This window comes from Antrihabitans cavernicola (assembly GCF_008297975.1).
Lineage (GTDB): Bacteria > Actinomycetota > Actinomycetes > Mycobacteriales > Mycobacteriaceae > Antrihabitans > Antrihabitans cavernicola.
Map to the genome: position 1 here is coordinate 1 of NZ_VLNY01000005.1, position 54712 is coordinate 54712.

The 54712-nt window shown below is 64.2% G+C and carries 62 protein-coding genes, 1 pseudogene and 1 riboswitch (1 of these 64 cut by a window edge); of the genes and pseudogenes, 33 read left to right on the forward strand and 30 right to left on the reverse strand.

All coding sequences use genetic code 11. From position 1 onward, the window contains the following. Nucleotides 1-122: 122 nt before the first annotated feature. The 3 genes and pseudogenes from FOY51_RS11905 to FOY51_RS11915 all read left to right on the forward strand — a co-directional run. Nucleotides 123-533 (forward strand): annotated as a pseudogene (locus tag FOY51_RS11905) (HNH endonuclease); the annotation flags it as partial. A gap of 35 nt (nucleotides 534-568) precedes the next feature. Beyond that, on the forward strand, nucleotides 569-1108 hold the full coding sequence (locus FOY51_RS11910) for a MarR family winged helix-turn-helix transcriptional regulator (protein WP_149430467.1): 540 nt from the start codon (nucleotides 569-571) through the stop codon (nucleotides 1106-1108). 52 nt (nucleotides 1109-1160) lie between these two features. Beyond that, nucleotides 1161-2219 (forward strand): Hsp70 family protein, encoded by a 1059-nt coding sequence (locus FOY51_RS11915; protein ID WP_149430468.1) that lies wholly within the window; start codon nucleotides 1161-1163, stop codon nucleotides 2217-2219. Nucleotide 2220: 1 nt separating this feature from the next. On the opposite strand, the gene FOY51_RS11920 is transcribed toward FOY51_RS11915, so the two are convergent. The 8 genes from FOY51_RS11920 to FOY51_RS11955 form a co-directional block, all read right to left on the reverse strand. Next, nucleotides 2221-2997: an enoyl-CoA hydratase gene (locus FOY51_RS11920; RefSeq protein ID WP_149430469.1), complete on the reverse strand. Its 777-nt coding sequence runs from the start codon at nucleotides 2995-2997 to the stop codon at nucleotides 2221-2223. Further along, nucleotides 2994-3977 carry a 3-hydroxyisobutyrate dehydrogenase gene (mmsB, locus tag FOY51_RS11925; protein WP_235916308.1) on the reverse strand — a complete coding sequence of 328 codons (984 nt, stop codon included), beginning with the start codon at nucleotides 3975-3977 and terminating at the stop codon, nucleotides 2994-2996. The genes FOY51_RS11920 and mmsB overlap by 4 nt, the downstream gene beginning before the upstream one ends. Beyond that, nucleotides 3902-5002, reverse strand: a complete 1101-nt coding sequence (locus FOY51_RS11930) for an enoyl-CoA hydratase/isomerase family protein (protein ID WP_149430471.1) — start codon at nucleotides 5000-5002, stop codon at nucleotides 3902-3904. The genes mmsB and FOY51_RS11930 overlap by 76 nt, the downstream gene beginning before the upstream one ends. A 30-nt stretch (nucleotides 5003-5032) precedes the next feature. After that, nucleotides 5033-6172, reverse strand: coding sequence for an isobutyryl-CoA dehydrogenase (locus FOY51_RS11935; RefSeq protein ID WP_149430472.1), 1140 nt, complete (start codon nucleotides 6170-6172; stop codon nucleotides 5033-5035). 1 nt (nucleotide 6173) lies between these two features. Further along, a complete protein-coding gene (locus FOY51_RS11940) occupies nucleotides 6174-7679 on the reverse strand; it encodes a CoA-acylating methylmalonate-semialdehyde dehydrogenase (RefSeq protein ID WP_149430473.1) in 1506 nt (501 codons plus the stop codon). Between the two features lie 142 nt (nucleotides 7680-7821). Further along, nucleotides 7822-8592, reverse strand: a complete 771-nt coding sequence (locus tag FOY51_RS11945; protein ID WP_149430474.1) for an SWIM zinc finger family protein — start codon at nucleotides 8590-8592, stop codon at nucleotides 7822-7824. Then, the gene (locus tag FOY51_RS11950; protein WP_149430475.1) at nucleotides 8589-11372 is read right to left on the reverse strand and encodes a DEAD/DEAH box helicase; all 2784 of its coding nucleotides are present in this window, start codon (nucleotides 11370-11372) and stop codon (nucleotides 8589-8591) included. Before FOY51_RS11950 ends, FOY51_RS11945 begins: the two co-directional genes overlap by 4 nt. A gap of 27 nt (nucleotides 11373-11399) precedes the next feature. Next, entirely contained in the window at nucleotides 11400-12182 is a 783-nt protein-coding gene (locus tag FOY51_RS11955) for a DUF427 domain-containing protein (RefSeq protein ID WP_149430476.1), read from the reverse strand. A 69-nt stretch (nucleotides 12183-12251) separates the two neighbouring features. Between FOY51_RS11955 and FOY51_RS11960 the strand changes: the two genes are divergently transcribed. Further along, nucleotides 12252-12977 (forward strand): HNH endonuclease family protein, encoded by a 726-nt coding sequence (locus tag FOY51_RS11960; protein WP_371830444.1) that lies wholly within the window; start codon nucleotides 12252-12254, stop codon nucleotides 12975-12977. Between the two features lie 4 nt (nucleotides 12978-12981). Continuing rightward, nucleotides 12982-13803, forward strand: a complete 822-nt coding sequence (locus FOY51_RS11965) for a shikimate 5-dehydrogenase (RefSeq protein WP_149430477.1) — start codon at nucleotides 12982-12984, stop codon at nucleotides 13801-13803. Here FOY51_RS11965 and FOY51_RS11970 read toward each other — a convergent pair. Next, nucleotides 13800-14627, reverse strand: coding sequence for a sulfurtransferase (locus FOY51_RS11970; RefSeq protein ID WP_149430478.1), 828 nt, complete (start codon nucleotides 14625-14627; stop codon nucleotides 13800-13802). The two genes, FOY51_RS11965 and FOY51_RS11970, sit on opposite strands and share 4 nt — an antisense overlap. After that, on the reverse strand, nucleotides 14624-15139 hold the full coding sequence (locus FOY51_RS11975) for an O-acetyl-ADP-ribose deacetylase (RefSeq protein ID WP_149430479.1): 516 nt from the start codon (nucleotides 15137-15139) through the stop codon (nucleotides 14624-14626). The genes FOY51_RS11970 and FOY51_RS11975 overlap by 4 nt, the downstream gene beginning before the upstream one ends. Before the next feature lie 46 nt (nucleotides 15140-15185). On the opposite strand from FOY51_RS11975, the gene FOY51_RS11980 reads away from it, so the two are divergent. Both FOY51_RS11980 and FOY51_RS11985 read left to right on the forward strand, forming a co-directional pair. After that, the gene (locus FOY51_RS11980; RefSeq protein WP_149430480.1) at nucleotides 15186-16373 is read left to right on the forward strand and encodes a benzoate/H(+) symporter BenE family transporter; all 1188 of its coding nucleotides are present in this window, start codon (nucleotides 15186-15188) and stop codon (nucleotides 16371-16373) included. Between the two features lie 16 nt (nucleotides 16374-16389). Then, entirely contained in the window at nucleotides 16390-16839 is a 450-nt protein-coding gene (locus FOY51_RS11985; protein WP_149430481.1) for an acyl-CoA thioesterase, read from the forward strand. On the opposite strand, the gene FOY51_RS11990 is transcribed toward FOY51_RS11985, so the two are convergent. Continuing rightward, nucleotides 16836-17858, reverse strand: coding sequence for a phosphotransferase family protein (locus FOY51_RS11990; protein ID WP_149430482.1), 1023 nt, complete (start codon nucleotides 17856-17858; stop codon nucleotides 16836-16838). The genes FOY51_RS11985 and FOY51_RS11990 overlap by 4 nt on opposite strands. Next, the gene (locus FOY51_RS11995; RefSeq protein WP_149430483.1) at nucleotides 17858-18682 is read right to left on the reverse strand and encodes an SDR family oxidoreductase; all 825 of its coding nucleotides are present in this window, start codon (nucleotides 18680-18682) and stop codon (nucleotides 17858-17860) included. The genes FOY51_RS11990 and FOY51_RS11995 overlap by 1 nt, the downstream gene beginning before the upstream one ends. A gap of 72 nt (nucleotides 18683-18754) precedes the next feature. Here FOY51_RS11995 and FOY51_RS12000 point away from each other — a divergent pair, with 72 nt between their 5' ends. Continuing rightward, complete coding sequence (locus FOY51_RS12000) at nucleotides 18755-19123, forward strand: DoxX family protein (RefSeq protein WP_149430484.1); 369 nt, start codon at nucleotides 18755-18757, stop codon at nucleotides 19121-19123. Here the strand turns inward: FOY51_RS12000 and FOY51_RS12005 are convergent. After that, nucleotides 19120-19596: an Lrp/AsnC family transcriptional regulator gene (locus FOY51_RS12005; RefSeq protein ID WP_149430485.1), complete on the reverse strand. Its 477-nt coding sequence runs from the start codon at nucleotides 19594-19596 to the stop codon at nucleotides 19120-19122. The genes FOY51_RS12000 and FOY51_RS12005 overlap by 4 nt on opposite strands. A 62-nt stretch (nucleotides 19597-19658) precedes the next feature. Between FOY51_RS12005 and FOY51_RS12010 the strand changes: the two genes are divergently transcribed. After that, nucleotides 19659-20825: an MFS transporter gene (locus tag FOY51_RS12010; protein ID WP_149430486.1), complete on the forward strand. Its 1167-nt coding sequence runs from the start codon at nucleotides 19659-19661 to the stop codon at nucleotides 20823-20825. Here the strand turns inward: FOY51_RS12010 and FOY51_RS12015 are convergent. The 4 genes from FOY51_RS12015 to FOY51_RS12030 form a co-directional block, all read right to left on the reverse strand. Further along, entirely contained in the window at nucleotides 20767-21465 is a 699-nt protein-coding gene (locus tag FOY51_RS12015; RefSeq protein ID WP_149430487.1) for a type IV toxin-antitoxin system AbiEi family antitoxin, read from the reverse strand. The two genes, FOY51_RS12010 and FOY51_RS12015, sit on opposite strands and share 59 nt — an antisense overlap. A 355-nt stretch (nucleotides 21466-21820) precedes the next feature. After that, nucleotides 21821-23239 carry an NAD(P)(+) transhydrogenase (Re/Si-specific) subunit beta gene (locus FOY51_RS12020; RefSeq protein ID WP_149430488.1) on the reverse strand — a complete coding sequence of 473 codons (1419 nt, stop codon included), beginning with the start codon at nucleotides 23237-23239 and terminating at the stop codon, nucleotides 21821-21823. Next, entirely contained in the window at nucleotides 23239-23568 is a 330-nt protein-coding gene (locus FOY51_RS12025) for an NAD(P) transhydrogenase subunit alpha part 2 (protein WP_149430489.1), read from the reverse strand. The genes FOY51_RS12020 and FOY51_RS12025 overlap by 1 nt, the downstream gene beginning before the upstream one ends. Then, complete coding sequence (locus tag FOY51_RS12030) at nucleotides 23568-24704, reverse strand: NAD(P) transhydrogenase subunit alpha (RefSeq protein WP_149430490.1); 1137 nt, start codon at nucleotides 24702-24704, stop codon at nucleotides 23568-23570. The genes FOY51_RS12025 and FOY51_RS12030 overlap by 1 nt, the downstream gene beginning before the upstream one ends. A 180-nt stretch (nucleotides 24705-24884) precedes the next feature. Here FOY51_RS12030 and FOY51_RS12035 point away from each other — a divergent pair, with 180 nt between their 5' ends. From FOY51_RS12035 to FOY51_RS12045, 3 genes are read left to right on the forward strand one after another with little or no spacing between them, the layout of a single operon-like run. Next, nucleotides 24885-25322, forward strand: coding sequence for an HIT family protein (locus tag FOY51_RS12035; RefSeq protein ID WP_149430491.1), 438 nt, complete (start codon nucleotides 24885-24887; stop codon nucleotides 25320-25322). Continuing rightward, nucleotides 25315-26127, forward strand: a complete 813-nt coding sequence (locus FOY51_RS12040; protein ID WP_149430492.1) for a maleylpyruvate isomerase family mycothiol-dependent enzyme — start codon at nucleotides 25315-25317, stop codon at nucleotides 26125-26127. Before FOY51_RS12035 ends, FOY51_RS12040 begins: the two co-directional genes overlap by 8 nt. Before the next feature lie 3 nt (nucleotides 26128-26130). Then, nucleotides 26131-26769, forward strand: coding sequence for a Type 1 glutamine amidotransferase-like domain-containing protein (locus tag FOY51_RS12045; protein WP_149430493.1), 639 nt, complete (start codon nucleotides 26131-26133; stop codon nucleotides 26767-26769). 12 nt (nucleotides 26770-26781) lie between these two features. Here FOY51_RS12045 and FOY51_RS12050 read toward each other — a convergent pair whose 3' ends face one another. The 3 genes from FOY51_RS12050 to FOY51_RS27165 form a co-directional block, all read right to left on the reverse strand. Next, entirely contained in the window at nucleotides 26782-27096 is a 315-nt protein-coding gene (locus tag FOY51_RS12050) for a hypothetical protein (RefSeq protein WP_235916283.1), read from the reverse strand. A gap of 111 nt (nucleotides 27097-27207) precedes the next feature. Continuing rightward, nucleotides 27208-27822 (reverse strand): 5,6-dimethylbenzimidazole synthase, encoded by a 615-nt coding sequence (gene bluB, locus FOY51_RS12055; protein ID WP_149430821.1) that lies wholly within the window; start codon nucleotides 27820-27822, stop codon nucleotides 27208-27210. 43 nt (nucleotides 27823-27865) lie between these two features. Next, nucleotides 27866-28066: a hypothetical protein gene (locus FOY51_RS27165; protein WP_187776281.1), complete on the reverse strand. Its 201-nt coding sequence runs from the start codon at nucleotides 28064-28066 to the stop codon at nucleotides 27866-27868. A 10-nt stretch (nucleotides 28067-28076) separates the two neighbouring features. Here FOY51_RS27165 and FOY51_RS12060 point away from each other — a divergent pair, with 10 nt between their 5' ends. The 4 genes from FOY51_RS12060 to FOY51_RS12075 all read left to right on the forward strand — a co-directional run bounded on the left by FOY51_RS12060 (nucleotide 28077) and on the right by FOY51_RS12075 (nucleotide 31815). Continuing rightward, the gene (locus FOY51_RS12060) at nucleotides 28077-28487 is read left to right on the forward strand and encodes a DUF4232 domain-containing protein (protein WP_187776282.1); all 411 of its coding nucleotides are present in this window, start codon (nucleotides 28077-28079) and stop codon (nucleotides 28485-28487) included. Between the two features lie 5 nt (nucleotides 28488-28492). Beyond that, nucleotides 28493-29869: an FAD-binding oxidoreductase gene (locus FOY51_RS12065; protein WP_235916284.1), complete on the forward strand. Its 1377-nt coding sequence runs from the start codon at nucleotides 28493-28495 to the stop codon at nucleotides 29867-29869. A 14-nt stretch (nucleotides 29870-29883) separates the two neighbouring features. Continuing rightward, nucleotides 29884-30162 (forward strand): GNAT family N-acetyltransferase, encoded by a 279-nt coding sequence (locus FOY51_RS12070; protein WP_149430495.1) that lies wholly within the window; start codon nucleotides 29884-29886, stop codon nucleotides 30160-30162. Nucleotides 30163-30234: 72 nt separating this feature from the next. Then, nucleotides 30235-31815, forward strand: coding sequence for an alkaline phosphatase D family protein (locus FOY51_RS12075; protein WP_149430496.1), 1581 nt, complete (start codon nucleotides 30235-30237; stop codon nucleotides 31813-31815). A gap of 12 nt (nucleotides 31816-31827) precedes the next feature. Here the strand turns inward: FOY51_RS12075 and FOY51_RS12080 are convergent, their stop codons facing one another. Next, nucleotides 31828-33414 (reverse strand): carboxylesterase/lipase family protein, encoded by a 1587-nt coding sequence (locus FOY51_RS12080; RefSeq protein WP_149430497.1) that lies wholly within the window; start codon nucleotides 33412-33414, stop codon nucleotides 31828-31830. A gap of 125 nt (nucleotides 33415-33539) precedes the next feature. Continuing rightward, a riboswitch (TPP riboswitch) is annotated at nucleotides 33540-33636 on the forward strand. Between FOY51_RS12080 and FOY51_RS12085 the strand changes: the two genes are divergently transcribed. From FOY51_RS12085 to FOY51_RS12100, 4 genes are all read left to right on the forward strand, one after another. Further along, nucleotides 33624-34337: a TenA family protein gene (locus FOY51_RS12085; protein ID WP_149430498.1), complete on the forward strand. Its 714-nt coding sequence runs from the start codon at nucleotides 33624-33626 to the stop codon at nucleotides 34335-34337. It overlaps the preceding riboswitch by 13 nt. Before the next feature lie 29 nt (nucleotides 34338-34366). After that, a complete protein-coding gene (locus tag FOY51_RS12090) occupies nucleotides 34367-35380 on the forward strand; it encodes an ABC transporter substrate-binding protein (RefSeq protein WP_149430499.1) in 1014 nt (337 codons plus the stop codon). Beyond that, nucleotides 35361-36155, forward strand: a complete 795-nt coding sequence (locus tag FOY51_RS12095) for an ABC transporter permease (protein WP_149430500.1) — start codon at nucleotides 35361-35363, stop codon at nucleotides 36153-36155. Before FOY51_RS12090 ends, FOY51_RS12095 begins: the two co-directional genes overlap by 20 nt. Then, nucleotides 36152-36952, forward strand: coding sequence for an ABC transporter ATP-binding protein (locus FOY51_RS12100; protein ID WP_149430501.1), 801 nt, complete (start codon nucleotides 36152-36154; stop codon nucleotides 36950-36952). Before FOY51_RS12095 ends, FOY51_RS12100 begins: the two co-directional genes overlap by 4 nt. Here FOY51_RS12100 and FOY51_RS12105 read toward each other — a convergent pair. Genes FOY51_RS12105 through FOY51_RS12125 form a run of 5 tightly spaced genes read right to left on the reverse strand, consistent with a single transcriptional unit; the run spans nucleotide 36935 to nucleotide 41030 of the window. Beyond that, the gene (locus FOY51_RS12105) at nucleotides 36935-38536 is read right to left on the reverse strand and encodes an esterase-like activity of phytase family protein (protein ID WP_235916285.1); all 1602 of its coding nucleotides are present in this window, start codon (nucleotides 38534-38536) and stop codon (nucleotides 36935-36937) included. The genes FOY51_RS12100 and FOY51_RS12105 overlap by 18 nt on opposite strands. A 52-nt stretch (nucleotides 38537-38588) precedes the next feature. Further along, nucleotides 38589-38945, reverse strand: coding sequence for a VOC family protein (locus FOY51_RS12110; RefSeq protein WP_149430502.1), 357 nt, complete (start codon nucleotides 38943-38945; stop codon nucleotides 38589-38591). A gap of 49 nt (nucleotides 38946-38994) precedes the next feature. Next, complete coding sequence (locus FOY51_RS12115; RefSeq protein ID WP_149430503.1) at nucleotides 38995-40230, reverse strand: RNA polymerase sigma factor; 1236 nt, start codon at nucleotides 40228-40230, stop codon at nucleotides 38995-38997. Between the two features lie 34 nt (nucleotides 40231-40264). Continuing rightward, a complete protein-coding gene (locus FOY51_RS12120) occupies nucleotides 40265-40648 on the reverse strand; it encodes a VOC family protein (RefSeq protein WP_149430504.1) in 384 nt (127 codons plus the stop codon). Further along, nucleotides 40638-41030 carry a VOC family protein gene (locus tag FOY51_RS12125; RefSeq protein WP_149430505.1) on the reverse strand — a complete coding sequence of 131 codons (393 nt, stop codon included), beginning with the start codon at nucleotides 41028-41030 and terminating at the stop codon, nucleotides 40638-40640. The genes FOY51_RS12120 and FOY51_RS12125 overlap by 11 nt, the downstream gene beginning before the upstream one ends. A 113-nt stretch (nucleotides 41031-41143) precedes the next feature. On the opposite strand from FOY51_RS12125, the gene FOY51_RS12130 reads away from it, so the two are divergent. The 6 genes from FOY51_RS12130 (at nucleotide 41144) to FOY51_RS12155 (ending at nucleotide 45219) form a co-directional block, all read left to right on the forward strand. Further along, a complete protein-coding gene (locus FOY51_RS12130) occupies nucleotides 41144-41500 on the forward strand; it encodes a YciI family protein (RefSeq protein WP_214633092.1) in 357 nt (118 codons plus the stop codon). A gap of 8 nt (nucleotides 41501-41508) precedes the next feature. Further along, complete coding sequence (locus FOY51_RS12135; RefSeq protein ID WP_187776283.1) at nucleotides 41509-42651, forward strand: alkaline phosphatase family protein; 1143 nt, start codon at nucleotides 41509-41511, stop codon at nucleotides 42649-42651. A 198-nt stretch (nucleotides 42652-42849) separates the two neighbouring features. Then, a complete protein-coding gene (locus FOY51_RS12140) occupies nucleotides 42850-43053 on the forward strand; it encodes a cold-shock protein (protein ID WP_149430507.1) in 204 nt (67 codons plus the stop codon). A gap of 138 nt (nucleotides 43054-43191) precedes the next feature. Then, the gene (locus tag FOY51_RS12145; RefSeq protein ID WP_149430508.1) at nucleotides 43192-44529 is read left to right on the forward strand and encodes a hypothetical protein; all 1338 of its coding nucleotides are present in this window, start codon (nucleotides 43192-43194) and stop codon (nucleotides 44527-44529) included. A gap of 103 nt (nucleotides 44530-44632) precedes the next feature. After that, on the forward strand, nucleotides 44633-44869 hold the full coding sequence (locus tag FOY51_RS12150; protein WP_149430509.1) for a hypothetical protein: 237 nt from the start codon (nucleotides 44633-44635) through the stop codon (nucleotides 44867-44869). Next, on the forward strand, nucleotides 44866-45219 hold the full coding sequence (locus FOY51_RS12155) for a type II toxin-antitoxin system PemK/MazF family toxin (protein WP_149430510.1): 354 nt from the start codon (nucleotides 44866-44868) through the stop codon (nucleotides 45217-45219). Before FOY51_RS12150 ends, FOY51_RS12155 begins: the two co-directional genes overlap by 4 nt. Nucleotides 45220-45230: 11 nt before the next feature. Here FOY51_RS12155 and FOY51_RS12160 read toward each other — a convergent pair whose 3' ends face one another. The 3 genes from FOY51_RS12160 to FOY51_RS12170 form a co-directional block, all read right to left on the reverse strand. Next, nucleotides 45231-46028: an SDR family NAD(P)-dependent oxidoreductase gene (locus tag FOY51_RS12160; RefSeq protein ID WP_149430511.1), complete on the reverse strand. Its 798-nt coding sequence runs from the start codon at nucleotides 46026-46028 to the stop codon at nucleotides 45231-45233. Nucleotides 46029-46037: 9 nt separating this feature from the next. Then, on the reverse strand, nucleotides 46038-46826 hold the full coding sequence (locus FOY51_RS12165; protein ID WP_149430512.1) for a CPBP family intramembrane glutamic endopeptidase: 789 nt from the start codon (nucleotides 46824-46826) through the stop codon (nucleotides 46038-46040). A 72-nt stretch (nucleotides 46827-46898) separates the two neighbouring features. Then, a complete protein-coding gene (locus FOY51_RS12170; protein WP_149430513.1) occupies nucleotides 46899-47183 on the reverse strand; it encodes a putative quinol monooxygenase in 285 nt (94 codons plus the stop codon). A 228-nt stretch (nucleotides 47184-47411) separates the two neighbouring features. On the opposite strand from FOY51_RS12170, the gene FOY51_RS12175 reads away from it, so the two are divergent. From FOY51_RS12175 to FOY51_RS12200, 6 genes are read left to right on the forward strand one after another with little or no spacing between them, the layout of a single operon-like run. Continuing rightward, complete coding sequence (locus FOY51_RS12175; protein ID WP_149430514.1) at nucleotides 47412-48167, forward strand: GntR family transcriptional regulator; 756 nt, start codon at nucleotides 47412-47414, stop codon at nucleotides 48165-48167. Further along, nucleotides 48167-48394, forward strand: a complete 228-nt coding sequence (locus tag FOY51_RS12180; RefSeq protein WP_068016491.1) for a 4Fe-4S dicluster domain-containing protein — start codon at nucleotides 48167-48169, stop codon at nucleotides 48392-48394. The genes FOY51_RS12175 and FOY51_RS12180 overlap by 1 nt, the downstream gene beginning before the upstream one ends. A gap of 11 nt (nucleotides 48395-48405) precedes the next feature. Further along, nucleotides 48406-49812 (forward strand): ABC transporter substrate-binding protein, encoded by a 1407-nt coding sequence (locus FOY51_RS12185; RefSeq protein ID WP_149430515.1) that lies wholly within the window; start codon nucleotides 48406-48408, stop codon nucleotides 49810-49812. Then, a complete protein-coding gene (locus FOY51_RS12190; protein ID WP_149430516.1) occupies nucleotides 49809-50663 on the forward strand; it encodes an ABC transporter permease in 855 nt (284 codons plus the stop codon). Before FOY51_RS12185 ends, FOY51_RS12190 begins: the two co-directional genes overlap by 4 nt. After that, nucleotides 50660-51415: an ABC transporter ATP-binding protein gene (locus tag FOY51_RS12195; RefSeq protein WP_149430517.1), complete on the forward strand. Its 756-nt coding sequence runs from the start codon at nucleotides 50660-50662 to the stop codon at nucleotides 51413-51415. Before FOY51_RS12190 ends, FOY51_RS12195 begins: the two co-directional genes overlap by 4 nt. Beyond that, complete coding sequence (locus tag FOY51_RS12200) at nucleotides 51415-54090, forward strand: fumarate reductase/succinate dehydrogenase flavoprotein subunit (RefSeq protein ID WP_149430518.1); 2676 nt, start codon at nucleotides 51415-51417, stop codon at nucleotides 54088-54090. Before FOY51_RS12195 ends, FOY51_RS12200 begins: the two co-directional genes overlap by 1 nt. A gap of 10 nt (nucleotides 54091-54100) precedes the next feature. Here FOY51_RS12200 and FOY51_RS12205 read toward each other — a convergent pair whose 3' ends face one another. Continuing rightward, on the reverse strand, nucleotides 54101-54580 hold the full coding sequence (locus FOY51_RS12205; RefSeq protein WP_149430519.1) for a hypothetical protein: 480 nt from the start codon (nucleotides 54578-54580) through the stop codon (nucleotides 54101-54103). Between the two features lie 131 nt (nucleotides 54581-54711). Between FOY51_RS12205 and FOY51_RS12210 the strand changes: the two genes are divergently transcribed. Then, nucleotide 54712, forward strand: a 1-nt sliver of a protein-coding gene (locus FOY51_RS12210) for a response regulator transcription factor (protein WP_149430520.1). Its footprint extends 683 nt past the window's final position; a 1-nt sliver of its 684-nt coding sequence is all that appears in the window; only part of the start codon is in view: it crosses the right edge, with 1 base visible at nucleotide 54712; its stop codon lies off the right edge, out of view.

The following is a 54712-nucleotide window of genomic DNA, read 5'->3' on the forward strand; positions in this document are numbered from 1 at the left end:
AGGCGCGCCGTTCTTTCGTAAGCCGTCGAACGACGGGACAACACAGGCATCACCGAGCGGCAGACCCACAAGGAACAAATCCCGGCCAGTCGACCGGCCACCCATCCCTACTAAACGATTAGGTCTACGCCAAGCCAAGCACCGGCGCGCTGACCGCAATGGAATCCACATCGCGTTGCTTCCCGACCGGATTGGCACGGCTGATCGATATTCGCGACCGGTTCTGCCGAACCCCGTGGTGTGATGCACCGATCCGGCATCGTGATCACATCGTCGAGCATCAGGCCGGCGGACCGACGGACGCGAACAACGGAGCCGGGTTGTGCGAAGCGTGCAACCATGCCAAACAGGGCGAAGGGTGGCGTGCGCAGCCCGAATCCGCGGAGAATGGCCAGCTGCACAGCTACAGATTCACCACACCGACCGGCCACGAGTACCGATCGACAGCACCACCCTTGCCGACGCCGTTCGACGGCGAGATCTACATCCCGATCGGGCGACGAATGGAAGTGATCTTTGTCGACGCCGCCTGACCGTTCTGACCGGCTCGACATGCGAAGATCGAACGATGCCGTTGCCACCGCCGCTCCCCCTCGACCCCATCGAGGAGGCGCACCGCCAGTGGATCGATCACGGCTGGGGTGCAGTTGCCGACGGCATGGCCGCGGTGACGTCGCTGATGCGTGCGCAGCAGATCATGATGGCTCGCGTGGACGAGGTGCTCAAGCCGACCGGGCTGACGTTCGCTCGCTACGAACTGCTGACGCTGCTCAGCTTCAGCCGCAGCGGCGCATTGCCGATGGCGAAAGCCAGTGCACGGCTTCAGGTTCACCCGACCAGCGTGACCAATGCCGTAGATCGTCTCGAAGCCGCGAGCCTGGTGAAACGCGTCCCGCATCCCAGCGACAGGCGCGCGACGCTGATCGAAATCACCGACGCCGGAAGAGCATTGGCGCTCGATGCCACAAAGCAGTTGAACGCCACCGTATTTACCCTTCCGGACCTGGACGGGACGAAGATCGACGCCTTGGTTCGCATTCTCGCGGAGCTGCGCCACGAGGCCGGCGACTTCGACACCGGCGACTCCCCCGGCAAGTGGACTAAGTAACAAGATCATCTACGTCTTGGATTCTGACGCCGTAGGGTCCAAGATTGATCGCATGGTCTTGGTGTTAGGGGTGTCCGCAGGCGCGAGTGGCGCCCGCGCGATCCTGGCACATTCCGACCAGGCCCACCAAGATCCGATCGACCAATGCGTGCAGGTCAGGCGACCGGGAGCCGATGTCGGCGAGCCGGTGTGCAGATCGATTCGCGCGATGGAAACCGCAGCTCGGCAGCGCGGTGAGCTGATTACGGCAGCCGCCGTCTCGTACCGCACAGAAGCGCAGGCAGACGCCATTCGCGATGCAATCGACGCTTCGCGACTTGCTCCGGTTCGCCTGGTCTGGGAGCCCGTGGCCCAGCTGCGCTACCTCCGGTTCACCGGACGCCTGCCGAAATCCGGAACGGTCATTCTGTACGACCTCGGCAGCTCCGGTCTCACCCTCACCTTGAGCGACTGCGAAACGGGAGTCGCCCTACGCAGTCGACGAAGCGCGATCCTGGGCGGCGACGAATGCGACGGCATGCTGCAGCGACGCCTGGCACACGCCAGCATCGCCGCCGATCTCGCGACCAGCCGTCGCTACAAGGAAGAGCTGACTGCCCAACGTGTCGTGACGGCCGAGGACGCAGCCACCGGCAATCGAATCGTGCTGACACGTACCGACCTTGCCGACATGGAGACCGCGGGAATTCATCACTCTGCCTCGTTCATTCGCCAGTTGGTCGACGAGACCGGAAGCAAACCCGAGGCAATCGTGTTGCTCGGCGGTTGCGCGCGTAGTCCGTTCATCCAGAATTGGCTCGAGCGGAGCTTGAACATTCCGGTGATCACCGAGGAACAACCGGAATCCGTATCTGCCCGTGGCGCACTGCTACTCGCAGGAGATCGGCCCGCTCGCGTCGTTCGTGCGGCTCGGGCCATCGGGTCAGCGGCGCCGGTGGCGAAGCCGACGTCGCGTCGAAAGCTGCTGGCGGCGTTGGCAGTTACCGGCGTGCTCGCAGGAACGGCAGCTGGATTGATCTTGACGAATCAGGATTCGAACGATCCGAGCACAGGCGAGACGACGCCGACGCCCGTCGAGGTCGCCGGCATCCCGTCCACGTCGTTCCCCTGATCTACCGGTTCTTGAACTCGGGCGCGCGCTTCTCCACGAACGCCGCCATGCCTTCCTTCTGATCTTCCGTCGCGAACAACGAGTGGAAGACCCGACGCTCGAACCGCACGCCCTCCGACAGCGTGGTCTCGAACGAGCGGTTCACCGCTTCCTTCGCCACCATCGCGACTGGAAGCGACATGGACGCGATCGTCTCGGCAGTCTTCAACGCTTCGTCGAGAAGCTCGTCGGCTGGAATGACCCGCGCGACCAAGCCTGCTCGCTCGGCCTCTTCGGCGTCCATGTTGCGTCCGGTCAGCACCAGGTCCATCGCCTTGGCCTTGCCGACGGCACGGGTAAGCCGTTGCGAGCCACCGATTCCCGGAATCACACCGAGCTTGATCTCGGGTTGACCGAACTTCGCCGTATCCGACGCCAGCAGAATGTCGCACAGCATCGCCAGTTCGCAGCCACCGCCGAGGGCGAAGCCGGACACAGCAGCGATCGTCGGCTTACGCGCCGACGCGAGCCGATCCCAGCCTGCGAAGAAGTCCGCCATGAACATGTCCATATACGACTTCGGCTGCATCTCCTTGATGTCGGCGCCGGCCGCGAAGGCACGCTCCGAACCGGTGATCAGGATTGCGCCGATGCCGTCGTCGGTCTCGAGGTCGTCGAGCGCAACGACAAGTTCTTGCAGCACTTGACTGTTCAGCGCATTGAGCGCCTTCGGCCGGTTCAGCGTGATGACGCCGACGCGGCCACGCTTCTCCAGCAGAATCGTTTCGAAGTCCGTCATTTGCCTGCCTCGTTCGATCGATCGCGAATGTCCGTCACGATCGCCGAGAAGTCTTTGCCACCGTTTTCTTCCATGAAGCGAGTGTAGATCTCCGCCGCATGCAGTCCGAGCTGACCGTCGACCCCGTTGGCCTGCAACGCGTTTGCCGCGAGACCGAGATCCTTGTTCATCAGGGCAGTGGCGAAGCCAGGCTGGTAATCGTTGTTCGCCGGGCTGGTGGGGACCGGTCCGGGAACGGGACAGTAGGTGGTCAGCGACCAGCACTGACCCGATGCGTTCGATGCGACGTCGAAGAACGCCTGATTCGACAGACCGAGCTTCTCACCGAGGACGAAGGCCTCGCTGATGGCGATCATCGAGATTCCCAGCACCATGTTGTTGCAGATCTTCGCGGCTTGACCGACGCCGGCGTCACCGCAGTGCACAACCTTGGCACCCATCACGTCGAGCAGCGGCTTGGCCGCCTCGAAGTTCTCGGCCGGTCCGCCGACCATGAACGCAAGAGTTCCTGCGGCAGCGCCGGAGACACCGCCGGAGACCGGAGCGTCGACCGGACGGTGGCCTGCTGCCACTGCCGCGTCGGCAGCCGTCTTGGCATCCGCGACGTCGATGGTCGAACTGTCGATGAACAACGTTCCGGGCTTGGCCGAGGCGAGCAGTCCGCCGTTGTACAGATCGATCACGTGCTTGCCGCTTGGCAGCATCGTGATGACGACGTCTGCTTGTGACGCACCTTCGTCGGAGGACGACACGACGGTGAGACCGTCCTTGCCCGCCTGCTCGAGCGCGGCAGGCGCCAGGTCGAAGCCGAGCACCTTGTAGCCGGCCTTCACCAGGTTCGCGGCCATCGGACCGCCCATGTGGCCGAGTCCCACGAATGCGACTGTCGTGTCCTGTGGTTGCGTCATCGCTGTCCTTCCGAAAGTCCTGTTGCGGGCGCACCGAGCCCGAGTTCCGATTCGCCGAGATCCCCGAAGAATGCCTCGACCTGCTCGTCGCTGACGGCGTCGAGCGTTGCGGGCGACCACCGGGGGTTGCGGTCTTTGTCTATCACTTGGGCGCGAATTCCCTCGACCAGATCATGGGATTTGAGGCAGGCCAACGACACTCGATACTCGTCGTCGAGAACCTCTTCGATGCTCTCTGCGTCACGAGCGCGGCGAAGCGACAGCAAGGCCACCTTCACCGAGACCGGCGACTTGCTCAGGATCTGCTCTGCCGCGGCGTTGGCCTCCGGTGCGCTGTGCGCCTGCAACCGCGAGACGATTTCCTCCACGGTGTCGGCGGAATAGCACTCGTCGATCCAGGATCGCTGAGCAAGCAGATCCGAGTCCGGGGCGGCCTGCGCGAACTTGTCGACGGCGGCTTGTGCGCCCGCCGTCCGAACGTGGTCCAGGAAGGCGGGCAATTCAGACGTCGGGACGTAGTGGTCGGCGAAGCCGCAGGCGATTGCGTCACCGGCACGCATCTGGGTCGTGGTCAGCGCAACGTGCGTTCCCAACTCCCCTGGTGTGCGCGCGAGTAGGTAGGTGCCACCGACGTCGGGGACGAAACCGATGCCCACTTCGGGCATTCCGATCTTCGATCGCTCGGTGACGATGCGGACGCTGCCGTGCGCGGAAATGCCCACACCGCCACCCATGACGATGCCGTCCATGATCGCTACATACGGCTTCGGGAAGCGCGCGATCAGCGCGTTGAGGATGTACTCCTCGCGCCAGAACTCCGCGCTCCCCGATGCCCCGACTGCGTCATTTCCCCCTCGCTCCGCTCGACCGGAAGCATCGTGGTAGATCGACACGATGTCACCGCCGGCGCACAATCCACGTTCACCCGAGCCGGTGACGACGACCGCATTGACGTCGTCGTCGACGGCCCACTCCCGCAATGCAGGCGTAATCGCCTGCACCATGGGGTGATTGAGAGCGTTGATGGCCTTCGGCCGGTTGAGTGTGATGGTGCCCAGTCCGTCGTTCTTGTCGATCAGGACTTCAGGTTCGGACATGTCCACCTTTGCAAGTTCGGCGTGCGGTGCTCACGCAGCTCCGACCACGGAGCGCGCGATCACCACCCGCATGATTTCGTTGGTGCCCTCGAGAATTTGATGCACCCGCAAGTCGCGGACAATCTTCTCGACACCGTACTCGGACAAGTAGCCGTATCCACCGTGCAGTTGCAGAGCCTTGTTCGCGACATCGAAACCGGTGTCCGTGCCGAAACGCTTTGCCATGGCACACAGTTCGACCATGTCGGGTGCGCCGTCCTCCAGTGCCCCTGCCGCGCGCCACAGAATCGAGCGCGCCGCTTCCAACTCCGTCCGCATGTCGGCGAGCTGGAACTGGAGCGCCTGATTGTCGAGCAGTCGATTGCCGAAGGCCTTGCGCTCGGCCAAGTACGCAACGGCCTTGTCCAGCGCGGCCTGCGCTCCACCGAGGGAGGCCGCGGCGATGTTGATGCGACCACCGTTCAAGCCGGACATGGCAATTCGGAATCCGTTGCCTTCCTCGCCGACCAGGTTTGCAACGGGAACGCGCACGTCCTCCATGATCACCTGACGAGTGGGCTGTGCATTCCAGCCCATCTTCTTCTCGTTCGCGCCGAACGACAGACCCTCGGTGTCCTTCGGAACGATGATCGCGGAGATCCCTCTCGGACCGACATCGCCAGTGCGTGCCATGACGACGTACACATCGGACGTGCCTGCCCCGGAGATGAACTGCTTGACCCCGTTGAGGATGTAATCGTCCCCGTCGCGAACGGCCTTGGTACTCAAAGCCGCCGCGTCGGATCCGGCGCCGGGCTCGGTGAGGCAGTAGCTACCCAGATGCTCCATGGACGTCAGCTGCGGCAGCCACTTGTGGCGCTGCTCGTCGTTACCGAACTTGTCGATCATCCAGCAGACCATGTTGTGAATCGACACGTATGCAGAGATCGTCGGGCAACCGGTAGCCAGCTGCTCGAAGATGCGGACGGCGTCGAGCCTGGTGAGGCCCGACCCGCCGACGTCCTCGGAGATGTAGATCCCGCCCATGCCCAGCGCGCCTGCCTTACGCAGCACGTCGACCGGGAAATGCTTGGACTGGTCCCACTCCACCGCGTTGGGCTCGAGATACTCGTCGGCGAAGTCGCGGGCGGTTTCGACAATCGCCCGTTCGTCGTCGGTCAAGGTGAACATGTCAGTCCATCGTCGGGATCACGAAGTGATCAGCGTTTTCTTTGATGCCGCCACCGGGCCAGCGCTGTGTGACCGTCTTGGTCTTGGTGTAGAACCGAATCGAATCCGGTCCGTGCTGGTTGAGGTCGCCGAATCCGGACGCCTTCCAGCCACCGAAGGTGTGGTAGGCGATCGGGACCGGAATCGGCACGTTGATGCCGACCATGCCGACCTGAACACGGGTCGCGAAGTCGCGAGCTGTGTCGCCGTCACGAGTGAAGATCGCGACACCGTTGCCGTATTCGTGATCGGTCGGGAGTGCGAGTGCCTCTTCGAAATCGTGCGCACGGACGATCTGCAGAACAGGTCCGAAGATCTCTTCCTTGTAGACCTTCATGTCCTTCGTGACGTCGTCGAGCAGCGTCGCGCCCGTGAAGAAGCCTTCGTCGCCACCATCGATCTTCTGGGCGCGGCCGTCGACAACCACCGTGGCGCCTTCGTCGATCGCGATCTGCACGTAGTCGTTGACACGCTTGACGGCTTCGGCGCTGACGAGTGGGCCGAAGTCCACACCCTTCTCGTCCGACTTGCCCACGTTGAGCTTGTGCACGCGCTCGGTCAGCTTGGCCACCAACCGGTCGGCGGTGTCCTTGCCGACCGGAACGGCGACGGAGATCGCCATGCAACGCTGACCGGCAGAGCCGTAGCCTGCACCGATGAGCTGATCCGCAGTGTCGTCCAGGTCGGCATCCGGCATGACGATCGCGTGGTTCTTGGCACCGCCGAAGCACTGTGCGCGCTTTCCGTTGGCGGTCGCGGTCTCGTAGATGTACTGCGCGATCGGCGTGGAGCCGACGAAGCCGACCGCCTTGACGCGGGGATCATGCAGCAGCGCGTCGACGGCTTCCTTGTCACCGTTGACCACGTTGAAGACACCGGCGGGCAGGCCGGCCTCGAGGAACAGCTCGGCAAGGCGCAGCGGCACCGACGGGTCACGCTCGGACGGCTTGAGGATGAAGGCGTTGCCACAGGCCAACGCGGGGCCCGCCTTCCAGAGCGGGATCATGGCCGGGAAGTTGAACGGCGTGATGCCTGCGACGACGCCGAGGGGCTGGCGCATGGAGTAGACGTCGATGCCCGTTCCGGCGCTCTCCGTGTACTCGCCCTTGAGCAAGTGCGGGATTCCGATGGCGAACTCGATGACCTCGATGCCACGCTGGATATCGCCCTTGGCGTCGGGGACGGTCTTGCCGTGCTCCGACGAGAGCAGTGCCGCGAGCTCCTCGACGTTGTCGTTGACGAGCGCGACGAACTTCATCAGCACGCGGGCGCGCTTCTGCGGATTCCACTTCGCCCATTCGAGCTGCGCCTCGGCTGCGTTCGCGATGACCGCCTCGACCTCGGACTTGCTTGCCAACGGCACCTTGGCCTGGACGACACCGGTGTTCGGGTCGTACACGTCACCGAACTTGCCGGAGGTGCCAGCGACGTTCTTGCCGCCGACGAAGTGCGTCAATTCACGAGCCATCGTTATCGAATCCAATCCCACTCGATGAATGGCCGCGCAGGTCCGAAGAACGACGGCCAACTATGTGTGCCCATCCTATAGTTGGATGTCCATGTAAGTAAACCCCGGTGCGCCTTTCCGACCCCATGGGGACCAGACGGACTCACGAACGACGTAGTCGCCCGTACAGTCCCTCCAGCTCCCGAATACCGGCTCCAACAGCGCGTTCATCGGCGGCGAGCTGGCGCATCGCCTTGCGCAGCAGGGCCGGGTCCAGGTCCTCGATCGCAGGCCGCTGCGGAACGATGGGCAGCGCGGGAAGCACCGTCCGATCACCGTAGAGATCGTCGTCATCGACTATCGACTTTTCGTTCTCGACACCGCTGATGAGGTTGTCCAGCTCGACGCCGCGGATGGCCAAGATGTCGAGCGGATACTTGTCGAGGTGTTCGGCAGTCAGGTACGCGACGGCCGCGACGTGCTTGCACGGCCAGCCCGAATCGGGGCAGGTGCAATCGAAATCGAGTTCCCCCGCGCTGGTAGGTAGCAGCAGCGGACCCAAGGTCGCAGGCAACGAGCCCGACACGATCTCGGCCAGCATGCCCGGCGTTGCGCGTACTTGCGCGATGAGCTCGGCTACCGCATCCTCGTCCAGCGCGCGCAGAAAGAACGTCGACTCGAACGGTTGTGGTTGGCTGCCTTGCACTTCGGCGGTGACGGCTCCGGTACCGACCCGAAACGCGATCACCTGGCCTGCGCGCGCATAGGTACGACCGCGCGACAGCCGACCCGCGTCAGCAAGATTTTCGACGGCGTCGATCAGGGCTCGCCCCCACCAGGTGGTGCCGAAAGCTCCCCTTCTGCTGCGCGCTTCGACGCCGCCCTCCACCCGGCGGCGTGGACCGTACTCACTGAAATCGCGGAACGGACTCATTCGCCCACCGCATCTGCGCCAAGGCTCAGCAGGTCGCGCAGCTGATCCGTACTGAGCTCCGTCACCCAGCTCTCACCGCTGCCGACGGCCAGATCGGCCAATTCCTGCTTGCTGGCCAGCATCTCGTCGATGCGCTCTTCGACCGTCCCGACGCAGATCAGCTTGCGAACCTGGACATCCTTGCGCTGTCCGATTCGGAACGCACGGTCTGTGGCTTGGTTCTCCACCGCCGGATTCCACCAACGGTCCAAGTGCACAACATGATTGGCAGCCGTCAGGTTCAAGCCGGTGCCGCCCGCCTTCAGCGACAGCAACATCAGCGGCGGACCATCTTCGCCTTGAAATTTCGTGACCATCGAGTCGCGACCGCGCTTGGACACTCCGCCGTGCAGAAATGGAACGTCGACGTCGAATCGATCCCGCAGGTAGGGCGTGACCATTTCACCGAACTCGCGAAACTGGGTGAAGAGCAAGGCTTTCTCGTCGTCGGCGAGGACCGACTCGACGATGTCCTCCACCAGACCCAGTTTCCCCGACCGATGCTTGCCACGGCGCAGCACGTTGCTGCCGTCGCCGAGAAAATGCGCGGGATGGTTGCATACCTGCTTCAGTCGAGTCAGTGCCGCCAGCACCGCGCCTTTTCGACTCATTCCTTCGGACTTGTCGATCTGCTTCAGCATCTCATCCACGATCGCCCGATACAGCGCCGCCTGTTCCTCGGTCAGGTTGGCGCGCATGGTCATTTCGAACTTGTCCGGCAGATCGGAGATGACGGTCGGATCCGTCTTGACCCGGCGCAACACGAACGGTGACGTGATGGTGCGCAACCGTGCGGCCGCGTTGTCGTCGTGCTCGCGCTCGATCGGAATCGCGAACTTGGCCCGAAAGCTCTGCGGACTTCCCAGCATCTTGGGGTTCGCGAAATCCAGGATCGCGCGCAGTTCTTCCAAACGGTTCTCCACGGGAGTTCCGGTGAGCGCAATGCGATGCCGCGCAGGCACCGATCGCACAGCCTTGGACTGCGCGGTGCCCGCATTCTTGACGTGCTGCGCCTCGTCGAGAACCACGCGGTCCCACGTCAACTCCTTCAGCTGCTCGAAGTCCTTGGCCACCAGCGCATACGTCGTGATCACCAGATCGGCGGACGCGACGGCCTGAGCGAGTTCTTCGCCTGCCAACCGACCCGAACCGTGGTGGACCTGCACCCGCAGGTCGGGCGTGAACCGGCTTGCCTCTCGCTGCCAGTTCCCCACCACGGACATGGGGCACACCAACAGCGTTGGGTGCGCTGCCCGTTCGTGCTCGAGCAGGGCAAGAAGCTGAACGGTTTTGCCGAGCCCCATGTCGTCGGCCAACACGCCACCGATACCCAACGTGCTCATGAACGACAACCAGTCGAGGCCACGGCGCTGGTACGGACGCAGCTCCGCGTTCAATCCCGCCGGCACGGCGACCTCAGCAGGCTTTCGATCGACGTCGAGCAGCGTCTGCGCCCAGCCTGTTGCCGTGACCTCCATGACGGGAACGGGCGGCGGATCGGCGGCACCGAACTGCCCGATCAGATCGTTGAGGGTGCCCTCGCCGGTATGGGCCGCAACGAACTTCGCAGCCTTGGCGAGTGCAGCATGATCGGCTTGCACCCAATGTCCGCGTAGGCGAACGAGATCCGACTTCGCGTGTATCAACCTGGCCATCTCGTCTGCCGTCAGTACGGTGTAGCCGACCGCGAGTTGCCAGTTGTAGGTGACCAATTCGTTCATACCGACCACGCTGGTGTTCGCTGCCACCACCGTCGGCGATTCCACCTTCAGCCGCAACGACGGCGCTGCGATGCTTCCCCAGGATCGCGGCAACAGCAACCCGATGCCGTTGGCCCGCAGCTCCAGGGCACCGTGCACCACCAGGTCTGTGACCACGCTCGTCGGGAGCAGCAGGTCGAGACTGTGCGGATCGCTCGGCACATCCCGGAGCCTCGGGTAGGCGGCGATGGCCTCGCCCAGTTTCCGAACAGCGATGCGCAACAACACCGGATCGGCGTTGCGTACCGGAATCGGCTGCGGTGCCTCACCTTCCGGGCGCAGACATACTTCGAGGCGCCACAGCACGTCGTCGCGCAGGTCGGCCTCGTCATCGTCGGGTTCGAGGAGGCGCAGCACCAGTTCGGGTTCGTCGACGGTCAGGCTGGTCCGCCACGTATCGAACGACCGAGCCAGCGCTTGCGTACCCCTGATCAGCGGATCGCCGCCGATCAACGATTCGATCAGGGGATGCGAACCGTGGTCGTCGAGTCCGATCAGGTCGCGGGCGATGGGGTCGGTGAGCTCGGCGACGAAGTCGGCGAGGATCTGCGACGCGGGCCCGAGCTGCCGCTGCACGGGCGGCATCGCGGCCGCGAGCTCTGCCAACCATGCCCGCTGGCGCTCGCCACCGACCAATCGCCACCTGGTCCACCACTCCCCTTCGGCGCGGTACACCTCGGGGACAACCCGACCTGCGCGCACCCAACGATCGAGGCCGCGCGCAACGTGGCGGAGGTAGATCAGGTCGCTCGCCAGGCCCTCGTCCCAGTCGGTGCCGAGCAAGACCTCTGCCGTCGCAAGCGGGGTGAATGCCTGAGCGCGAATCTGCTCGGTCTCCGACGACGGTTGCAGCACAGTCGCGCGGTGGCGAAACTTGCCGTTCGCGACCGCACGGGCCAGCGGACTGTCAGGGAGCCGATCCGACTCGTCGTCGCGCCACACCAGGAGGCCGGCGCCCGGCGACCACAGTCCGTGCAGCATCCGACCATCCAATCAGGAGGCCGAGTGTCAGGTCGGATCCACCCGCACCGTCACCTTCGCCGGGTCGAAGCACACCAGGCCTGCGATCGCGGCCGACTCGCTGAACGGCGCCTGATAGCGCCAGGCCACGTCGTCGATACCGGCTGCGGCGACGTAGTCGGCCTCACCCTTGTAGGGGCAATACGTGCTGGTCGCGGTCGCGGTCAGCTCGGCGGACACGTCGTCGACCGGAATGTAGAACCGTGCGGGCAGGCCGGTCTCGAACAATGCAACCGGCCGTGTGCTGCGTGCCAATTCGGTATCGCCCGCGGTGACGACCACCGTGCGACTGGACGGCAGGCAATCGATGCGGTGGAACGGATCGCGCGGATGGCCTCGAACGGGTTGGTCCTCCTCGAACCACTGATCGACGGCGTCGGTCCGAATCGAGCACAGTTCGGCGAGCACCTCGACCCCCGCGATCGGCTCCGGATACGACCACACCGCATCCGGCACCACACGATCACCGACGCGCAGATGGTGATAGCGCGCCTGACCCTTGAACGGGCAGGTGGTCACGGTGTCACTGGGTTCGAGCGCCTCGGCGCGAATGTCGGCAAGCGGCAGGTAGTACACGGGCAGGTAACCGGTTTCGTGCAACAGCACCGCCGACGTGGTGTCCGCGACGGTCGCGCCTGCCAGTTCGGCGCGGATGCGTTTCTCGACCGGGTGCGTGAACACGGCGTGGTCGGGAAGTACCGACCACAGATCGCCGTTCAGCGTTCCGCTCGACGGCTTGGCGAAGGGTCCGGGGCCGAAGGTCAGCGTCATGAAATCCAGCGTACGACCGCCGTGTCGGTACCGGCAGGCACACTGCTCGCTGTGGAGGGGAGAGCGTTGATGACGATGGTGCGGGCAGCGTTGGTCGGAATGCTGTCGGTGGCGCTGCTCGCGTCGGCAGGATGCGCGCTGCTGGTGCGACCTGTTCCCGCGCCCGCCCCGGGCAGTCCGACGCGGGCGGCGCTGAACGCCCTCGTCGCCGCGGCCACGGTCGTACCCACGCGAACGCATGTCGCCGGCTACGTCCGAGGGTGCAAGGCAGGCCAGGCCTGTGTGTTCGGGCCCGCGTGGAGCGACGACACCGATGCCGCATTCAGCCACGACGGCTGTGACACCCGCAACAACGTCCTGGCCGTTCAGCTCACCAGCGTGCAGTTCAAGGCGGGAACCCGCAACTGTGTGGTCGTCAGCGGATCATTGGCAGATCCCTACTCGGGCAGGGTGATCGGGTTCTCGAAAAGCGATGCGAAAGCCGTGCAGATCGATCACGTCTACCCGCTCGCGGCGGCTTGGGACATGGGCGCCTGGGCGTGGCCGCTCGAGCGTCGCATGCGATTCGCCAACGACGTCGACTTCAACCTCCTCGCCGTCGACGGTCCCACCAACCTGTCGAAGGGCGACGACACGCCCGCACAATGGCTACCGCCCGACGCTGCCCACCACTGTTACTACGCGGGCAAATATCTGACAGTCGCTGCGCAATACCGATTGCCGATCAGTGTCGCGGACCGCGAGGTGCTCTCGCGAATCGCGAGCACCTGCGGCGACGATCAACGGCTAGGTTGAAGGCATGGACCACGCGCGGAGCATCGACAAAGACACGACACTGTGCATCTCGCTGGCAGCACGGCCGAGCAACATCGGCACGCGGTTCCACAACTATCTCTACAACGAGCTTTGCCTGAACTACGTCTACAAGGCGTTCACCACCACCGACCTCACCGCAGCGATCGGCGGGCTGCGCGGACTGGGCATCCGCGGTTGCGCCATCTCCATGCCGTACAAGGAAGACGTGATCGCGTTGGTGGACGTGATGCACGATTCGGCGTCGGCCATCGACTCGGTCAACACCATCGTCAACGAGGACGGTGTGCTGCACGCGTACAACACCGACTACCAGTCGGTCGCAAATCTGTTGCGGGACAAGGCCGTTTCCACGGACCAGTCGTTCGCGCTCGCCGGTAGCGGCGGGATGGCCAAAGCTGTTGCTGCCGCGCTGCGGGATGCCGGCTTCACCGACGGCACCGTCGTCGCACGCAATGAAGCTGCCGGAAGCGCACTGGCCGCGAAGTACGGATTCCGCTGGGTTCCGACGCTCGACACCACACCCGACTTGCTGCTCAACGCGACGCCGATCGGGATGGACGGTGCCGACGCAGACCGCTCGCCGTTCACCGACACCGCCGTGAACGCAGCACAGACCGTCTTCGACGTAGTCGCGAAACCGCCGAACACGCCGCTTGTCCGCGCAGCCACGGAGCAGGGCAAGACGGTGATCACAGGCGCGGAAGTGATTGCGCTGCAAGCGGCTGAGCAGTTCGAGCTCTACACGGGTGTCCGACCGTCGGCGGAGCAGATCGACCGTGCATCGGAGTATTCGCGGGCCGTCTAGAGATCTTCGACGGGCTCCAGTCCGACCGGTCGGGTGTCGTCGTTCGACCACTGCGACCATGAACCCGGATACAGCGACGCTTCGATACCCGCGACGGCCAACGCCGCAATCTCGTGCGCGGCGGTGACTCCGGAGCCGCAGTAGACGGCAACCGGAACATCATTTCCGAGTGCATCGAACCGCGCCTTCAGCACCTCCGCCGACTTGAAATGTCCTGAACTGTCCAGGTTCTCGGCCGTCGGCGCACTGATCGCGCCGGGTATGTGCCCGGCACGCGGATCTACCGGCTCCGTCTCGCCGCGGTAGCGCTCGCCCGCTCTCGCGTCGAGAAGTACGCCACAGGCAGGCCAGCCGGCCGCCGTATCGATGTCGATGGTCGGCATCGAGTCGCCGGCCAGAGTCACAGTGCCAGGCGCGGTTTCGTGCGAACCGACCTCCGGCTCCCCACCTGTCGCCAGCCACGCCTGCAATCCACCGTCCAGGATACGAACGTCGGCGACGCCACCCCACCGCAACAACCACCACGCGCGCGCAGCGGCCATGCCACCCGTGCCGTCGTAGACGACAACGGCGTCGCCGTCGCCGATTCCCCAACGACGCGCGGCGGCTTGCAGGTCAGGCAACGACGGCAGCGGGTGTCGACCGGATGCTGTGCTCGGCGGAGCAGCCAACTCGGTTTCCAGATCGACGAACACTGCTCCGGGGATGTGTCCATCGAGGTAGTCCTGTCGGCCGTTCGGAGCGCCGAGTGCCCATCGAACGTCGAGCACCACCGAGGGGTGAGCTGCCACCGCATCGGCGCGGATCAACACCGGATCTGTCATGACGCGCTCAATTCTGTTCGCAGCAGGTCCGCCATTCGCTCACTGAACGCCACGAAGGTCACAGTGGTCACCTTCGTGTCGGACGACCGGACGGCGGTGACGGCCTGATGGACTGCGTCGTCGGCGGGCCAGCCGTACACACCCGCCGAGACCAGCGGAAACGCCACTGTGCGCGCTCCTAGCTCATCGGCAACGGCGAGGCTGCGCGAATAGGCCGAGCGGAGCAGAGCCGACCGGTCCTCGTCGCGCGAATAGACCGGGCCGACCGTATGAATGACCCAGGTGGCGGGAAGTGTGCCCGCGGTGGTGGCTACCGCGTCACCGGTGGGAAGTCCGTCAGGAAGCCTCGTCGCACGCAGCTGTCTGCACGCCGCCAAGATTTCCGGCCCGCCGGCACGATGGATGGCCCCATCGACGCCGCCACCGCCGAGCAACCCTGAATTCGCCGCGTTGACGATCGCGTCGACTGCCACGGTGGTGATATCGCCCAGGACCACTTCGATGTCCGTCACCACCCCATAATGCCGGGCCAGGAGCTGTCCGGCAGCATGTCCTGACATGACGCCGAATCCCGAGCCGACACGCGTCGGGCTGGCACATCCGATCGGCGCGGGCGTGATCACCGCGCTTGTCGGCTTCACCAGTTCGTTTGCCGTCGTCCTCACCGGATTGCGGGCGGTCGGCGCCACTCCGACGCAAGCTGCGTCCGGGCTGTTGGCGGTGTGCGTGGCTCAGGGCATCGGCATTCTGCTGCTCACCTGGCGTTTTCGGATTCCGATCACGTTGGCGTGGTCGACACCCGGCGCCGCATTGCTCGCCGGAACCGGGGTGGTGGTCGGCGGCTGGCCTGCAGCCGTCGGTGCATTCGTCACGGTGGGACTGCTGATCGTCCTCACCGGTCTGTGGGACCGGTTGGGGCGGCTGATCGCGTCGATTCCCACCGAGTTGGCACAAGCAATGCTCGCGGGCGTGCTGCTTCCGTTGTGTCTGGCACCCGTGCACGCCGTCAAGGTGTCACCCGCTGCGGTCATCCCGGTGGTGCTGGTCTGGCTTGTGCTGCTGCGGTTCGCGAAACGGTGGGCCGTTCCCGCCGCGTTCGGAGTGGCCGCCGTCGCGATCGTCGTCAGCTTGATCGTGAACAACCGGACGATCGATCCCGGTGACCTGGTGCCCGTCGTTTCGGTGGTCGCGCCGCATTGGACGTGGCAGGCGCTGGTCGGAATCGCGATCCCGCTCTACATCGTGACGATGGCGTCGCAGAACATTCCCGGCACAGCCGTGATGGCGTCGTTCGGCTACCGAATTCCTTGGCGCGCAGCGATGTCGGTGACCGGAGTCGGCACCGTCATCGGCGCGCCGGCCGGCGGCTACACGATCAACCTCGCCGCCATCAGTGCCGCGCTTGCGGCTGCACCCGAGGCGCATCCCGACAAGGACAAGCGGTGGACCGCGGCGTTCACCGCCGGCTGCACCTACCTGGTGTTGGCCCTGTGCTCGGCAGCGTTGGTCGCGTTGGTGACAGCGGCTCCCGAGGGAGTGGTCGAAACCGTTGCGGGCCTTGCCCTACTGGCCACGCTGGGCTCGGCACTCGCCGGTGCGCTGAAGTCGGACACGCAGCGCGAGGCAGCGGTGACGACGTTCTTGATCGCAGCGTCGGGAATCAGCTTCTTGGGTATCGGATCGGCATTCTGGGCGCTCCTCGTCGGACTCGCCGTCCGATGGGTGCTCACCTCCCGCAGCCGCTGACCGATACTGTCGTGGCGTGACTGCATCGGAGCGACCCGTCGACTATCCCGTCCTGTGGCGAGTTCCAACTCGGTGGGCGGACAACGATCACTACGGCCATGTCAACAACGTCACCTATTACGCGTACTTCGACACGGCGGTCAACGCATGGTTGATGGACGCAACAGGCACCGATATTCGTGAGCTGTCCGCTATCGGCATCGTCGCCGAGACCTCGTGCACATTCGTCAGCGAGCTCAGCTTCCCCGAGCAGCTGCAGGTCGGGTTGTCGGTGGTGCGCCTCGGCAATCGGAGCATCGTCTACGCCCTGGCCATCTTTCGGGAGCAGTCCGACCGCCTGGAACTTGCCGCGACAGGCCGCTTCGTCCACGTCTACGTCGATCGTGACACCCGCAAGCCGGTGCCGATCCCCGACGAGATCCGCACCGCGGCAACCTCGCTGGTCGTCAATCGCGGTGAAGACTAAAGCTGGTACTGGTCCGCGCTGATGACGGCACGCTCGATGATGTCGTCCACCAGCTCCGCCGTCGGACCGACGGCCGCCGCGTTGCGCGGATCGTTGGTCAGCCGACGCAGCACACCTTCGGCGATGATCCCCACCTTCCACAATGCCAGCGTGTGCCAGAACCCCAATGCCGCTGCATCGCGACCGGTTTCGGCGAAGTACGCGGCCGCCAGTTCCGCGCGGCTGGGAAACCCCGGCAACGTCGACGACATGAACTGGCCGATGTAGTTCTCACCCTGCTCCGGCCAATAGGCCAGCAGCGCACCGATGTCCGCAAGCGGATCGCCGAGCGTGCACAGCTCCCAATCCACCACCGCCACCACCTGACCGTCGTCGTTCGACGTGATCACGTTGCTCATGTGGAAGTCGCCGTGCACCAACGTGAGCTCGTGCTGCTCCGGGATCGCGGCGTGCAGCCTGGTGGCCAGCTGTTCGACGGCGGGAACCTCACGGGTCTTGGACTTCTCCCACTGGCCGCTCCACCGGCGCAACTGACGTTCCGCGTACGGCTTGTGGCTCGCAAGATCGTCCAGCCCCGCACTTTCCAGGTCGACTGCATGGATGCGACCCAACGTCCGAGTCAGCGATGCACCGATCGCAGCACGGCGTTCGACGGAAAGCGTCTCGGCGACGGAGACGTCATCGACCACCGTTCCGTCCACGAAGCTCATCAACATCAGCGGCGCGTCGGTGATCGCGGGATCTTCGGTCAGCCCTAGCACTTTCGGCACTGGCACCGCGGAACCCTGCAGCGCGGAGAGTATTCGGTGCTCGCGAACCACGTCGTGCGCGGATGCGAGCAACGTGCCGAGCGGCGGGCGACGGAGCACCCACTTGGCACCGCCCGCATCGGTGATCAGGTTGGTCAGATTCGACTGGCCGTTGCCGATGCGTTTGAACGTCAGCGGTCCCGTCGCACCGATCCCGAGGTCGGCAACCCAGGCCTCGACAGCCGATTCGTCGATTCCCGCCGACCCCATCAGTTCTCCCCCTGCGCCAGCAAACCTGCTTGGTACCTTCGCATTCCGCCGATCCAGCGGTCGTAGTCGGCGCCCTTCTGTCGATACATGTCGAGAACCTGCGGGTGTGGAAGAATCAGGAACCGGCCGTCGGCGATAGCTTCGACCACCCGTTCGGCCACCTCGGCAGGCTGCAATACCGTTCCCGCGGAGGTCACCGCACGGGCAGCCAGAACGGCGTCGCCGTCACCGATTTCGAATCCGGTGTCGAGCAATTCGGTCTTGACCCCCATGGGACACAGGCAGCTCACTCCGATGCCGCGATCGCCGTAGGTCACCGAGAGCCACTCCGCGAATCCAACTGCCGCGTGCTTGGTGACCGCGTACGGCACCGACCCGAGCTGGGTCAGCAGACCAGCTGCCGACGCCGTCGACACGAAGTAGCCACTGCCCCGCTCGATCCAGCCGGGCACCAAGAGTCTCGCCGCGCGGACGTGCGCCATCACGTTGACGCCCAGCGCCTTGGACCATTGCTCCTCGGTGCTGTCCAAACCCAGGCCACCCGGAATTCCGGCATTGGCGAAAAAGATGTCTACAGGCCCCAATTCGCGCTCGGCTCGGGCGATCAGGTCCGCGAGCACAGCTTCGTCGGCGACATCGCCGGCCACTGCCAGCGCGGTGCCAGGATGTTCCTCGTTGATGTCGGCGGCCACCCGTTCGGCCCCGTCGGAGTTGAGATCCGCGACGAGAACCTTGCCACCACCGCTCACGATCCGGCGGGCAATGGCCTCCCCGATTCCTGCTCCGCCTCCGGTGACTATCGCTACTTTGCCTGAGATGTCCACCAGACGATGCTAGACGTCTCGATTCGGCCAAGGGCGCACTCGGCACGGACAGCCGATGATAGGAATTCAGTCATGGATGTCGCCGCTGTTGTCTGCTCGGTAGCGCTTGCGGTTGCGGCGATGGTGTCCGGCGTCCCGAAAGTGCAGTTGCAAGGTTTGACGTGGGCATTCATGCGCAGCCGAGGAATAAGCGCAAATCAGGTGCGCGCCATAGGATCCGGCGAGCTGATCGGTGTCGTCGGTTTGATGGCAGGACTGTTCTGGCGACCCGCGGGAGTTGTCGCGGCCGCTCTCCTACTTCTGTTGTTCGGCGGAGCCGTCGTCTTCCACGTCAGACACGGCGACTACGGAAATCCGGACATGCGCATGCCCGCGCTGGCACCGTTCGCATTGACGATCCTCAGTTTCCTGACGCTCGTGGTCGTCTCGACCACGCTCTAGCGCCGTTCGTCGGCGAGCCTTTCCAGCAGCGGCGTCATCCGAGGTCCGACGAGTTCGCGCATCACCAACGCCATATTCGTGCGTTCCACACCAGGTATGCGGAGGATCTGGCCTGCGATGCGATACAGGTCGTCGGCGTCGGTTGCGACCACCTTCGCCTGCAGATCCGTGAGTCCGGTCATGCCGTGCACCTCGACCACTTCGGCGATGCCCGCCAACGCATCCACCGCGGAGTCCAGTTGATGCTGATCGACGACGATCGCAACGAAGGCTGACAGCGGATAGCCCAGCGCCCGAGGATCGACTCGCCGGTCGAACGAGCCGAGCACCCCGGCCGCATCCCAGCGGGACAGCCGCGCTTGCACGGTGTTGCGGGACAGGCCCAATCGCTGTGCGAGTTCGACGCCCGTCGCGCGTGGGTTGCTTTCGAGCTGCAGTAGCAATCGCGCATCTGTGGCGTCCAACGTCGTCATGCGAGGCAGTATGCCATCCTTCGACGCTCTCGCCCGTGCATTTTGCGCAACCGGTACATTGAATGCTCGTGCCTATCCAACTGTCCCCGCGTCGTGCGCGGGCGAGCGTGTTCGGGATATTCGGGCTCAACGGCTTCTTGTTCGCCATGTGGGTGGTCCACATTCCGTCGATCACCCAACGAACCGGGGTCTCGAACGCGACGCTCGGCGGCCTACTGCTGGTGCTCGCTGCGGGCGCACTGATCGGAATGCGGATCGCCGGGCCCCTCGCCGACCGATTCGGCAGTCGGCTGCTCACTGGGGTTGCAGCGCTCGGCCTGTCTGCTGCGGTACTCGGTCCCGGCCTGGTGCACGACGCCGACGAGTTGGGAATTGCGTTGGGGCTGTTCGGCTTCTTCAACGGTGCGCTGGATGTGGCGATGAACTCGCAGGCGGTGGAGGTCGAGCGACTCTATCGACGACCGATCATGTCGGCATTCCATGCCCTGTACTCGTGCGGCGGGCTCGTCGGATCGCTGATCGGCGCCGCAACGCTGCGTGCCGACTGGAACCTGCACTTGTCGCTGGCGTTGGCTGCGTTACTCGGCCTGGTGGTCGTAGGCGTGTGCTGCATCGGTTTGCTTCCGCATCTGCACACTGCCAAGCCTGCACAGGGTCGTACGCGAATGTCGCGAAAGGCATTGGCGCTCGGTCTGATCGCCTTCGCCATGCTGCTCTCCGAAGGCGTCGCCAACGATTGGAGCACCCTGCAGATCAAGGAGCACCTCAGCGCCACCGATGCGACGGCGGCACTGGCGTTCGGTGCGTTCTCGGTGATGATGACGATCGGCCGTTTCGGCGCCGATCGAATCGCAGGGGCATTAGGGCCGGTAGCGATCGTCCGCTATGGAACGATCGTGGCCGCGGTCGGCATGGCGATCGTCGTGGTGTCCGGTTGGGTGCCGCTGACGCTGTTCGGCTGGGCGCTGTTCGGCCTTGGCCTCTCCGGCTGTATCCCCCAGATTTTCACCGCCGCAGGCAATCTCGGGACTGGTGCCGCGGGCGCGAACATGTCGAGGGTGTTCAGCATGGGCTACCTCGGCCTGCTCGCCGGACCAGCTGTGATCGGCTGGCTGACCAAGCTGATCCCCCTCAATGCCGCAATGGCGGTACCGCTGGCAGCAGTGCTCATCACCTGCGCGGCCGCCGGGGTGGTCCGCCCATCGAGTGCTGCTCCAGTGCACGCCTGATCGGCTCCGTGAACTTCTCAGGATCGCTGTAAACCTGGTCCGACGTCGCGTAGAACATTTGCCAGCCATGATCGGTCAGCCAGTTGTGACGCCTGTTGTCTCGGCTGACCGCCAGTTCGCTCGAGTGCAACTCCCTGCTCTCGTATTCGAGGCCGACCTTCCACCGTTCCCAACCGAGGTCGAGACGGCGATCCATTCCGCTCACCCGCACCACGACCTGCAGATCCGGCGTCGGTAGACCTGCATCGATACACCGCAAGCGAGTACGCGACTCCATCGGCAATTCGGCAAGCGGATTCGCTATCGGAACCAGCTCGGTTGCTTGTCGAATGCCGCGGTTTCCAACCTGCCGAGCCAGTTCGGCATCCAGCATCCGGCGAGCGACGCCACGACGTAATGCGCTGTCCACCACGGCCAGTGCGTCGAGCCGACCGTAGAGACGCGCCAACTCGATTGCGGTGCGCGCCGCATCCGTCGTCGGTAGACCCCGGACGGTGGTCAGGTTCCCGACAGCATCTCGGTGCACGACCAGCCCCGAACTGCGTGACGTACGCGGCGCCGTGCACAACACGTGGGTTCGGGGGTCGTCGAGTACAGCGAATCCGTGTAGCTGAGCCGCGGTGTGTCTGCACGCCGCCACCTAGGCGCTCAGCGACAGACGTGCAGCTTCGAGAGCCAGCGGCACCGAATGCGGTGTAGTTGACTCTCGGTAGACCCCGTGAAACCCGGGCCCATTCACCACGGGAAACCCGACTGCGGAGCTCGGCAACGCTGTACTCCGTCAGCGCTTGCTCCCGGGTTAATACGCCGCGCTGGCTGTTGCGGTATCTGCAGAGTTCGGTTCGCACGCAGTCAGCATGCGCGACCAGCGACCGGAGCTAGCCGACGCGACCTGGGGAAACAGTCAGCTGTGGATACCTTTCTTCGCGTCGAGTGCATAGAAACGGTGGCTCGAGCAGCGCAAAGAGCGACCGTTTCTATGCACTCGGCGAAAATTACAGCGCTTTCAGTTCCTCGGTCACTGCTGCCACAGATTTCTTGGCATCGCCGAAGAGCATCGAGGTGGTGTCGGCATAGAACAGCGGGTTCTCGATGCCCGCGAAGCCGGAGTTCATCGAGCGCTTGAGCACGATCACCGACTTGGCCTGATCGACATTGAGAATCGGCATGCCGTGGATCGGTGAGCTCGGATCGTTGCGCGCGGCGGGGTTGGTGACGTCGTTGGCGCCGATCACCAGCACCACATCGGTGCGGCCGAATTCGCCGTTGATGTCGTCCATTTCCTTGAGCGCGTCGTACGGCACTTCGGCCTCGGCCAGCAGCACGTTCATGTGACCGGGCATGCGACCGGCGACCGGGTGGATCGCGTACTTGACCTCGACGCCCTTGCCCTCGAGCATCGACGCCATCTCCTTGACCGCGTGCTGCGCCTGCGCGACCGCCATGCCGTAACCCGGCACAACGATCACCTGATTGGCGTACGCCATCTGGATAGCGGCGTCAGCGGCATTGGTGGATTTCGCGGTCTTGGCCTCACCGTCACCGGCGACCGCGGCAACGCCCGCACCGCCGAACCCACCGGCCACGATCGCCGGAATCGACCGGTTCATCGCCTTGGCCATGAGGTTGGTGAGGATGGTGCCCGACGCACCGACGATCATGCCCGCCACGATCATCGCCTGGTTGTTCAGCGCGAGACCTGCTGCGGCAGCGGATAATCCGGTCAACGCGTTCAGCAGCGAAATGACAACAGGCATATCTGCGCCACCGATCGGCAGCACCACCATGAGGCCGAGCACACCGGCGAGCACCAGCACACCGATGATCCACAACTGCGACGCACCGTCACCGGACGCGCTGATGCCGATGACCACCGACGCGGCGATTGCACCGATCAGCAGCAGCGCGTTGACCGGCTGCTGCAGCTTACCCAGCGTGATCGGCGAGCCGGGCAGGATCTCCTGCAGCTTGCCGAACGCGATCAGCGAACCCCAGAACGAAATCGAGCCGATGATCGCCGCGAACAGCGAGCCGATGATGATGTGCACGGTCGGCTGCTCGCCGTGATTGAAGTGCGAAAAGCCGTTGGTATCGACGAACTCGGCCCAGGCGATCAGTGCGACTGTGCCGCCGCCGACGCCGTTGAACAGCGCGACCAGCTGCGGCATCGCCGTCATCTTGGTGCGGCGTGCCGGCGGAATACCCAGCGCCACACCCACGACCAGCCCGGCGACGATCAGAATCCAATTGTTGGTGTCGCGGATCGAAATCAGTGTTGCCACAACGGCGATCACCATGCCGACGGCAGCGATCTGGTTACCGCGCACAGCTGTCTTGGGACCGGTGAGCCCCATCAAGCCGTAGATGAACATCGCGAACGCGATGATGTAGAGAACCGTGATCAGGTTGTTCATCAGGCAGCATCCTTCTTCGACTCGACCACTGCCTTGTCAGCCGGCTTCGACTTGAACATGCCCAGCATCCGGTCGGTGACGACGAAGCCACCGATCACGTTCAGCGTTCCGAACACCAATGCGACGAACAAGATGATCTGGATCAGCACCGACGGGTGATCCATCCTGCCCAGCGTCACCAACGCGCCGAGCACGACGATGCCGTGGATCGCGTTGGTGCCGGACATCAGTGGGGTGTGCAGGGTGTTGGGCACCTTGGAGATCACGGCGAACCCGACGAACCCGGACAGCACCAGGATCGCGATGTTCGCGAGCAGTTCGGTGTACATCAGTTCGCCTCTCGCTCACGTGTCACGCAGGAATCGGCAAGCACCTGATCGGTGAAGTCGGGTTCCACAGTCACATTCCCCGTCGCTCCGCTCGCCCCGTCACCCTCGACCAACATCAGCTCGAGCAGCGCGGAGATGTTCTTTGCATACAACTCGGACGCGTGCTCGGGCATGGTTGCCGGAAGGTTGAGCGGCGAGCAGATGGTCACGTCGTGCTTGACGACGGTCTGACCGGGCTCGGTGAGCTCGCAGTTGCCGCCGGTCTCGCCCGCCAGGTCGACGATCACGCTGCCCGGCTTCATGCCTTCGACGGCCGCGGCCGTCACCAAACGCGGTGCGGGACGGCCGGGTACGAGCGCCGTGGTGATCACGACGTCGAAACCCTTGATCGCGTCTTCGAGCGCCTTCTGCTGCTGGGCGCGCTCGTCCTCGGTGAGCTCGCGGGCGTAGCCACCCTCACCGGCCGCGTCGATACCCAGATCGAGCCACTGCGCACCCACCGAGCGAACCTGGTCGGCGACCTCGGGTCGCACGTCGTATCCGGTAGGACGACCGCCGAGGCGTTTCGCTGTCGCGAGTGCCTGCAGGCCTGCGACGCCGACACCGAGGATCAGCACGGTCGCGGGCTTCACGGTGCCCGCCGCGGTGGTCAGCATCGGGAAGAACCGGGTGGATTCGGACGCGGCCAACAGCACGGCCTTGTATCCGGAGACATTGCCCTGCGAGGACAGCGCGTCCATCACCTGCGCACGAGAAATACGCGGAATCGCCTCGACGGCAAAGGCCTGCACACCGGCAGCCTTCAGCGCACCGATCTTGTTGTCGGCATTGCGCGGCGCCAGGAATCCGATCAGCGTCTGTCCCTTGGACAGCTTGCCCACCTCGGCATCGCTAGGCGGCGCGACCTTGACAACAACGTCCGTCGACCAGGCGTCACCGATGGTCGCACCGGCGTCGGTATAGAGAGAATCCGGAATCAGGGCGCCCAGGCCGGCACCGGATTCGACGATCACGTCGACTCCCTTACCCACCAGCGCGGTCACGGTCTTCGGCACGAGCGCCACACGCCGCTCGCCGTCGTTCGTTTCCCGAACGACGCCCACGCGGGGCCTTGGGGCACTACTAGCTGTCTCCAACTGTCCGACTTCCTGTGAGTTTGTCGTACGGACGCGACTGAACCTACACTACCGTAACTTACTCAAAAGTAAGATCGAGTGTCACACCTACCGCAGGCCAGCGGTGAGCGTAACCCACGACCGAAATCGACCGTGATGCCCGTAGACGGCGGCCGCCGGTCTGCCGCTACTGTCGAGCCCGTGACCTCCTGCATCTTCTGTTCCATCGTCGCGGGTGATGCGCCGTCGACTCGGGTGTACGAAGACGACGACATTCTCGCGTTTCTCGATGTGCGCCCGATCCTTCGCGGTCACACCCTGGTGATACCGAAGACGCACGCGGCCCAACTCGACGAACTCGACCCGGAACTGGGCGCTCGCATGTTCCGCGTCGGCCACCGGTTGGCCAACGCGGTCCGCCACTCAGAGCTGGCCGCGGACGGCGCGAACTTGCTTGTCAACGACGGTAAATCTGCCTTCCAGACAGTTGCGCACACGCACTTGCACGTGCTCCCCCGGCACAACAGCGACAAGCTGCGGTTCGCACGCGGGTTGATCTTGCGCCCCAACAAGGATCCCGAAGGGGCGGCCGCGGCGATCCGATCGGCGCTGCAACGGACGGAATCGACGGATGACTAGCAAAGCCGAGATCACCACCGCGCTCTTCGACGAGTGGACCGCGATCGACGATGTGCTCAGCGCCCTCGACGACAACCAGTGGCGGTTGCCGACGCCGCTGCCGGGCTGGGACGTGCATGCCGTCGTCGCGCACATGATCGGCACCGAGAGCCTCATGCGCGGCGACCAGTTACCGACCGTCGACGTCGACGTTCGAGCACGCCCGCACGTCAAGAACGAGCTCGCTGCGATGAACGAACTGTGGGTCGAGAGCCTTCGACCGCTGACCGGAACCGAGATGCTCGCTCGATTCCGCGAGGTGACAGCGCTACGCAGAACCGACCTCACCGACATGTCCGACGACGACTGGAACGCGCCGACCCCGTCGCCGATCGGTGACGTCCCTTACGGCCGTTTCATGCGAGTTCGGCTGTTCGACTGCTGGATGCACGAACACGACATTCGCGATGCGGTCGGAATCCCCGGCGACGAGGGCGGCGCGCGCGGACGCCTCGCGTTCCAGGACATCGCCGACGCGATCCCCCGCGTGTTCGCCAAACGCGGCAAGGCGCCGGAGGGCTCCCGCATCGCGGTGGCGCTGAGCGGACCGTTGCCGGAGAACCTCAACGTCGCCGTCGACGACAGGGCCGCGTTGGTCGACAGTTTCGACGGTCTCGCGACTACGACGATACGGATGGATTCCGGTGTGTTCACGCGACTGGCCGGTGGAAGAACCAGCGTCGACGCGCACAAGGACGACATCGAAATCGAGGGCGACCGAGCGGTAGGTCAGCGAATCGTCGACAACCTCGCTTTCGTGTTCTGACCCATGCGACTCTTTTTGGCCTCGTACCGGTTCGGCGACCATCAGGATCGCTTTCTGGAACTGGCAGGCACGCCCGGCAAAGTCGCGGTGATCGCCAATGCTGCGGATGCGTGGCCGCCGGCGGCGCGGGAATCGGCGGCGGTCAGTGACTGCGCTCCGCTACGCAAGTTGGGATTCCAACCGAGCGAGGTCGACCTTCGCGACTACGTCGACAGGACCGATGCGCTGGCAGCAACCCTCGCCGAATTTCCCGTGGTCTGGGTTCGCGGCGGCAATACGTTCGTCCTACGCGCTCAATGCGCGCGTAGTGGCACCGATCGAGTTCTACGCGACCGCTTGGCCGACGACTCGCTGGTCTACGCGGGCTACAGCGCAGGCGCCTGCCTGCTGACGCCGTCGTTGCATGGCATCGAAGCCGCCGACGATCCGGACGAGGTGCTTCCCACCTGTGGCATCGAGCCGATCTGGGATGGGCTCGGCCTTGTCGACCGGGCAATCGTTCCGCACTGGAATTCGGTCATCGATACCGACAACGCGAGCCGGACGATCGTCGACCGCTATCTCGCCGACGACACCCCGCACTGGGCGCTGACAGATCACCAGGCGATCGTGGTGAACGGCGAATCGGTGCAGCGGCTCTAACCGATCTGGGCTTTAACCGATCTGGGCGAGCGGAGCAATCCGATCGAGGGCGGCCCAGGTGATGAGGCAGCGCCGCATCGTCATCTCGTCGGCCTCGGCGAGCAGCAGATCCAACAGCAACTTCGGGTTCGATCGCCACGCTTGTTCGATCTCGGCGACGACGGCGTCATCGAAGAGACCTGCGCTTTCCAGGGCGCTCACCCAGTCGTGGATGTCGCACCTGTGGATCTGCTCGAGCGAGTCGTAGTCGACGCCGCCGTCGACGAACTCGTACGAGAACAGCGCAGAGATCATTTCGGCAGAGTCCTGGTGAGCGGATTTAGGCACTGCTACCTCCTCGTTCGGGTTCGCTGACGCTATGCCTCCTACAGGCAACATTGCGTGTCGCACCCGCCACGATCTGGTAACAGAGTTACGGATGTGACTCATGTGACTCGCTCAGAATTGCTCCCAGTGCACCGCATCGTCGAGTGGTCGACCCGCCCGCCAGCCGAATCTCTCCAGGTCGGGTGCCGTCTGAAACTCTGCGACACTCCCCACGCACAACCATGCGATCGGGCGCACCCCGGCCGGGACGGCAACCAAGTCACTCAGGAACCGCTCGTCGTAGAACGACACCCATCCGACGCCGACCCCCTCGGCGACCGCCGCAAGCCATAGGTTCTGAATGGCGAGCACGGCGGAGAACACCCCGGTGTCGGCGACGGTCTGGCGTCCGAGCACGTGTCGACCACCGCGCGCGTGGTCGTAGGTGACGACGATGCCGGTGCCGCTCTCTACGATCCCGTCGATCTTGATGGGGTCGAACGTCGCTGCCCGATCGGGCGGCAAGGTGTCTGCGAACACCTGACGCTGTTCGGCCACATGGCCGGCGAACGTGGCCAGCACACCCTTGTCGCGAACGACGACGAAATCCCACGGCTGGCTGTTGCCAACGCTCGGTGCCCGATGCGCCGCGTCGAGGATGCGACGAAGCACGTCGTCCGCAACCACCTCACCCGTGTACTCGGCCCGCACATCGCGTCGGATTCTGATCGCGTCGTAGACAGACATGTCGGGGGTCATCGCACCAGATTGGCACGGCTACTACCGTTGATCAGATGAGGTGTACGCGAACGGCCGCATCGGCAGCTTTGTGCATCGGCGCGATCGGGCTCGTTGCATGCGGATCGGGCGACACGACGACGGCAACGACGGGAACCAGCACCGCTCCGACAACCGCGATTGCATCGTCGCAAGTGCCGTCGGCGCCACCGTCGACCACCCCGTCCGCTCCCGCGAACCCGGCCGGCTGCACCGTCGGAGAGTTGACCGCCTCCCTCGGCAACGAGGGCGCCGCGGCGGGTAGCACCGCATTCGCCGTCGTCTTCACCAACACCGGCAAGCGGTCCTGCACGCTCGATGGCTTTCCCGGCGTCTCGTACGTGCAGAGCGCAGACGGTCAGCCGGTCGGCGCTCCAGCTCAACGGCAGAGCATCGCCGCCGGGCCCGTGCGCATCGAGCCGGGCGAGCAAGCCTCGGCGTTGGTAATCGCCGTCAACGTCCAGAATTACCCTGCGGGGCAATGCAATCCGACTCCGGTCAACGGCGTGCGCGTCTACCCGCCCAACTCGTACGACTCGGTGTACCTACCGCGCAACGGACTTGCATGCGGGTTGGCGAGCGTGAACAGTCAGTTGAAAATTGGCCCAGTTGTGGCCGGAGCGAGCGGACAGTGACATCGATGGAACGCGGGACGCCGATGGACCTGACCGAGCTTGTCGAGCAACTTCCCGACGGATCGGTGCTCACAGATCCCGATCTCACGGCGAGCTATCGGCAGGACTGGGCGCGCGATCCCGACGCCGGCTCACCCCTCGCCGTTGTCCGGGCTACGTCGACCGAGCACGTTCAAACGGTAATGCGTTGGGCGACCGCACATCACGTACCGGTGGTGCCCAGAGGCGCGGGTTCCGGATTGTCCGGCGGAGCGACCGCTGTCGACGGTGGCATCGTGCTCACCACGGAACGAATGCGCGACATCACGATCGATCCGGTCACCCGTACGGCGGTGGTCCAACCCGGCCTGCTCAACGCAGAGGTGAAAAGGGCAGTCGCCGAACACGACCTGTGGTATCCGCCGGATCCGTCGTCGTTCGAGATCTGTTCCATCGGCGGCAATACCGCGACCAATGCAGGCGGACTCTGCTGCGTGAAGTACGGCGTAACCACCGACTACGTCCTCGGCATGCAGGTGGTGCTGGCCGACGGCACCGCGGTGCGGCTCGGCGGTCCACGTCTGAAAGATGTTGCGGGACTGTCGCTGACCAAGCTCTTCGTCGGTAGCGAAGGCACCCTCGGCATCATCACCGAAATCACCCTCCGGCTCATTCCGGCGCAGCCCAAGCAAGCGACGGTCGTCGCGACCTTCTCCACCATGGAGGATGCAACCGGAGCCATTCTCGACATCACCCGATCGCTACGGCCGTCCATGCTCGAGTTCATGGACAAGGTGGCGATCAACGCGGTCGAGGACGCGATGAACATGGGCCTCGACCGCACCGCCGAGGCGTTGCTGATCGCGCGATCGGATTCGCCGGGCGCGTTCGCCGCCAGTGAGGCCGCAACGATGGAGGCGGCCTGCTCCGCACACAATGCCGCCGAAGTATTCAGCACGGAGGACGCCGAGGAGGGTGAAGCATTCTGCGCCGCACGCCGTTTCGCGATTCCGGCCGTCGAGCGCAAGGGCTCGCTGCTGCTCGAAGACGTGGGCGTCCCGCTCCCCCAGCTACCCGATCTGGTCAACGGCATCGCGGCCATCGCCGCCGAACGCGACGTGATGGTGTCGGTGATCGCCCATGCCGGCGACGGCAACACGCACCCGTTGATCGTCTACAACGCCGACGACGCCGCGATGACAGAGCGAGCGCATCTGGCGTTCGGCGAGATCATGGACCTGGCAATCGCGTTGGGCGGCACCATCACCGGCGAACACGGCGTCGGCAGGCTGAAGAAGGCATGGCTTCCCGACTACCTCGGCGAGGACGTCATGGAACTGACCCGACGGATCAAGCACGCACTCGACCCCGACGGAATCCTCAATCCCGGCGCAATCCTGTAAGAAAGGGCGACCCAATGTCGACACGCATCGAGCACAAGCCGGAACTCAGCAGGTTCGAAATCTTTTCCGACGACGAGCTGGCCGGATACGCCGAGTACGCGGAGCGACCTGGTGTCCGCGACTTCAATCACACTCTGACCTTTCCGCAGTTTCGCGGCCGTGGTTTGGCGGCTCAGGTGGTGCAGTCCGCCCTTAATACCTCCCGCGAGCAGGGGTTCAAGGTGATGCCGACCTGCTGGTTCGTCGACGAGTTCATAAACGGTCACGCCGAGTACAAGGATCTGGTGGCGTAGTCCGTACTGAATTCACGGCACAGCCACGGCGAAGTCGGCTGATCGTAAAGTCGGCCTGTCACGCTCCGATCCGTGGGCATCTCGCGACGCAGATTCCTCGGGTACGGCACTACGGGCGCAGCGGCGGTGCTGATGGGAACCGGCGCGGTCGCGAGCGCGAAACCCTTTCCCACACCCGCCCGCATGGACAATCCCTTCACTCTGGGGATCGCGTCCGGTGATCCGGCACCCGACGGCATAGTCCTGTGGACTCGATTGGCCCCCAATCCCTTTGCCCCGGATGGCTTCGGCGGGATGCCCGACGCTCCGGTCACCGTCGAGTACGAGGTCGCGCGCGACGAAGGTTTCCGTCACGTGGTTCGGCGCGGGAGTGCGGTTGCCACTCGTGAACTCGGGCACTCGGTGCATCCGGAGGTCGCAGGGCTCGCGCCGGACTATGTGTACTACTACCGATTTCGTGCAGGCGATGTCATCTCACCGGTCGGTCGTACGCGAACGGCTCCCCTGCCTGGCTTCGCCAAGAACAATCTGAAGTTCGCGTTCGCGTCGTGCCAGGCGTGGAACGACGGCTTCTACACCGCCTACGACCACATGGCCGCCGAAGACCTCGACCTGGTGGTACATCTCGGCGACTACATCTACGAGCAAGGTCTGCGCGACAACAGGCGCGGCGCGCCCGTCGAACCGCAGTTCGGCGGCGAGGCGTTCGACCTCGCGCGCTATCGCCTGCAGTACGCGCGATACAAGGCGGAAGCACCGCTCCAGCTTGCACATTCGCGGTTCCCCTGGATCGTGACGATGGACGATCACGAGGTCGAAGACAATTGGGCGGGCGACATCTCCGAACTCGACTTCGAGATCGACCAGATACCGGCGGTGTTTCGGCAACGCCGCGCTGCCGCATTCCAGGCGCTCTACGAGCATCAGCCGTTGCGAGCCGCACAGACCCCCGCAGGCCCGAACATGCGGTTGCACAGGCGAATCGCGTACGGCAACCTGGCCGAGTTCACCATTCTCGATACCCGCCAGTACCGCGACGACCAGGCCTGCGGCGACACCCTCACCGCGAACTGCCCCGACCGATTCCGATCGGATCGCACATTGCTGGGTGCGGCGCAACGTGATTGGTTGCTCGGCGGCTTCACCACCTCGGCCGCGCGCTGGCAGGTGATCGGCAATCAGGTGCCGATGGGCCAGACCGATGCGGATCCAGGGCCTGCCACGCAGGTCTACACCGATCCGTGGGACGGCTACGTAGCCGATCGCAACACGGTGCTGTCCGAGGCTCAGCGGCGAGGAGTGCGCAATCTGGTGGTGATCACCGGCGATCGTCGTCAGAACTACGCGGCAGATCTGCGCCGCGACTTCAGCGACCCGAATTCACCTGTGGTGGCAACGGAATTCGTCGGCACCTCGATCACCAGTGGCGGCGACGGCGCCGATATCGACGATCAGGGCAAGACCTTCCTTGCCGCGAACCCGAACCTGAAGTTCTTCAACGGCCAGCGCGGCTACGTCCGCGTGCACGTCGATCAAGCCCAGTGGCGCAGCGACTTCCGCGTCGTCCCCTACGTCGAGAAGCCAGGTGCACCGATCAGCACCCGCGCGACCTATGTCGTCGAAGACGGCGCCGCCGGTGCGGCCCGTGCGTGACGATCGAACAGCTCAGCTGAACGCCATCACCTCGTCGCCCCACGCCGACCGTAGATCCTTGTCCGGATCGTCGATGACAGCGTCGGTCGAATCGATCAGCAGGGTTGCGCGAGACTCCTCGTTGTAGGACGGCCAGTGCTTGGACCCGTCGATCGCTGCGGGAACGCCGTGTGCCGCAAAGGCCAACCAGCGCCGTTGGATACGGCCGGAGACCTCCATCGCCGACTTGCGACCGCCGAGCCAGAACGTCGGATCGTGATCGAATGCTCCGAAATTGCCGAACACGTAGGGCAATTCGGTCGCATGCCCCGCGCCGACGCGGGCCGCCTTCAGCATCGGCGTCGCGTGGTCGAAGCGATACAGCCACGTTGCCGAGTGCCTGCTGTGCGCCTCGGCGATCCAGATGCTCGGCATCCGGAAGGCCGCGTCCTGCGACAGCGCCTGCGCACCTTTCGCTTTCGATGCATCCGGGTAGGCGGAGATGATTTCGGCAAGCCGCTCCGGAGAGAGGTCCGGGTGATCGACGGCGATACCGCTCAGCATCGCGTTGACGGCGTCCGGCGTCACCGGCATCAGTGACGACTTGATCAGCCGAAACAGTGACGCCTCATCATGATTGGTGCCGATGATCAGCGGAATCCTGTGCGACAACCCCTTCTGGAACGCGGCAACCGGGTAGCGCGGAACTATGTCGCCGTCCACCACCGGCGCCATCGCCAGCGTCCCCGGCACCTTCTCGGGAATCTCGTCGACCAGCGCGTCGCTGGCTTCGATGATTTCCATGATCGGCAGGTCGTACAGGTCGCCCGCGCGCTCCGGAGACAGGTCGAGCACCTCGAGGAAGCGCCGGGCAACGCCCGCGGCGCGCTCGGGCCCGTACACCGATGTGGCAGGCGGGCTCTGCGCGATCGCCTGATGGAAGAGCCCTTCCGCGTGCGGCGACGTCATCAGGGTCGTCACCGATCCGCCGCCGGACGACTCACCGAAGAGCGTCACGTTCCCTGGATCACCGCCGAACGCGGCGATGTTGTCGCGGACCCACTCCAGTGCGGCGATCTGATCGCGCAAGCCCAAGTTCGACTCGAACACATGCTCGTCGGTCGAGAACGACGACAGATCGAGGAAGCCGAGCGCGCCGAGCCGATAGTTGAAGGTGACGATGACGCAATCGCCGAGCTCGGCCAGCATCTTGCCGTCGTAGATCCGCTGCGCGGACGAGCCGAGACAGTATGCGCCGCCGTGAATCCAGACGAGAACCGGTCGCGGTGCCGCCTCCTCCGCGGGCGACCAGACGTTGAGCCACAGGCAGTCCTCGCCCGCCTTCAGCCCGGGATCGACGGGAACAGATACTGCAACGCCCTGCGGCGCGATCTTGCCGAACTCGGTGCATTCCCGCACGCCGTTCCACGGCTCCGGCGGAACGGGTGCCCGGAAGCGCAGCGGTCCGGTCGGCTCGGCGGCGAACGGGATGGCCTTCCACACGCGGGTCGTCCCGTCGCGGCGCCCCGCAACATCGCCGTACTTGGTGCTCACGATCGGCGTAGCCGCCTCTGCAACCGCATCATCGATTGCGCGTATGTCCTGGTCCAACTCCGACATATCAACCCCTTTCTGCGCTGCTTGGAGCGAAGATTCATTTCCAGAGTAAGCCGGACAACCTGGCGAACGACCGTTCGTCGACCCGGCGAGCCGCACGGATCTCGCAGGTACTGCTAGGGTCGGCGACGACTGACACGGGGTGTTCCGCCAGTGCGGAGCTGAGATGAAACCCGCGAACCTGATGCAGGTAATGCTGACGAAGGGATGTCATGGCTGATATTTCGAGCACCCATGAAACAACGGAGCGCTTCACGGACCGCCTGTGGTCCGAGACGGAGCAGCTTCGCAAATCGATCGATGAGCTGGACTTTCTCCGCCGCCTCGGCGATGGAACGCTCCCTCTCGACGTCTTTCGAACCTACATAGAGCAAGATGCGCTCTACCTGGCCGGATACACGAAAGCCCTGGCACTGCTCGCGGCGCGCTCACCCGACCCCGTCACCGCCGGGTTCTGGTCGAATGCGAGCTCGACCGCGGCCACCGTCGAGTTGTCGCTGCACCAGCGATTGCTCACCGGTGGGTCACTTCCCCAGGCCGACACCGCCCCCGTGCACTCCGCCGCGTGCCTCGGATATGTGTCGTATCTCATCGCAACGGCCGCCACCGAACCGTATGGAGTGGGCGCAGCCGCCGCGCTGCCGTGCTTCTGGATCTACGCCGACGTCGGGCGCACGCTGGCAGCAACCGCGAAGGACGTACTGGCCGCCGATCCAGCACATCCCTACGCACAGTGGGTGACCACCTACGACGACCCGGCATTCCAGGACGAAGTCGCCCGCGCTCGCGAGGTCGTCGACGCGGCAGGCGCAGCAGCCACCGAGGCCGAGCGCACGCAGATGATCACCGCATTCACCATCGCAGCGCGCTACGAGCTGATGTTCTGGGATACCGCGCTGAACCCGCAACCGTGGCCCGCAGACTGATCTCGCTGTACCCGAAAGGATCACCCCGAATGCCATTTCGACGCACGCTCGTCAGTGCCGCTGTCGCAGTCGCGGCCCTGTCCATGTTGACCGCGTGCTCAGCAGGCAGCAACGACTCGTCCACCATTCGATTCGCTCTCGACTGGACGCCCAACACCAACCACACCGGATTTTTCGTCGCCCAGCAGGAGGGCTACTTCAAGGACGCGGGCCTCGACGTCCAGATATTGCCCTACAACAACACCTCGCCGGACACGCTGATCGACTCCGGCAACGCCGAGTTCGGGGTCAGCTTCCAGAACTCCGCCACGTTCGCCAAGGCGGGTGGCGCCGACATCGTATCCGTCATGGCACCGCTGCAGCATTGGGCGACCGGCATCGGCGTTCGAGCCGATCGCACGGACATCGCGACACCGAAAGACCTGGACGGCAAGACATATGCCGGGTTCGGTGATGCGGGCGAGGTGGACACCCTGAAGCAGGTGATCATCAATGCGGGCGGGAAGGGCGACTTCAAGAACGTCACCCTCGGAACTTCCGCCTACGACGCGGTGTATTCCGGCAAGGCCGATTTCACGGTCCCGTTCATCGCGTGGGAGGGCATCGAGGCGCAGCACAACAAGACGCCGTTCAAGATTTTCAACTACACCGATTACGGATTCCCCGACGCCTACGCGATCGTCATCGACGGCAGCCAGAAGTGGCTGAAAGATCATCCGGATCAGGCTCGAAAGTTCGTGCAGGCCTTGCAGAAGGGCTACCAGCTCGCCGCGGACAACCCGGCGAAGGGCGCACAGGATCTGATCGATGCCAACTCAGGAGCCTTCACCGACGAGGCCCTGGTGCGGGAAAGCCAGCAGATGCTCGCCGACAAATACATGAAGGACGCGAACGGCAAGGTCGGAACCCAAACTCTCCAACAGTGGACCGGGTACTCCCGATTGCTCTATCAGCACGGATTGTTGGTCGATCAGTCCGGCAAGAAGCTGACGACCGAACCCGATTGGTCCACGTACTTCACCGATGACTATCTCGCCAAGTAGCTGGTCCGGGGTTCGCGTAACTCGAAAGATCGCGCCCGCCCTCGTCGCACTCGTCGCGTTGATCGCGACGTGGCAGATCTACGTGTCCGTCAGCGGTATCAGGCCACAGGTGTTGCCGTCGCCCGGTCGCGTCCTCACACAGGGCTGGGCGCACCGCGACGCGATCGCTACCAATGCCAGTGCAACGCTTCAGGTCACGCTGATCGGGTTCGCCGTGTCGTTGACGGTCGCGTGGGCGTTGGCGATTGTCGTCGACTTCTCCCCATGGCTGCGACGTGCGCTGGTTCCGCTGTTCGTGGCGTCGCAGACGCTCCCGATCATCGCGATCGCTCCCCTGATGATCATCTGGTTCGGCTTCGGACTGCTACCGAAAATCCTGGTGATCTCGTTGACCACCTTCTTTCCCATGGCGATCGGTCTGATCGAAGGCTTTGCTGCCGCCGACCGGGAGGCGGGGGCCTTGCTGCGCAGCATGGGTGCGTCGCGATGGACCGAATTCCGTTATGTGCGGCTACCATCGGCGATGCCCCGTTTCTTCACCGCGTTGCGGATCGGCATCACCTACGCCGTGGTGGGTGCGGTGTTCGCCGAATACGTCGGAGCCAGTGCCGGTTTGGGCATCTACATGGCGCAGCAGAAGAATTCCTTCCGCACGGACCTGGTACTGGCAGCGGTGCTCGTCACCTCGCTGATCAGCACCGCGCTTTTCCTGCTCACCTTCGTGGTGGAGCGGCTGGTCGCGCCCTGGATTGCGACGGAGAGGCGGCAGGCATGACCGGCACGCGCGTGGCAGTCGACGGGGTCACCAAGGCCTATCCCCTGCACAAAGATTCGCGACAGGTGCTCGCCGGCGTTACCTTCGCTGTCGAGCCCGGCGAGTTCGTCGCCGTGATCGGACCCAGCGGCTGCGGGAAGAGCACAGTGTTCAACATGCTGGCGGGCCTCGACACCCCCGACGACGGCTCGATCACCGTGGGCGGTGACAGTCCGACCGTCGGATCGCACTGTGCCTACATGCCGCAGAAGGACCTCTTGTTTCCGTGGCGAACGGTCCTCGACAACACCGCACTCGGTCTCCAGGTGCAGGGCATGTCCAGGAACGCCGCGCGCCAGCAGGCCCGAAAGCTGTTCCCCACCTTCGGCCTTGCCGGCTTCGAAGGCGCACGACCGTTCCAGCTCTCGGGTGGCATGCGGCAACGCGCGGCGATGCTCCGAACGGTGGTGCAGGATCGCGAAGTACTGCTGCTCGACGAACCGTTCGGTGCACTCGATTCGCTGACCCGCACGGAGATGCAGACCTGGCTGCAAGAGGTACGCGAGGAATACCACTGGATGGTTCTGATGATCACCCACGACATCCGCGAAGCGGTCTACCTCGCCGATCGCGTGATCGTCCTGTCCGCCAGGCCCGCTCGCGTGGTGTGCGAGGTCGACGTCGACCTACCCCGCCCGCGCGAGCTTGCGGTGATGACGTCACCGGAGTTCGTCACTATCGAGCAGCAGTTGATCGAGGTGCTGCACGAAGAATCGCGCCGCGCCCTCGCCGAGCAGGAGCTATTTCACCTCGACTGACGCTGTGTGCTCGGTAACCTTCGCAGGCAGCTTGGTGGTGTCGACGATCAGGATCTCACCGGCATCCTGCGTGCCATTCGGCAGATCCTTCTCCTTCAGCGTGAAGGGCGGCTGCTTGTTCGTGACGCCGACGATCCCGAAATCGTTGTCGTTGGAGATGACGAACTTGGTGCCGTTGTCGATGGCCGCAACACCTTCCACCTTGTCGTGGCCGAAGAATTTGCCGTCCTTGTTCAGCGACGTGAGCAGGCCGCCCAGATCCAGCGACGAGGTCTTACGCACCGTCGTGATTCCGCTGTCCTGCAACGTCTTCACCGCGCCGTCCGTGTCGGTCGGCCCGACGAGGGTCTCCAGCGGCTTGTCGCCGACCAGCAGGCCACCGGCGCCCGCGTCGTAGCGCGCACCTGCGACGGTCGACTGCGGACCGACGTCCGTCGCACCGGTGATGTCGATCGTCCACAGCTTCTTGTCGGCTCCGGGCTCGAACTCGCCGTCGCGCTCGTCCACGACGAACGTCGTGTTCGACAGCGCTGTGATCTCGCTGTTCGCGACCTTCGTCTTCTTCGGGTTGTCCAACGGGTAGAGGAACTCCGCAGTCTTCTTGCTAGCGAGGTCCACCGTCACGATGCGCGCGAACGGCACGGACTTCGCCGAACCGTCCAGGCCCGGAGTCTTCAAGGCGCTCTGCATGATTCCTACCAGCTTCTTGCCATCAGGCGTGATGGTCAGCCCCTCCATGCCCTGGTTCGGCGTCCGCAGCTTCAATTCGCCGGGCAGCGTTGCGTCGAACGGTGACAGCCGCTCCGTCGCTCGTCCGTCGGCGCCGAAATGCGTGATGTACGGACCGTATTCGTCGGACACCCAGAAGGTGCCGTCGGCGAGGGCGACGACGCCTTCGGGGTCGTAGCCGTTGGGACTCGGCGGCAGGACAGCGCCGTTGATGTCGACGATGGTCTCGCCGGTGCTCGCTTCCGTCGAGACCTGACCGTTGAGCGGACTGCCGTCGGCTGCCTTCAGCGGAATCGACTGCAGCAGTTCAGCTTTTCCGTCGGCGAGTTTGAATCGGCCGATCGCGGGTGTGAAGGACGGGATCGGCTCGACCTTCTGGTTGTCCTGCACCCCGTCGACGTTGGGACCGCGGTCAGTCAAGCCGAAGTACTCGCCCGCAACTCCCGGCGCAGGTGTCCACGACGAACCGTATCCACTCCCGGAGATCTTCACGCCGCCGACCTCACCGAGCGGCGGAATCGATGTCGTGTAGTTGTGCACGGCGTCCGTGGTGTTGTAGGTGAAGGTGTCGGTACCGGTGAAACCCGGGTTGGGCGTGTAGGAATACGAGCCGTCGGCGGCGACTGCGATCTTGCCGTTCTTGGGGTCGGACACTCCGACCACGGCTGTCGCATCGGTGCCGCGCAACAGGTCACCGGAACCGAACGTCGTGGCCTGTCCGTCCTTGGCCGTGAGCGCGAAGGCGCTGTCCTTCGGTTTTTCGGTGTTCGAACTGTCGTCGGAGCACCCGGCCAGTGCTGCCAAGACCGCTACCGCCACGACCGCCCCGACGCGCTTGCTCCCCATGTCCATCATGCGCAGCATGGTAGAGCGACTCGATGGATCGAACGTGGACGCGCGGTGAAGATCAGGAATGGCTGAGCACGTTCACAACTCGGCCGTCAGGGTCGCGAACGAAGAATCGTCGTACACCCCACGGCTCGTCCGTCAGTGGGTACACGATCTCGCTACCGGCAGCGGTGGCAGCGTCGAACACGGAGTCCACGTCGTCGACCTCTGCGGAGATAGCCGGCGAAACCGCGGACGAGGCGTCGTCGACCATCAGATTGAGCTGCGCTGTCGGGCTATCGGGACTCGCCAGCATCGCGACCCATTGCAGGTCCATCACCACTTCGAGCCCGAGAACGGATGTGTAGAACTGTTTGGCCGCAACGACATCTTCCGTTTGCAAGTCGGGAAGTATGCGGCGCACGGTGGTTGTCATGTACCCAGTGTGTGCTCGGGGCTGCACTACCGCTTGGACAAATGGGCAGTCACGCCAAGCGGTTCGCCTTACCGAGCAGATATCGGTGCTCCGGCACACTCGTCGTTCGATGTGCTGCTTCCAAATATTGCTCGCGTGCTTTGTCGTGCTCCCCCGCCAGCTCGAGAAGATGTGCGCGGACCGCACTGAGCCGATGATGCTCGGCGAGCCGCTGATCACCGTCGAGGGTGGCGAGCAGGTCGAGTCCGGCGTGCGGGCCGTCGACCATTGCCACGGCGACAGCATGATTGAGCGTCACCATCGGCCCCGGCGCGACCTGTTCCAGCAATTCGTAGAGCGCAACGATCTGCGGCCAGTCGGTGGTTGCGGCAGAGTCTGCCTCGTCGTGCAGCGCCGAGATCGCGGCCTGCACCTGGTAGGGGCCGAGCGGTGATTCCGACAGTGCTGCACTCACTATCGCGACGCCCTCGGCGATCGCCTTCGCATCCCACAAGGTCCGATCCTGTTCCTCGAGCGGAATCAACGAGCCGTCGGTGCCGGAACGCGCCGCACTTCGTGCATCGGTCAACAACATGAGCGCGAGTAGACCGGCCACCTCGCCGTCTTTCGGCAGTTGGCGATATACGTTGCGGGTCAATCGGATCGACTCGGCGGTGAGATCGGGCCGGTGCAGGTCGTCACCAGACGTAGCCGTGTAGCCCTCGTTGAAGATCAGGTAGAGCACGTGCAGGGCCGCGCCGAGCCTGTCGTTCCACTCGTCACCCTGCGGCATCCGAAAGCGCGCGCCTGCTTGCTTCACCTGCCGCTTGGATCTGCTGATGCGTTGCGCCATAGTGGCTTCCGGCACCAGGAACGCCATCGCGATCTGCCCTGTGGAGAGGCCGCCGACCGCACGCAGTGTCAGCGCAACCTGCGACGACGTACTCAGCGCCGGATGGCAGCACAGAAACAGGAGCGTGAGCGTGTCGTCTTCGTCGGCCGTATCCGACTCGTCGACGGCAGGTGCGACCACCTCCGGTTCCAGTGCCGCGACGCCCAGTTCACGGTTGCGTCGCGCCTCGTCGCTGCGAAACAGATCGGTCAAGCGACGCGACGCGACGGTGATCAACCAGCCCCGGGGATTCGACGGCAAGCCCTCGTCGGGCCACTGCATCGATGCCGCGAGCAACGCCTCCTGCACCGCGTCTTCGGCCATGTCGAAATGCCCGTAACGCCGAACCAGAGCGCCCAATACGTGCGGTGTCAGCTCACGCAGCAGGTCGTCGAGATGGCGGTCTGGGTTCACCCGCCAAGTTGATCACACCGGATATCGCTGGGCCCTACTCTTCGATCACTGCGAGCACGTTTCCGGCGGGGTCGGTGAACCAGGCGATGTCGGGTCCGTAGTTGTTCTTCTTGCCGCGCATCACGCCACGCTCGTCCTGCGGAAATCCGTCGTACCGCAGGGTCTGTACGCCTTTCGCGGCGAGCTGATCGACAGCCTCGTCGATGTTGTCGACCGTGAAGTTCAGAATCGTGAACGTCGCTGGAACATGGTTTTCCTTCGGGTAGACCAAGATGTTCGCACCGTTCGGGAGCTGCACCGCTACGTTGCCCATCTCGCCGTCGTCTACGCCCAATCCCAGTGTGTCGCCGTAGAACTTCTTGGCGGCGTCGACGTCGTCGACCGCAAACCCACTGAACGCCTTGCTGTTACCGAACATGATCGCTCTCCTTGTTTCGTAGCATTTCGTTGTATTCGCTGCCCAGCTCGATGATCTGGACATAGTTGCCGTCCGGGTCGATCAGCGTTCCGAACAACATGCCGTAGTCGCGCTCCGCCAGCCTCGACAACCAGGTTGCGCCGATGGCGTCGAGGTGTTGTTCGAGCGCCCGGGCGTCGTCGACGTGAAAGTTGACGATCACCCGGCCGGGTTCCGTTGTGGACGCAGCGACGTCGTCGCGGCCGTCGATCAGAAGCCCGACCTCCCCGAACATGATGAAGCCGTCGTCACGAGCAACAGCGCCCAACGCGGTGCTGTACCAGGCTCGAAGCCGCTCCGGATCGGTCGTGCCCAACAGGATGCTGCCGATAGGTGGCGTCATCGTGACCTCCTCGATTGTTTTCGCTCTTACAGGTGGGACGTCGAAGCCGATTCTTCGTTCTCGACATCGGTGACAAAATCGCCGATCGGTGTGAGTCTGGAGAGGTGAAGTACATGATGCTCATCTACAGCAATGCCGAGAGTTGGGCGGCGCTCTCTCACGACGAACGCATTGCGCTGGGCCGCGGCCATGCCGCGTTGAAGAAGGAGCTCGAGGACGCGGGCAAGTACGCCGGCGGCCACGGTCTGTCCGATCCCCGCGAGACAACGACGGTTCGGGTTCGAGCGGGGGCGATTGCCACCACCGACGGTCCATACATCGAGTCCAAAGAACACCTGGCCGGCTTCTACGTGGTCGAGTGCGCAGATGTCGATGAGGCCACGGCAATCGCTGCGCGTATTCCTGACGCGGCGGTGAATTTCGTCGAGGTCCGGCCCGTCCTCGACCCGCCCGAGATACCCGCGCAGTAGCGCTGCCCATGCTGATTACTCCCCGCTATGGCGACACCGCCCTTGCAGACTTGATGCCGTCCGTTCTCGCTGTGCTGGGCGTGCCAGGCGAAACCGATCGGGTCGGCCTGGGCTTGGCGGGGATCGATCGGGTCTGCGTGCTGCTGGTCGACGGCATGGGCGCGGACCTGCTTGCGGCCCATCCCGACGAGGCACCGTTCCTGACCGGCGCAGCCTCGAGAACGCTCACGGCCGGATTTCCCAGCACCACCGCCGCCAGCCTCGGCTCGCTCGGCACCGGTGTCCCGCCGGGTGAGCACGGTGTTGTCGGCTATCTTCTTGCTGTTCCGGGGCAGAAGCGATTGATGAACCCGCTCAAGTGGCGGTTGCACGGGCAAGGCCCGCACGTAGACCTCTTGAAAGAGGTTGTACCGGAAGAGTTTCAGCCGGGCCCCACAATATTCGAGCGCGCCGTCGACGCCGGCATTGCGGTCACCCGAGTGTGCCCGCCGTACCAAGCGCAATCCGGTCTGACACGAGCCGCGTTGCGCGGCGGCAACTTTCGCCCGAACTTCTCGATGGGCGATCTTGTCGACGGCGCGGCCAAGGCGATGCGCGAAGGCTCGAAGTCGCTGGTCTACGCGTATCACGGCGAACTCGATCTGACCGGACACGCACGCGGACCGAACTCGGATGCGTGGGCCCTCGAACTGGCCCAGGTCGATTCGATGGCCCGACTGCTTGCGGATCGACTGCCACCCGACGGCGCGCTGATCGTCACTGCCGACCACGGCATGGTCGAGATCGTCGAACCAGTGGACTTCGACTCGGAATCGGTGCTGCAGCACGGGGTCGCACGGCTCGGCGGCGAACCTCGCGCCCGCCACGCCTATACGACGGACGGAGCCACGCACGACGTCGTGCAAGCGTGGCGCTCCGAATTGGGCAACGAGTTCATGGTCGTGTCACGCGACGACGCGGTGTCGCGCGGCTGGTTCGGACCTTCGGTGACGACGCGCAGCGCAGACCGAATCGGCGATGTCATCGCTGTACCGACAGGATCCAGTGCGGTTATCCGAAGCGGCGCCGAGCCGCTGCAATCTCGAATGATCGGACACCATGGGTCGCTGACGCAAGCAGAGATGTTGGTCCCCCTGCGCGTAGTTACTTAGTGTGCTTTACTTGTAGGCGGTCGTAGTTTTTGTGTTCGTTCATTTACGTGCTCAGGATCATTGTTGCGGTCGTCCAGCACGCGTTCGGAACACTTGGAAGTAACTTCCCGGAAGCCCAATCGAGGCGCTGCGACTTCAGCCGGCCCGATGGACAGTAAGAGCCGTCCATTGCAACTGGTACAGAAAGAAATAAAACGCATGACACAGGGCACTGTTAAGTGGTTCAACGCGGAAAAGGGCTTCGGCTTCATCGCTCCCGCTGATGGATCGGCTGACGTTTTCGTCCACTACTCCGAAATCCAGGACAGCGGCTTCCGCACCCTGGAGGAGAACCAGAAGGTCGAGTTCGAGGTCGGCCAGGGCGCCAAGGGCCCGCAGGCCACCGGCGTTCGTCCGCTCTGAGGTTAATTCCTCAACCTGAGCTTCTCTAGAAACTGTTCCCCGGTGCCGCAAGGTGCCGGGGAACAGTGCATTGAGCAGGCTTTTCCTTCCTGTCGGACCCCCTCGTTACCCTGGCAACATCAACCAGGAGGGGAACACATGTTCGAGCAGCCCGCACGCGAATCAATATCCAGCGACGTCTTCTGGACGGTGCAGTTCGTCTTCGATCCGGACTCGCTCTCGAACGACTTCGCCTACACGATCGGCCTCGCAGATCGTGGATTTCCGGAGCTCCGCATCGATGCGACGCCGCGCCAGGACGTCACCGATGCGCCGTGGACGTTGAGTTCCCGCGACTGCGGTGCGCAATTGAATCGCTTCGCGCGCAGGCTCGTCGAGGGCAAGCTGGAGCCCGGCCGCTCGTTCATCGAGAAGTACGACCACGGCACCACCACAATCCTCTGGACACCGGGTACTCCCACCGAGCCGACCGAGGTGAAGGCCTATCGCGCCGACTCCTCCGCTTCGGTCATTCCGATCGCTGCCGAGTTGGTTCCGGTGGAGATAGTTCCGCTCGCGGATCTGAGCGAACGCGAGGAGGCGCGATGGCGCTGGGAGCTCGGGGACATGCTGACAGCGTCCGCCCCGAATCGCCAGGGGCTCAGAGGGTTTCGCCTTCCCGATATCGACGCGTCGTTTTCGTGCGATCAGTCCTATGGTCCGCTGACCCCGTTGGTCGAGGCGCGCGCATACATGGTTTCCCAGTGCACGCCGGAGATGCTTGCCGACGTGGTTCTCCGCAGTCTCGACTGTGAACGATCGATGAGCACCCGGGCAACGCTGGGCACCAGCTATTCGTACGCCGCCGCGGTCAGCCGGACGCCGGCCGCCTGGAATGCCGAAGCACTCGCGGTCAGCTTGGTGAAATCGATTCGCGGTCCCCAGGGCAAGTCGTCGGCATGGCGCGCGATGATGAAGATGTCGGACTTCGGACCCGCAGAGGACGGTCCGGACATTCACCGGGGTCTATCGGGCGTTCTTGTGCACGCCGTGGCAGCACTGCTGGTCTCGACGTCAGTCATCGATCGGCTCGATCCGGAGATGCGTTTGCAAGCTTTCGGCATCTGGAGTTCGGTGGTCGACTCCAGGTCGATGGCGCCCGATGAGCCCTGGTGGGCCCCGGACCACGTTCTCGACATCATCCAGAACGAGGTAGCCGAAATCGGCGACGTCCGCATTTCGGAGCTGATCGAGATCTGGTCGTACATGCGCGAGAACGAACAGCTCGTCACCCTGCTGCGCGGCCTTGCTGTCACCGGCGAGCGCGGCTCCCCTGCAGCGAGCGAGCTGTTGCCGAGTAGCTACGTAGGCGTTCGCGCTGCACTCGACGGCGAAGCCGAGTGGTACCTCACCGAATTTCTCTGCTGTGCAACGGCATTCTGTCGGAGCGCGCCATGTTCTCAGCTGAAGAAGTCCACAACTTCTGCTGGCGGTTGAGTGGCGTACTGCCCAACCTCGAAGCCGCAATGAATACACCGATCGTCATGCAGGTGGCGTCATGACGGTTGCATCGAGTATCCCATCTAGGCATACTTTAGGTATGCCTATGACGACGATCAAGGTGGACGCCTCCATCCGAGACCGGTTGAAGGTCGAGGCCGTTCGAAAAGGAGTAACCATCGGCAAACTGTTGGAAGACCTTGTCGCGCTGAGTGAGCGAGAGGCACGCTTCGCCGCCATCAAGGAGGCAATCGAGGCAACCCCTCCGGCATCCATCGCCGCGTACGAGGCCGAGTTGCGGCACTGGTCTCGCCTCGAACCAGATGCCACACAGTGAGCCGGCATGCGCCGACAGAGCTGTCCCGAGGGTCCGTTGTCTGGATCGATTTCGACCCAACGCTCGGCCGCGAGCAATCAGGACACCGACCTGCACTGGTTGTGTCGAGCGACCACTACTTGGACGTCGTCACCACACTTGCAATCGTTGTGCCCATCACGACAGTCGATCGAGGTTGGCCGAACCATGTACGTCTAGGCGACGAGGCAGGATTGAATCAACCGAGTTGGGCGATCGTCGAACAACCGCGCGCAGTCGCGAGGGTGCGGATTTCGGCATCCGCAGGATTCGCGAGCCGTTCGACAATGGCCACTGTCGATATGTACTTGAAAGACTTTCTCGGGCTGTGACTCTGCGGATTTCAGTAATAGACAGCCCCAGGTACGCCGCCGCCTGCTGCGATGGCGTCACCCGTGATCGCGATACTGCGCGGTGAAGCCAGGAACGTCACGACGTCGGCGACCTCACTGGCATCGATGATTCGGCGAATGGAGTTGCGGACGATACCGGCCTCCAGCTCCTCGACCGACTTGCCCTCGTCCGCAGATTGGGCGGTCAGACGGTCGGTGAATCTTTCGGTTCGGGTGATGCCTGGGTGTACGACGGAGACGTTGATTCCCTTGGGCCCCAACTCGTCCGCAAGGTTCTTCGTGAGCGCCGAGACACTGACGTTGCGGATGGTCTGTGCGATCGAATTCGCCGTGCGCGCACCGAGACCGCTGATGTTGATGATCCGGCCCCACCCCTGATCGACCAGATGGGGTGCCACCGCGCGGGCCGTCCGCAGGTAGCCGAGAACTTTGATCTCGACCTCCCGACGGACGATGTCATCGGTCGTGGATGCGAAATCCGTTGGCGCTCCTGCACTCCACGGGGTGGCTGCCGAGTTGACCAGGATATCGACGCCGCCGAGTTCCTCGACAGTCTGTGCCACAAGAGCTTTGACGGCCTCGTCGTCGCCGGTATCGGTGGGGATTCCGATCACCTTGCGTCCGGTCTCCTGAGCGAGCGCTGTGGCGGCACGGTCCAGCACCTCCGCGTCACGCGCAGCGAGTACGACGTCGACACCTTCTGCCGCAAGTCCACGCGCAATTGCCAAACCGATGCCTTTGCTGCCGCCAGTGACGATTGCCCGCTTGCCGTCCAGTCCCAGATCCATTGACCCAACCTATCCAAAGGTTCTCGACAGGCCACCCGTTCGCGTCAGCGTGACGCTAGAGCGCCGGACCGCGAGGGTAACTGCCGCGACCGCTGCACACATCACCGCGAAGACGATCATCGGTAACGCCTTACCGTCTTCTTCGTTCATCAACAGCAGCAGCCCGATGTTGATCAACCAGTGGAATGTCCCGGCGATCAACAGATTCCCACCAGGCGCACGCTCGATCAGTGCAGCCATGATCAGCGACATCGACACCGTCGAGACCAGGAACCCGGCCACGACCAGCGGGCCGAAAGCAAAGTACTGGATGTGCCACACACCCCACATCAACCCGACCAGTACGGCCGACACCACCAGCGAATACCGAGTCTGCAGGTACGGCTGCAGGAAACAACGCCAGCCCAACTCTTCGCCGCACGCCCCGATGAACTGAAAGACCAGTATCACCAGAAACGGCTCGGCGAGATCGGCAGGCCGAGTGACCATGACATCGTCGCCGAGCACTGCGAACAGAGCAATACAGCCTCCGAACATGGCTACATTCGCGGCAACGACCGCTGACAGCCGTGCGCACACGCCCCTCGCCCGTCCGAAGCCGACGTTCACCGGAACACCCGATCGAAACAGCGGAATCAACGCCAGCAATGCCACGCTCGGCGCGAACTGGACGATGGAGATGATCTCGTTGTCGACACCCAGTACGCCTTGCAGTACGAGAAGTACCCCGGACACCAGAAACGTGGCCAATAAGTACACGCCGATTGCGGGCCATATCGGACGCTGAGTTCTGATCACCCGATCAGTGCATCAACGACCACACGGTCGGCACATCACCCTCTGGTGGCAACGCAACCTACAACCAGAGGGCTAGAGCGCGACTTCTTTCTCGTAGAAGAACTCCCGCACATCCGCACCGAGAATCTGGGCGCCCTGCTCTTCGTCGGTACCACTACCTCGGAACGTGTCGAGCGCTTCGCGCGTGGCCCATCGTTCATAGATATTGATTCGGTCGGGCTCCAGAAGATCAGCCGAGAGACCGAAGTCGAAGCAGCCCTCGGTGGCGCGGGCCTGCCGCATCACCTCGACGCAGGTATCCAGATATGCGGCACGCTGAGCTGGGTCGACCCGGAGATATCCGGCAACGATGATCATGCTCCGATCCTAGTGAGGCCGCTTCGAATCAGCGTGATCGAAACCCGGCCTTCGCACCGCAAGGTGGCGTATTGGCCGCCGCCTCCATCCTTTCCGCAGGTAGAGCCGCATCTTTAGCCGGCGCATTGATCCGATCCCGCCAGAGCCACGTTCGAGGGTGGATTTCAGCAGCTCGCAACCCCATTACCGTGACTCTCCGACCAGGTCAGCGCACGAAAGGGGAACCCGATGGCCGCCGAGCCCACACCGATTCGACGCCCGCGTGCCGACCAAGCACGTCAAGTGGCCGACGTGATGCGACACCAAATTCTTGCTCGCACATTCGAGTCGACCCTCCCCACCGAGTCTGCGTTGGCCGCCGAGTTCGACGTCTCACGCAACACCATCCGCGACGCACTAGCGCTACTGAAAGATCAAGGGCTCATCGACCGAGCACCCAAGGTCGGCACGCACGTTGCTCAACGCCGGTACGACCACGGGCTCGATGCGCTGCTCGGCCTGAAGGAAACCCTCAAAGGGCACGGCGACGTCCGCAACGAAGTTCGAGCCGCTATGCGTATCACCGCACCGCCTGCAGTGGCCCGTCGACTCCAGCTCTCCCCCGGCGAGCAGGCCGTCTACATCGAACGGCTGCGCTACCTCGGCGACATTCCACTGAGCCTCGACCTCACCTATCTCTCCCCCGACATCGGCGACGAGCTCATCACGCGCGACCTGGAATCCAACGACGTCTTCGCCCTCATCGAGCAGATCAGCGGCGGACCGCTCGGGTCGGCAGACCTTGCGCTGGAAGCGATCACAGCGGACGCGCACTCCGCGGCGACTTTGGAAGTCCCTGAGGGTGCAGCACTGCTGATGATGGAGCGCCTCACCAAGTTGGAAGACGGCCGACCCGTCGACCTCGAATACATCCGCATGCGCGGTGACCGAATCACCATGCGCGGCAGCCTCACTCGCGATCCACTGAACTGGGAGATCACCTGATGGCATTGGTCAATCAGCGGGCCGACGTGCCCGTCACCATCGACGAATCACTGTGCATCGAGGGCTGCACCCTCTGCGTCGAAATCTGCCCACTCGACTCGCTCGCGATCAACCCGGACAACGGCAAAGCCTTCATGCATGTCGACGAATGTTGGTACTGCGGGCCATGTGCCGCCCGCTGCCCCACCGGGGCCGTCACCGTCAACATGCCGTATCTCCTGCGTTGAGGACCCCTTTCATGAAACGAATCATCGCCCCACTCGTATTGGCGACCGCGTTGTCCCTGACCGCCGCAGGGTGCTCGCTCGAACAAACCGATACTGCCGACGGCACCGTCAAGGTCGTCATCGGCTACCAGTCGAAGACCATCAACACCGTCACTGCCGGAACGCTTCTCAAGGCCAAGGGCTATCTCGAGCAGCGCCTGCAGAAGGTCACCGACAAGACCGGAACCAAGTACTCGGTGGAGTGGCAGGACTACGACACCGGCGCTCCCATCACCGCGCAGATGGTCGCCCAGAAGATCGACATCGGTTCGATGGGCGACTACCCGTTGCTGATCAACGGATCTCGCACCCAATCCGTCGAGGCTGCGCAGACCCAGCTCGTCTCGATCACCGGTTACAACCCCAAGGGCGCGCTCAATATGGTTGTGGTGCCGCCTGATTCGACGGCAACATCGATCGATGACCTGAAGGGCCAAAAGGTCTCGGCGAGCGTGGGCTCCGCCGGCCACGGCACTCTCGTCCAGGCGCTGAGCCGTGCCGGTATCGACCCGAAAACCGGCGTCGAAGTGCTCAACCAGCAACCGCAGGTCGGCGCATCGGCGCTGGAATCTGGCCAGGTGAAGGCACTTTCGCAGTTCGTGGCATGGCCCGGACTGCTGGTGTTCGAGAACAAGGCGAAGCTGCTCTACGACGGTGCCGAGCTGAACGTCCCGACGTTCCATGGGGTCGTCGCCCGCAAGTCGTACTCCAGTGCACATCCCGAGGTGCTCGACGCGTTCCTACAGGCGCAACTCGACGCGACGACGTTCATCCAGCAGCAGCCGCTCGAAGCAGCCAAGCTGGTCGCCGACGGTTCCGGCTTGCCTGCCGAGGTCGTCTACCTCTACAACGGTCCCGGTGGCACCTCGTTCGACACCACACTGAAGCCGAGCCTGATCACCGCGTTCAAGGGCGACGTTGCTTACCTGAAGTCGATCGGTGACTTCGCCGATCTCGACATCGACAAGTTCGTCAACGACGAGCCGCTACGCAAGGCGTACAGCGAAGTGGGACAGGGCAACTACGACACCGACCTCGCCAACACTGCCAACCCCACGGCGGTGCCGGGCACGACGAATCCGGCGCTAGCCGGTGACATCTGGTTCGACGGCGCCGACAAGACGGTGCCCGAGGCCGACCCGACGTCGCTTCTGCGTGCGGTGAAAGCGGCGCAGGCCGACGGCAAGAAGGTCAAGGCCGCCTATGTGCCCGACGCCGAGCTCGGCACCCGCTGGTTCGCCGACAAGGCCATCTGGGTACGCGACGGCGACACCTTCCTACCCTTCACCACGACCGCCGCAGCACAGCGCTACCACCAAGCACATCCGACGGGAACCACGGTGTCCTACGAGCAGGCAGTCTCGGAGGTTCGGCAATGACCGCCGTGCTGTCGGCGCCGGTGACCGAGTCCGTCGCGGAGGCAACCCCGGCAGTCCGCAGCAGGAATACCCACGTCTGGCGTTCCCGCGCAATCAAACTGGCGTCCGTGCTCGTCGCCATCGGCGCCTGGCAGTTGCTCACCGCGAACAACGTCCGACTTTGGTTGCGCTTCGACACGCTACCTACGGTCACCGAGATCCTCTCAGCGTTCGGCCGTCAGCTCGGTACCGACACCTACTACCTGGACCTCGCTCAGTCGTTGATCCGCATCCTCACCGGATTCGGTCTCGCAGCACTGGTCGGCGTCGCGAGCGGTATCGCGTTGGGTCGCTCGCGCCTGTTCGCGGACATACTCGGTCCACTCACCGAGTTGGCCAGACCCATCCCGGCCATCGCGGTGGTGCCGGTCGCAATCCTGTTGTTCCCCAACGACGAAGCCGGAATCGTGTTCATCACGTTCCTCGCCGCCTACTTCCCGATCATGGTCAGTACCCGCCACGCAGTGCGCGCCCTGCCGACCCTGTGGGAAGACTCCGTCCGTACGCTCGGCGGTAGTCGATGGGACGTGCTGCTGCGAGTCGTGCTGCCCGGCAGCCTCCCCGGCGTGTTCGGTGGGCTGTCGGTCGGCATCGGAGTGTCCTGGATCTGCGTGATCTCGGCGGAGATGATCTCCGGCAGGCTCGGTGTCGGCTACCGCACCTGGCAGGCGTACACGATCGTCGATTACCCGGGTGTCTTCGTCGGCATCATCACCATCGGAGTGCTGGGCTTCGCCACCTCGGCCGCCGTCGAAATTCTCGGTCGCCGTGTCACCCGCTGGCTGCCCCGCGCCGAGGAGAACGCGCGATGACCAGCACTTTGAAAAGCACACGTGTTGCCGCGGGCATGAGCCTGCGACTCGACGACGTCACCTTGTCCTACACCGGAACTCCGGTCATCGCAGGTCTGTCGCTCGACGTGCGTCCGGGCGAGATCCTGGTGTTGACCGGACCGTCGGGCTGCGGAAAGTCGACGGTACTCCGTGCATTGGCAGGCCTACTTGCACCCGACTCCGGCCGCATCACGGCGGACGGCGACACGGTCACCACCACCTCCCGCGACCGCGCTGTCGTGTTTCAGGACAACGCACTACTACCCTGGCGTTCGGTCCGCTCCAACATCGAACTGGCGCTGAAGCTTCGCGGCGAGCCGAAGACCGGTCGTCGCGCCGCCGCCGACCGTTGGATCGACGAGGTCGGGTTGACCGGATTCGGTGACTATTTCCCGAAGAATCTATCGGGTGGTATGCGCCAGCGCGTGCAATTGGCGCGCGGTCTCGCAGGCGCACCTCGTGCGGTGATGATGGACGAGCCGTTCGGCGCCCTCGACACCCAGACCCGAGCGACCGTGCAGCGCTTGCTCATCGACACGTGGAGCACCCACCCGACCACCCTCGTCTTCGTGACACACGATGTCGACGAGGCCCTGCTCCTCGGCGACCGCGTCGCCGTGCTCGGCCGCGCGGGCCAGCCGCTGCGCGCACTCCTCGATGTACCCAGCCCTCGTGAATCGGTCGACCGCACCACGACAAGGGCCGAAATCCTTACTGCACTGGAGAATTGATGCAAGCCCCCGAATTGGCCGACACCGTCCGTCTCGATTGCGACGTCCTGGTGATCGGCGGCGGAACCGCGGGAACGATGGCCGCACTGACCGCCGCCGAGAACGGCGCAAACGTCCTGTTGCTGGAGAAGGCACACGTCCGCCACTCGGGTGCCCTCGCGATGGGCATGGACGGCGTCAACAACGCCGTCATTCCCGGTAAGGCCGAGCCTGAGGACTACGTCGCCGAGATCACTCGCGCCAACGACGGAATCGTCAACCAGCGCACCGTGTATCAGACCGCGACGCGCGGCTTCGCGATGGTGCAACGGCTCGAGCGTTACGGCGTCAAGTTCGAGAAGGACGAGTACGGCGAGTACGCCGTCCGCCGTGTGCACCGCTCCGGCTCGTACGTGCTGCCGATGCCCGAGGGCAAGGACGTGAAGAAGGCGCTGTACCGCGTACTGCGGCAGCGCAAGATGCGCGAGAAGATCCGAATCGAGAACCGGTTGATGCCGGTGCGGGTCCTCACCGAGAACGGCCGAGCCGTCGGTGCCGCTGCATTGAACACGCGGACAGGCGAATTCGTCGCCGTCGGCGCCAAGGCCGTCATCCTCGCCACCGGCCCGTGCGGCCGCCTGGGGCTTCCCGCGTCGGGCTATTTGTACGGCACCTACGAGAACCCCACCAACGCGGGTGACGGCTACTCGATGGCCTACCACGCAGGTGCCGAACTCAGCGGCATCGAATGCTTCCAGATCAACCCGCTGATCAAGGACTACAACGGTCCGGCGTGCGCGTACGTTGCGAACCCGTTCGGCGGCTACCAGGTCAACGCGCAAGGTGAGCGCTTCGTCGACTCCGACTATTGGTCCGGCGCGATGATGAGTGAGGTCAAGGCGGAGATCGAATCCGCCCGCGGCCCCATATATCTCAAGGTATCGCATCTACCGAACGAAACTCTGGACACTCTCGAAAGCATCCTGCACACCACCGAGCGTCCGACGCGTGGCACCTTCCACGCCAACCGCGGCCACGATTACCGCACGCACGACATCGAGATGCACATCTCCGAGATCGGTTTGTGCAGTGGGCATTCCGCGTCAGGCGTGTGGGTGGACGAGAAAGCCCGCACCACGGTCCCCGGCCTGTATGCCGCGGGCGACCTGGCTTGCGTACCGCACAACTACATGATCGGCGCGTTCGTCTACGGCGACCTGGCAGGCGCGGACGCTTCGTCGACGCTGCCGGATGTCGCTGCGCCGGAATCACTCCCGGAAGACCAGCTGAAGGAAGCTCACGAGCTGATCTACCGTCCGCTGCAACATCCCGACGGTCCCCCGCAGCCGCAGGTCGAGTACAAGCTGCGCCGCTTCGTCAACGATTATGTCGCACCGCCGAAGACTGCCACCAAGCTGTCCATCGCGGTCGAGACGTTCGAGCGGATGCGCGACGAGATCGCCAAGATGGGCGCCACCACTCCGCACGAGTTGATGCGCACTGTGGAAGTCTCGTTCATCCGGGACTGCGCCGAGATGGCGTCGCGGTCATCGCTGACCCGGACCGAATCACGTTGGGGCCTCTACCACGAGCGCGCTGACCTACCCGAGCGTGACGACGTGGAGTGGCGCTACCACCTCAACCTCAGCAAGAACGCCGACGGCGAGATGGAGTTCGTGAAGCGGCCTGTCGCACCGTATTTCGTTCCGGTTCCGGGTCTCGACGATCTGCCGCCTGCCGATCAGTCGTCGCACCACGTGCACCAGCCGGATCTGGTCGGCGGCCGCGCACCTGCGGAGGAACTCAGCCGTCTGCAGCCGGTGGCGCGCACCGAGCCGTCGTCGCCGCGCATCGTCGAGGTACTCGGCTTGGACTCCCCCGACACCGAGGAACTCGCGTCGTACCTCACCGACGAGGACGCACAGGTCCGGACTACGGCGCTGTCGGTGCTGACCGAAGGCACCCCGGATGGGTTCGCGGTGCCGCTGGTGGCGGCATTGGGTGACGCGGATGTGTCGGTTCGACGAGCAGCGACCGAAGGCTTGCGCGAACTGGTCGAGGTACTGCCATCAGCGGACGGCATTGTCGCCCATATCGATTCGAGCGACGCATCGGTGCGGGCGACCGTCATCGACCTGCTGCGTGCATTGTACGCGGGCGGTGCCGACTTGTTCGCTCGCTCGATCACCGACCCCGACCACCGCGTCCGCATCGAAGCCGTGCGTGCACTGGTCTCGGTCGACGATTGGGAAGCCGTCGCGTCGGCTGCCGGCGACGACAACCGCGAAGTCCGGGTTGCCGTCGCACACGGACTCGCGACGATCGGCACCGGCGGTGCCGACACCGCGCGCACCCTGGTCGACGACCGTGACCCTCTTGTCCGCGCCGCGGCCCTCACGGCGTTCGCCGGACTCGGCGCCACCGACGACGACGCGGTGGTGCTGAGCAAAGCCCTGACCGAATCTGCCTGGCAGGTAAGGCAAGGTGCGGCACGAGGCCTGGCAGGCGCCACACCCTCGAGTGCGGTCCCTGCCCTGGCTACGGCGCTGTCCGATCCGCATCTCGACGTGCGCAAGGCCGCGGTGCTGTCGTTGAGCAATTGGTCCGACAATGACTCGGCGCGAGATGCACTGGCGACGGCGTTGGCAGACAACGACGCCGACGTGCGCGCCTACGCACGTCGGGCCGTCGCCTGACGAGCGGTAGCTAGGCGGGCGGGGCAGGCGGCGCTCCCTGCTCTGGAGCGGCAGGCGTACCCTGCGGAGCAGCAGGAGGCGCGGGCGGTGCAGGACGTGCGCCACCCGCAGGCGGAGGCGGCGGGCATCCGGGACCCCCGGGCGGAGGTGGTCCCACAGGTGCGGGCGGCGCGGCTGGCGCGCCGTTCTGATCCGTCGGAGGCTGCTGCTGCGAACCCGAACTCTGCTGCTGCGGAGCGGACGGGGTCGCCGGCGCGGACGTCGTCGGAGCACCGACCGTGCTGTAGGCCGTCGACTTCTCCGACGGTCCACCGATAACCGCCGCGACCAGCACACCGCCGATCAGTGCGCCTGCGAGACCGACGCCGATCAGCGGCCCTCGGCTCTTCACCGCGCCGAATGCGCGCTTACCGCGACGGGGGCGTCCTGCGGCAACCGGCTCGCTCGGCTGGGTTGGCATCGGTTCGGTACCAGCATCGTTGTCGTTCATGGCAATCCCTTCGATGTGATTGTTGTGTCTTGACCGACGTTTGCGTGCAATCCTGAAGCTCACCTGAAGACTCCGGTCGCACCGGCGAACTCTTCAGGTTCGCCTCAGGTGGGCAGAGTGAGTTGGGAGTCA

Coding starts and splice junctions, on each gene's coding strand:
- FOY51_RS11910 (WP_149430467.1), top strand. CDS start 569: ATGCCGTTGCCACCGCCGCTCCCCCTCGACCCCATCGAGGAGGCGCAC.
- FOY51_RS11915 (WP_149430468.1), top strand. CDS start 1,161: ATGGTCTTGGTGTTAGGGGTGTCCGCAGGCGCGAGTGGCGCCCGCGCG.
- FOY51_RS11920 (WP_149430469.1), bottom strand. CDS start 2,997: ATGACGGACTTCGAAACGATTCTGCTGGAGAAGCGTGGCCGCGTCGGC.
- FOY51_RS11930 (WP_149430471.1), bottom strand. CDS start 5,002: ATGTCCGAACCTGAAGTCCTGATCGACAAGAACGACGGACTGGGCACC.
- FOY51_RS11935 (WP_149430472.1), bottom strand. CDS start 6,172: ATGTTCACCTTGACCGACGACGAACGGGCGATTGTCGAAACCGCCCGC.
- FOY51_RS11940 (WP_149430473.1), bottom strand. CDS start 7,679: ATGGCTCGTGAATTGACGCACTTCGTCGGCGGCAAGAACGTCGCTGGC.
- FOY51_RS11945 (WP_149430474.1), bottom strand. CDS start 8,592: ATGAGTCCGTTCCGCGATTTCAGTGAGTACGGTCCACGCCGCCGGGTG.
- FOY51_RS11950 (WP_149430475.1), bottom strand. CDS start 11,372: ATGCTGCACGGACTGTGGTCGCCGGGCGCCGGCCTCCTGGTGTGGCGC.
- FOY51_RS11955 (WP_149430476.1), bottom strand. CDS start 12,182: ATGACGCTGACCTTCGGCCCCGGACCCTTCGCCAAGCCGTCGAGCGGA.
- FOY51_RS11960 (WP_371830444.1), top strand. CDS start 12,252: ATGACGATGGTGCGGGCAGCGTTGGTCGGAATGCTGTCGGTGGCGCTG.
- FOY51_RS11965 (WP_149430477.1), top strand. CDS start 12,982: ATGGACCACGCGCGGAGCATCGACAAAGACACGACACTGTGCATCTCG.
- FOY51_RS11970 (WP_149430478.1), bottom strand. CDS start 14,627: ATGACAGATCCGGTGTTGATCCGCGCCGATGCGGTGGCAGCTCACCCC.
- FOY51_RS11980 (WP_149430480.1), top strand. CDS start 15,186: ATGACGCCGAATCCCGAGCCGACACGCGTCGGGCTGGCACATCCGATC.
- FOY51_RS11990 (WP_149430482.1), bottom strand. CDS start 17,858: ATGGGGTCGGCGGGAATCGACGAATCGGCTGTCGAGGCCTGGGTTGCC.
- FOY51_RS12000 (WP_149430484.1), top strand. CDS start 18,755: ATGGATGTCGCCGCTGTTGTCTGCTCGGTAGCGCTTGCGGTTGCGGCG.
- FOY51_RS12005 (WP_149430485.1), bottom strand. CDS start 19,596: ATGACGACGTTGGACGCCACAGATGCGCGATTGCTACTGCAGCTCGAA.
- FOY51_RS12010 (WP_149430486.1), top strand. CDS start 19,659: ATGCTCGTGCCTATCCAACTGTCCCCGCGTCGTGCGCGGGCGAGCGTG.
- FOY51_RS12020 (WP_149430488.1), bottom strand. CDS start 23,239: ATGAACAACCTGATCACGGTTCTCTACATCATCGCGTTCGCGATGTTC.
- FOY51_RS12025 (WP_149430489.1), bottom strand. CDS start 23,568: ATGTACACCGAACTGCTCGCGAACATCGCGATCCTGGTGCTGTCCGGG.
- FOY51_RS12040 (WP_149430492.1), top strand. CDS start 25,315: ATGACTAGCAAAGCCGAGATCACCACCGCGCTCTTCGACGAGTGGACC.
- FOY51_RS12045 (WP_149430493.1), top strand. CDS start 26,131: ATGCGACTCTTTTTGGCCTCGTACCGGTTCGGCGACCATCAGGATCGC.
- bluB (WP_149430821.1), bottom strand. CDS start 27,822: ATGTCTGTCTACGACGCGATCAGAATCCGACGCGATGTGCGGGCCGAG.
- FOY51_RS12065 (WP_235916284.1), top strand. CDS start 28,493: ATGGAACGCGGGACGCCGATGGACCTGACCGAGCTTGTCGAGCAACTT.
- FOY51_RS12070 (WP_149430495.1), top strand. CDS start 29,884: ATGTCGACACGCATCGAGCACAAGCCGGAACTCAGCAGGTTCGAAATC.
- FOY51_RS12080 (WP_149430497.1), bottom strand. CDS start 33,414: ATGTCGGAGTTGGACCAGGACATACGCGCAATCGATGATGCGGTTGCA.
- FOY51_RS12085 (WP_149430498.1), top strand. CDS start 33,624: ATGGCTGATATTTCGAGCACCCATGAAACAACGGAGCGCTTCACGGAC.
- FOY51_RS12090 (WP_149430499.1), top strand. CDS start 34,367: ATGCCATTTCGACGCACGCTCGTCAGTGCCGCTGTCGCAGTCGCGGCC.
- FOY51_RS12095 (WP_149430500.1), top strand. CDS start 35,361: ATGACTATCTCGCCAAGTAGCTGGTCCGGGGTTCGCGTAACTCGAAAG.
- FOY51_RS12100 (WP_149430501.1), top strand. CDS start 36,152: ATGACCGGCACGCGCGTGGCAGTCGACGGGGTCACCAAGGCCTATCCC.
- FOY51_RS12105 (WP_235916285.1), bottom strand. CDS start 38,536: ATGATGGACATGGGGAGCAAGCGCGTCGGGGCGGTCGTGGCGGTAGCG.
- FOY51_RS12110 (WP_149430502.1), bottom strand. CDS start 38,945: ATGACAACCACCGTGCGCCGCATACTTCCCGACTTGCAAACGGAAGAT.
- FOY51_RS12120 (WP_149430504.1), bottom strand. CDS start 40,648: ATGTTCGGTAACAGCAAGGCGTTCAGTGGGTTTGCGGTCGACGACGTC.
- FOY51_RS12125 (WP_149430505.1), bottom strand. CDS start 41,030: ATGACGCCACCTATCGGCAGCATCCTGTTGGGCACGACCGATCCGGAG.
- FOY51_RS12130 (WP_214633092.1), top strand. CDS start 41,144: ATGATGCTCATCTACAGCAATGCCGAGAGTTGGGCGGCGCTCTCTCAC.
- FOY51_RS12135 (WP_187776283.1), top strand. CDS start 41,509: ATGCTGATTACTCCCCGCTATGGCGACACCGCCCTTGCAGACTTGATG.
- FOY51_RS12140 (WP_149430507.1), top strand. CDS start 42,850: ATGACACAGGGCACTGTTAAGTGGTTCAACGCGGAAAAGGGCTTCGGC.
- FOY51_RS12145 (WP_149430508.1), top strand. CDS start 43,192: ATGTTCGAGCAGCCCGCACGCGAATCAATATCCAGCGACGTCTTCTGG.
- FOY51_RS12150 (WP_149430509.1), top strand. CDS start 44,633: ATGCCTATGACGACGATCAAGGTGGACGCCTCCATCCGAGACCGGTTG.
- FOY51_RS12160 (WP_149430511.1), bottom strand. CDS start 46,028: ATGGATCTGGGACTGGACGGCAAGCGGGCAATCGTCACTGGCGGCAGC.
- FOY51_RS12170 (WP_149430513.1), bottom strand. CDS start 47,183: ATGATCATCGTTGCCGGATATCTCCGGGTCGACCCAGCTCAGCGTGCC.
- FOY51_RS12175 (WP_149430514.1), top strand. CDS start 47,412: ATGGCCGCCGAGCCCACACCGATTCGACGCCCGCGTGCCGACCAAGCA.
- FOY51_RS12180 (WP_068016491.1), top strand. CDS start 48,167: ATGGCATTGGTCAATCAGCGGGCCGACGTGCCCGTCACCATCGACGAA.
- FOY51_RS12185 (WP_149430515.1), top strand. CDS start 48,406: ATGAAACGAATCATCGCCCCACTCGTATTGGCGACCGCGTTGTCCCTG.
- FOY51_RS12190 (WP_149430516.1), top strand. CDS start 49,809: ATGACCGCCGTGCTGTCGGCGCCGGTGACCGAGTCCGTCGCGGAGGCA.
- FOY51_RS12195 (WP_149430517.1), top strand. CDS start 50,660: ATGACCAGCACTTTGAAAAGCACACGTGTTGCCGCGGGCATGAGCCTG.
- FOY51_RS12200 (WP_149430518.1), top strand. CDS start 51,415: ATGCAAGCCCCCGAATTGGCCGACACCGTCCGTCTCGATTGCGACGTC.
- FOY51_RS12205 (WP_149430519.1), bottom strand. CDS start 54,580: ATGAACGACAACGATGCTGGTACCGAACCGATGCCAACCCAGCCGAGC.